The following is a 56,008-nucleotide window of genomic DNA, read 5'->3' on the forward strand; positions in this document are numbered from 1 at the left end:
TATTCGCGACAGTATGACGGCAGCAACCGGCCGGTGACGCAGAAGACCGGCGCCCTGATCGGCATGGGCATGACCGAAAAGCAAGGCGGCTCGGATGTGCGCAGCAACACGACCGTCGCAAAGCCCGTCGGTGCCGGCGGTCCGGGCGAGGAATACATCATCAACGGCCACAAGTGGTTTTTCTCCTGCCCGCAGAATGATGCGCATCTGGTGCTGGCACAGTCGCCCCATGGCCTGAGCTGTTTCTTCGTGCCGCGCTGGCTGCCCGACGGAACCAAGAATGCCGTGCAGGTGCAGCGCCTGAAGGACAAGGTCGGCAACAAGTCGAATGCCTCCTCCGAGGTGGAATTCCACAATGCCCATGGCTGGCTGCTGGGTGAGGAAGGCCGCGGCGTGCCCACGATCATTGAAATGGGCACCTATACGCGACTCGACTGCGCGCTGGGTTCGACCGGGCTGCTGCGCGGTGCCGTGGCGCAGGCGCTACATCACGTGGCGCATCGCCGCGCCTTCCAGCGCCACCTGATCGACCAGCCGCTGATGACCAATGTGGTCGCCGACCTGGCGATTGAATCCGAGGCCGCCACTGCACTGGCGCTGCGGCTGGCGCGCGCGTTCGATCGCGCGGAAGATGATCCGGTGGAAGCCGCCTTCCGCCGGCTGTGCACGCCGGCGGTCAAATACTGGATCTGCAAGCGCGCGCCCAATGCCGTGGTCGAAGCCATGGAGGTGCATGGCGGCAACGGCTATGTCGACGAGGGCCCGCTCGGCATGCTGTACAAGGAAATCCCGCTCAATTCGATCTGGGAGGGTTCGGGCAATGTGATGTGCCTGGATGTGCTGCGCGCCATACAGAAAAGCCCGGACGGGCTGGAAGCCTATTTCGCCGACCTGATCCCGGCACGCGGCAACGACAAGCGACTGGATGCGGCAATCAACGGCCTGAAGACCGAATTCGCCGACCTGAGCGAGATCGAGCATCGCGCGCGGCGCGTGGTGGAGAAGATGATGGTGACACTGCAGGGTGCGCTGCTGGTGCGCCATTCCACACCGGCCGTGGCCGACGCCTTCTGCGCCTCGCGGCTCGGCGGCGACTGGGGCCATGCCTTCGGCACCTTGCCGAAAGGCGTCGATACCCGCGCGATTGCCGATCGGGCGCTGCCGGTTTAGGTCGCCTCCACCGGCATGCGCACCTTGAGCGCCTGCGGCGCCACGGCATAGCGGATCGGGCCTTTCAGCATGTCGATCTCGCCGTCATTGGCGACCGGTTTGGTGCGGGGAAAATCGATTTTCAAACTGTGCGCCTTGATCACCTGCAGTGACGGATCGTTCTGCAATGTGCCCAGGAACAGCTTGGCGAGCTGACTGGCCGAGCCGAGCCAGGTTTTCTCGTGGCTGACATAGATGGTCAGTTCACCGCTTTGCAGATCGGAGCGGTTGAACAGGCGACCGGCATTGAATTCATAGCTGCCGACCGCCACCACGATGGCCGGCGACAGGATTTCGGACCGCTGGCCATGGTGATCGATCGTGATTTCCATCATCCGATGACGGCGTACCGCACGCCAGGCGGACCGGATCATGGCAGGCCATTTATTCAGGCCGAACAGGCGTCGGCGCCGTTCGCGATCCACCACCATTTCCGGATACAGGCCAAGCGCTGACTTGTTGAGGAACAGGCTCTGGTTCACCCGCCCGACATCGATGGCCGTCACGGTGGCGGCGCAAAGCGCAGCCACGGCATTTTCGATTTCCAGCGGAATGTTCAGATCGCGGGCCAGCAGGTTCATGGTGCCAAGCGGCAGCACACCCAGCACGATATCGCGCTTCATGGCCAACTCCGCAGCCGCTCGCAACGTGCCATCGCCACCCCCGACCCAGACTTCCTTGCTGCCCTGTGCGGCAGTGGTCAGCGCCCTGGGCAGCTGCGCCGGCGCCACCAGTTGCACATCGACATCAGGCTGGCCGGCCTTGGCCGCCGCCGCGTGGATCAGGTCGCGCAGAGCCGCGGCGCCATACTGGCGTGCCGTGCCGGATTCGGCGTTGATGACGATGGACGTGGTCATGGTTACCAGGGCAGCAGGGTCGAGAGATTCGTGCCGGCCCGAAACAGGCCGATCCCGAGTGTAACGAACAAGGCCGTGCTGGCGATCCCGACAAAATGACCGGCCATGACACCCAGGCCGTCGCGGGTCAGCAGACCGAGCGCGATCAGCACGATAGCCAGTGCGAAAGGCAGGTTGCCGAAAGGCAATGGCAGCGCCAGCCCGATACCCTGGATCAGGATGCCGATGGCGGCGATGGCAACACCAAGGCCACTCACCATCCAGGTCAGGCGCGGGCGGAACAGACGCTCCAGGCGACGGACGAAAGGAATGGCAAAGCGCATGAAACGGTGCAGCAGTGCGGCCGATAGGCGGCGACGGCCCAGCAGGCCGGGGATCGGCGGATTGTCCGGGCGCAGTAACAGGCCGAAAGCGACACAGATGACCAGCACGCCGGTAATCATGCCGAGCGGCAACCCCGGTGACGGGATGAAGCCCAGCAGCCCCAGAAACAGCAGCAACAGCGGTGCGGATCGCTGTGCCACCACTTCGCCTGCCGCTGCCACTGTCATGCCGTCACGACGGCCGTGCCGGCGCAGGCGGGCAAGATCGCTCGCAATACTGGAACGGCGCGGCATTGATGATGCACTTCCGGGTGTCATCTTGTTCATGCCGCCATCATGCTGGGTGAATAGGGCAAAAGCGCGGCATGCAGCACCATCAAGGCTCGGTCACGGCGACGGGATTCTTCTTTTGCGGGCGGGTCAACAGCAGCGAGGCCACAATGCCGGTGGCGATCAGGCCGAGCGTGACACCAAGCGACAGGGCGGCCGGGATCTTGCCGATGATATTGACCAGAAAGATCTTGCCTCCAATGAAGATCAGCACCGCCGCCAGAGCATATTTCAGGTAATGGAACCGGTGAATCATCGCCGCCAGCGCGAAGTACAGCGCCCGGAGACCAAGAATGGCGAAGATATTACTGGTGTAGACGACAAAGGGGTCCTGGGTGATTGCGAAAATCGCCGGCACACTATCGACCGCGAAGACCAGGTCGGCGGCTTCGACCAGGACCAACGCCAGAAACAGCGGCGTGGCCCAGAGTACCGGCTTACCGTCGGCCTCGCGGGGCTGCCGCACGAAGAAGCGCTGGCCATGCAATCCGGGCGTCACGCGCAGATGGCGTTTGAGCAGCTTGAGCAGCGGGTTGTCGGCCAGATCTTTCGGTTTGCTGGAGGCCATCAGCATCTTGATGCCGGTCAGCACCAGGAAAGCCCCGAAGACATAGAGAATCCAGCTGAACTCGCTGACCAGCGCGGCGCCAAGGGCGATCATGATCCCGCGCAGTATGATTACGCCCAGGATGCCCCAGAATAGAACACGATGCTGGTATTCTCGCGGGATGGCAAAGTAGCCAAAGATCAGGGCAATGACGAAAACATTGTCGAGGGACAGGCTCTTCTCGACGAAGAAGCCGGTATACCAGTCGATGCCGGTGGTGGCGCCATACTGCCACCAGACCCAGCCGCCGAAGATGCAGGCGATGACGATATAACCAGCGCTGAGCGCAAGGCTTTCGGCGACGCCGATGTCGCGTTGCTCGCGATGCAACACACCTAGATCCAGGGTAAGCAGAATTGCAACAAGGGCCATAAAGGCGCCCCATAGCCAAACAGGCTTACCGAGAAAATCGCTTGAGACAAATGCGGTCGAGACCGCGAGGATGCTGTCCATGCTGGCGTTCCGTATCCGGAATATGGCGGCGATGGCATCCGACATCGCTGCCGTCCGGAATGCGGCAACCAGAGGGGCCCGAATGCAGAAAATGCATTTAGGCGGCAAACAGTCCAGATCAAGGGTGGAATCCGGCGGTGGGCAAAAAAAGAGGCGGGCAAATGGCCCGCCTCTTCTGCTGTTATCCAGCCACTCTGCTCAGTCGGCTTCGCTGCGGCCTTCGGGGTCGCGGATCGCGCGATAGGTGCTGCTGAGTTTGGCACGGCGCGAGGCCATGTTCAGCAGCTCGACCGCCACCGAGAAAGCCATGGCGCCGTAGATCATGACCTTGGGGATCTCGACGTCGAAACCTTCGGCCACCAGGGCCATGCCGATCATGACGAGGAACGACAGTGCCAGCATGACGATGTTCGGGTTCTTCTTCACGAAGCGGGCGAGCGGCTCGGCCAGCGCCACCATGATGGCAACCGAAATCAACACAGCGGCGACCATGATCTCGATCTGACGAGCCAGACCGATGGCGGTGATCACGCTGTCGAGCGAAAAGACGATATCCAGCACGGCGATCTGGCCGATGATCGCCCAGAAAGCAGGATACTTCTTCTGCGGCGCAGGCGCTCCTGCAACCGCCGGGCCATCTTCCATCTCGTCGCTTTCCTTCGGCGTGACGCGCTCATGGATTTCCATGGTCGCCTTCCAGATCAGGAACAGGCCACCCAGGATCAGTACCAGGTCGCGGCCGGAGATTTCGATACCGGCCACGGTGAACCACGGCGCCGTGAGCGTGATGAGCCAGGCGGCCGAGAGCAGCAGCATGACGCGGGTGATGACAGCACCGAGCAGACCGAGCTTGCGGCCGAGCGGCTGCTGATGTTCCGGCAGACGGCTGGTGAGGATGGTGATGAAGATCAGGTTATCGACCGCGAGGACGAGTTCGAGGGCAATAAGACCGGCCAACGCAAGCAGCGCTGCCGGTTCAAGGAAAACCGAGAGGTCCATAATAATATCCTGGGCGGGGGGCTTTTGCGAAAAGCCGTCCGACATCACTGCCATCCCGTTCATGGCAGCCAGAGGGGCCCGGACGTGGGCTGCAATCTACTCAAAACTGCGGCAATTTCAAGGCACTAGTTTATGGGAATTTTATGCTCCCGCCCTCAATCAGCCGTGCCGGGAACCGTCGCCGCCACTTGATCCTGCCGCAGCTCGCGACGCGCATGCAGGATCACCTGGGCCGAGCCCCAGAGTGCCAGTGCGGCCATGAAGGCCGCCACGGCCAGATCGGGCCAGGCGTTGTCGGTCATGAACACGCCGCTGGCCGCCGCCATCACGGCGAGGTTGCCCAGCGCGTCGTTGCGGCTGCAGATCCACACCGCGCGCATGTTGCTGTCACCCTTGCGGAAGCGATAGAGCAACACAGTGACCAGAACATTCACCGCAAGCGCGGCAAAGCCGATCACGCCCATGGTGGCGGCTTCGGGCACCGTGCCGCTGAGCGCATGATTGATGGTCATGACTGCGACCCAGAGGCCGAACAGGCCCATGGTGATGCCCTTGAGCAGGGCGACGCGGGCGCGCCAGACCAGCGCCATCGAGAGTACGGCCAGTGCGAGGCCATAATTGGCGGCATCGCCCAGGAAATCGGCCGAATCCGCGAGCAGCGCGGTGGAGCCGGCGCTGAGGCCACCGCCCAGCTCCACGACAAACATGCCGGCATTCAGCAGCAGCGCGATCCACAGCGCCGGACGCGCGGCATTGCCGTGGTCATGATCATGGCCGTGATGGTCATGCCCATGATGATCGTGATGATGTGAACAGGATGCACCCATGATTACACCGTGTGTTCGAGAGTATCGTCGAGCGCCGCGTCATCCTTGTGCGGCTCGGCGACATGATCGGCCATGTCGGCCAGCATGTGGCGCACATGGTCGTCGGCAAGGTCGTAATAAATCTGGCGGCCGCGCCGGATGCCGCGCACCAGCCGCGCCGCCTTCAGCAGTCGCAGATGATGGCTGGCAAGCTGCGGCGACAGGCCCGCGGCTTGGGCGGCAGCGGTGGCCGGGCTCGGCCCGGCGCAGAGCGCCACCACCAGGCGCAGGCGTGAGGGATCACCCAGCAGCCGGAACATGTCGGCCAGCTGAATCACCTCGGCATCTTCGATATGGCTAAGGTCAAACATTTCAATATCTGTTTAAATGTTTGATCATTGAGTGTCAAGCAGGACAATTCCGCCCTCGCCTGCCCCGCATCCCGGGTCTATGCTGCTCGGATATAACGATAAATCCACAGCCGTTTCATGATGATCCGTATGCCTCGCCTGACTCTATGTTCCGGGTATGTTTCACGTGAAACACCCTCATCTCCTATCCGGAAACTCCGCCCATGATCCGCACCCTGCTCTGGTGGCCGCTGGATTACATGGGCCGTCATGCCACCAAATTCCTGTTCGGCGGCGTGCTGGTCGGGCTCGCCATCCCGCCGCTGGCCAGTCTGCTGCGGCCGGGGCTGGTGGTCTTCCTGCTGCTGCCACTGTCGCTGTCGCTGATGCGGCTCGACTGGAGCGCCTTCCAGGCCTATGCGCGACGGCCGCTGCTGTTCGTGCCGATCATCATCTTCCTGCTGCTGGTCTGCCCGCTGCTGATGTTTGCCGTGCTGGCGCCGCTCGGCCTGCCGCGCCCGCTGATGGAAGCCATCGTGCTGATGTCGGCCGCCCCGCCGGTGACGGCGACGGTGGCCTTTGCGCTGATCCTCGGTCTGGATGCCGCGCTGGCCGTCATCGTCATGGTGATCGCCACCGCGCTGGTGCCCTTCACGCTGCCGCCGCTGGCATTGTTGCTGCTCAACATTGAAGTGCAGATGTCGCTGGTCGAATTCATGGGGCGGCTGGCGCTGATGGTCGGCTTCGCCTTTGCCGCCGCCCTGCTGGCGCACTGGAAGCTGCCGCCGGGCTGGCTGAAAAAGAATCAGCGGCTGATGGATGGCAGCTCGGTGCTGGCCCTGGTGCTGTTTGCCATCGCCATCATGGATGGGGTCGCCGTCAAGCTGATGGCGCAGCCGGGCTATGTGCTGCTCGCAACAGCCTCGGCCTTCATCGCCAACCTGACCTTGCAGGCGCTCGGCTATGCCGTCGGCCGCTTTGTCTTCCGCTTCGGGCAGGCCGCGGCATTGACGCTCGGCATCCTCACCGGCAACTGCAACATGGGCCTGGTGATGGTGTCGCTGGCCGACCGCGCGGTGTTCGACATGGTGGTGTTTTTCGCCATGGGCCAGCTGCCGATGTATATGCTGCCCGGATTGCTGCGGCCGCTGTATCGCCGCGTCGCGGCGAGTCCTGTGTAAGGAGCAAACCATGCCCACCCTGCTGATCACTGGCGCCAATCGCGGCATCGGCCTGGAACTGACCAAACGCTATGCCGCCGATGGCTGGACCATCATCGCCACCTGCCGCGAGCCACAGAGCGCCAGCGCCCTTAAGGATGTGCGGGGCGTCAGCATCGAGGCGCTGGAGGTGACCGACTATGCCGCCGTCGATGCCCTGGCACAGAAATACCAGGGCACGGCCGTCGACCTGCTGCTGAACAATGCCGGCATCTATGGCCATCGCGACGGCGCGCTGACGGTGAGCGATTTCGACACCTATCTGCAGGTGCTGCAGGTCAATAGCGTGGCGCCGATGAAACTGGCGCTCGCCTTTTTGCCGCATCTGAAGGCTGCGAAAGGTGGAGCCAAGATCGCCACCATCTCCAGCCGCATGGGTTCGATCGCCGCCGGCGGCGGTGGCGCCTATGCCTATCGCGCCTCGAAAGCCGCGATCAATGCCGGCATGCACAATCTGGCACTCGATCTGAAATCGAGCGGCATCAGTTGCATCACCCTGCATCCCGGCTGGGTGAAGACCGATATGGGGGGCGCCGGCGCCGATATCGATGTGGCAACCAGCGGCGCCGGACTGAAAAAAGTGATCGACGGCCTGACGCTCAAGGATAGTGGGAAATTCTTCAACTACGACGGCAGCGAGATTCCATGGTGAGCACAGAAAAGACGATCCTGGTCACCGGCGGCAGCCGCGGCATCGGCCGCGCCGTCGCTATCCTGGCCGGCCGGCGTGGCTGGTCGGTCGGCGTGAACTATGCCGCTAACGAAAAGGCCGCGCAGGATACCGTGCTGGCCGTGCACAAAGCCGGCGGGCTCGCCATCGCGATCAAGGGCGACGTCGCCATCGAGGCCGACGTGATCGCCATGTTCGACGCCACCGAGAAGGCTTTCGGCAAACTGGATGGCCTGGTCAACAATGCCGGCGTGGTAGCGCCGACCGCCGATCTGGCCGACATGCCGCTGGAACGTCTGAAGCGCCTGTTCGACACCAACATTCTCGGCAGCGTGCTCTGCGCCCGCGAAGCGGCACGGCGGCTGTCGACGCGGCGAGGCGGCAAGGGCGGCGGCATCGTCAACCTGTCATCGGTGGCGGCGCGGCTGGGCTCGCCGAACCTGTTTGTCGATTATGCCACCTCGAAAGGCGCGATCGATACGCTGACGCTCGGCCTGTCGAAGGAGCTGGGTCCGGAGGGCATCCGCGTCAACGCGGTGCGGCCGGGCATCATCGAGACCGACATCCATGCCAGTGCCGGCGAGCCGGACCGTGCCGAGCGCCTGGGCAAGACCGCACCGCTGGGCCGGGCCGGAACAGCGGAAGAAGTGGCGGAAGCGATCATCTGGCTGCTGGACGATGCCAGCAGCTATGTCAACGGCGCGCTGCTGGATGTCGCCGGCGGCCGCTGAAGCCGTTCAGCGTTTCGAGGTCAGCGCGAGCGGATTGCCATCACCCGCGCTAGCAAAGAAGATCAGATAATAGTGCGGCGCCTTGCCTGTGCGCTCCAGCATCGCCTGGCGCCGCCGCTCCCAGCATTCGACCCACCATTTCGGATTCTTGAGGGTGACATGCACATTGCTGCCATCGGGGAATGTCTTCTCCGCCGGGTATAGCGCGATGCAGGCATAGACGAAGTGACGGCCGTAGCCGAGCAGTTCGTCCACCACCCAGTCCATATCCTCTTCCGGGATATGCTCCATCACATCGGTGCAGATCACACCGTCGAACACTTCGTTCGGCAGGGTCGCCAGCGGCGGATAACCCGGATCGTAGAGATGCAGGCGCTGCAGGCCCCAGTATTGCTGCAACGAGCCAAGTTTTTTGCTGCCCGCAACCGGAAAGGATTTTTTCTGGTAGTAACTGCCCTTGCCCGAGCCATAGTCCAGCAGGGTTTTGGAACGGAACTCCCCGATGACCATGCGGATGCGGGCAATATGCGGCGCCAGGCTGGCACCATCGAAGGTCTCGCTCGCCTGAAGCTTTCCGGTGCCTGCGTCATGCATCTGCTTGTAAAAATCGACAAGCTGGGTATAGCGCGGGCTGGGTGTGCTGCGGGTATACGTCACGCCTCTCACTCCAGATACAGCTTCATGCCGACATGGCTGGCCTTGAATCCGAGCCGTTCATAAAGACGGTGTGCGCCCTGCCGGCTGTTGTCGGAGGTCAGCTGCACCATCTTGCACCCCTTCTCCTTCGCGCGTGCGACAGCATGGCGGATCAGGTCAGAGCCGAGGCCCTTGCCGCGCAGGCTGCTCTCGATCCGCACCGCCTCGATCTGGGCGCGCTGCTTGCCCAGGCTGCCGAGACCGGGAAGAATCAATAACTGAAGGCAGCCGATGATGGCGCCGGCGTCGTTCAGCGCCAGAATCACCTCGGCGCCGATACGCTGCAGGCCGGCAAAGGCGATGCCGTATTCAGGCGGCAACGGATCGGTATGGCGCTCACGGCCACCGCCCAGATGATCGTCAGCCAGCAGGCGCACGATCTCGGGCAGGTCGGCCGCGGTGGCCAGTCTGAACTGCAGGCTCACTCGGCGGCCTCGGCGGCGGCATTCTCCCGGGCCGGATCATAGGCCAGATTGGGCGCCAGCCAGCGTTCCATGGTGGCGAGATCCATATCCTTGCGCCTGGCGTAATCCGCCACCTGGTCGCGCTCGATGCGACCGATGCCGAAATACTCCGCCTGCGGGTGGCTGAAATACCAGCCGCTGACCGCGGCCGACGGCCACATGGCAAAACTCTCGGTCAGCGTGATGCCGGCCTTCGCGGTGGCGTCGAGCAGGCGGAACAGCGTCGCCTTCTCGGTATGGTCGGGACAGGCCGGATAACCCGGCGCCGGGCGGATGCCGCGATAGTCCTCGGCGATCAGCGCGTCGTTGCCCAGCGTCTCGTCCGCCGCATAGCCCCAGAATTCCTTGCGCACGCGTTCATGCATGCGCTCGGCAAAGGCTTCGGCCAGGCGATCAGCCAGGGCCTGCGCCAGGATACCGGAATAATCATCCTGCCTGGTGGTGAATTCACGCTTGATCCACTCGTCCAGTCCGATACCGGCCGTAACGGCGAAGGCGCCGACATAGTCGGCCAGGCCGGATTCCTTCGGCGCGACGAAATCGGCCAGCGAGATATTCGCCCGGTCGCGGTCGCGCTTCATCTGCTGGCGCAGCATATGCAGCCGCGCCACCTCCTCGCCCTGCGCCTCATCGGCATAGAGGGCGATGTCGTCATCGTCGATCTGCGCTGCCGGCCAGAAGCCGATCACCGCAGAGGCCCGGATCGGCTTTTCCTCGACGATGCGCTTGAGCATCGCCTGCGCATCCTTGAACAGGTTGCTGGCCGCCTCGCCCACCACAGGGTCTTTCAGGATATCGGGATATTTGCCGCGCAACTCCCAGGACGAGAAGAAGGGCGTCCAGTCGATGCGCTCGACCAGCTCTGAGATCGGATAATCCTCGAATACCTTCACACCCAGGAAACCCGGACGCGGCGGCGCGTAGCCATTCCAGTCGATCTTTGTCTTGTTGCGGCGGGCATCGGCAATGCTCTGGCGCGGACCAGTGTTGCGCTCGCGGGCATGGATGTCGCGGATCCTCTGGTATTCGTTTGCAATCTCGCCGGCATAGACAGGGCGATCACTGGTCGAGACCAGCTTGCCGGCTACGCCGACCGCGCGCGAGGCGTCGGTGACATAGACCACCGGGCCCTTGTAGTTCGGCGCGATTTTGACCGCAGTATGTACCTTCGACGTGGTGGCGCCGCCGATCAGCAGCGGCAGGTTCAGGCCTTCCCGCTGCATCTCGCTGGCGACATAGCACATTTCATCCAGGCTGGGCGTAATCAGACCGCTGAGGCCGATGATATCAACCTTCTGTTTCTTGGCTTCGTCCAGGATGCGGGCGCAGGACACCATGACACCGAGATCGATCACCTCGTAATTGTTGCACTGGAGCACGACGCCGACGATGTTCTTGCCGATATCGTGCACATCGCCCTTCACCGTGGCCATCAGCACCTTGCCATTGGTCTTGGCCGGGCCGGCATTCTTTTCGGCTTCGATGAAGGGCAGCAGGTAGGCCACCGCCTTTTTCATCACACGGGCGGATTTCACCACCTGCGGCAGGAACATCTTGCCAGAACCGAACAGGTCGCCAACCACGTTCATGCCGTCCATCAGCGGGCCTTCGATCACATCGAGCGGGCGGCTGACGATATGGCGCGCCTCTTCGGTATCCTGATCGATGAAATCGGTAATGCCATGCACCAGGGCATGGGTCAGACGGGCGCGCACTTCCTTTTCGCGCCAGGACATGTCGATTTCCTGCGACCGCGCACCGCCCTTGAAGCGCTCGGCGATTTCCAACATACGCTCGGTGGCATCCGGGCGGCGGTTGAGCAAAACGTCTTCCACGCGCTCGCGCAGCTCGGCCGGAATATCCTCATAGACCGGCAACTGGCCGGCATTGACGATGCCCATGTCCATGCCGTTCTGCATGCCGTAATACAGGAAGACGGCATGCATCGCCTCGCGGACCTGTTCGTTGCCACGGAAGGAGAACGACACGTTCGAGACACCGCCGGAAATATGGCAATGCGGCAGGTTTTCACGGATGCGTTTCGCGCCCTCAAAGAATTCGACCGCGTAATTGTTGTGCTCCTCGATGCCGGTAGCGACGGCGAAGATATTCGGGTCAAAAATGATGTCTTCCGGCGGGAAACCGATCTGCTCGGTCAGCAGCTTGTAGGCGCGGGCGCAGATCTCAAATTTTCGGTCGGCTGTATCGGCCTGGCCCTGTTCGTCAAACGCCATCACCACGACGGCAGCGCCATAGCGGCGCACCTTGCGGGCCTGGGTGAGAAAGGCGTCTTCACCCTCCTTCATGCTGATCGAGTTGACGATGGCCTTGCCCTGCACGCATTTCAGGCCGGCCTCGATGATCTCCCATTTCGAGCTGTCGATCATGATCGGCACACGCGAGATATCGGGCTCGGATGCAATCAGGTTGAGGTATTTTACCATCGCCGCCTTGGAGTCGAGCATGCCCTCGTCCATGTTGACGTCGATGATCTGGGCACCACTTTCCACCTGCTGGCGCGCGACCGTGAGCGCGGCGTCGAAATCGCCGTTCAGGATCAGCTTGCGGAATTTGGCCGAGCCGGTGACGTTGGTACGCTCGCCGATATTGATGAAGACCGGGCCGTTGAAGCCGCGTTCCTTCAGATCGGACATGTCAGACTCTTTCCTGGTCATGCGGCAGGCACGGCAAAAGGCTCAAGGCCGCTCAGGCGCAGCTGCGGCGGAATGGTCGGAATGCGGCGCGGCTTGATACCTTTCACGCTGTCGGCAATCGCCTTGATATGCTCCGGCGTGGTGCCGCAGCAACCGCCGACGATATTGACCAGGCCCGACTGCGCCCATTCGCGCAGATGCGCGGCGGTGGTATGTGGCGCTTCATCATATTCACCAAACTGATTCGGCAATCCGGCATTGGGATAGGCGCTGACCGGCACATCGGCGACGCGGCTCAATTCGGCAATATAGGCACGCATCTGCTCGGCACCGAAGGCGCAGTTGAGGCCGACCGAAAACGGCTTGGTGTGACGCAGGCTGTTCCAGAAGGCCTCGGTGGTCTGCCCCGACAGCGTGCGGCCGGACAGGTCGGTGATGGTGCCCGAGATCATGATGGGCCATTCCTCGCCCAGTTCGTCGAACAGCTCGTAGACGCCGAAGGCGGCAGCCTTGGCATTCAACGTGTCAAACACAGTTTCGATCAGCAGCAGATCGGCGCCCCCTTCGATCAGGCCACGCGCCTGTTCCTTATAGGCATCCTTCAGCTCATCGAAGGTGATGTTGCGGAAATCCGGACGGTTAACATCGGGTGAGAGCGAGGCCGTGCGGTTGGTCGGCCCCATGGCGCCGGCAACAAAACGCGGCTTGGACGGATCTTTTGCAGTGTATTCATCCGCCGCCAACCGCGCCAGCCGGGCGCCCTCGCGATTGATGTCATGCACGGCGGATTCAAGATGGTAGTCAGCCTGGCTGATCCAGGTGCCGCTGAAGGTGTTGGTCTCGATGATATCGGCATCGGCATCGAGATATTCCTTGTATACGGCAAGGATCACATCGGGCCGCGTCAGGTTCAGAACATCGTGATTGCCCTTGAGGTCGCTGTTGGCACCCTTGAAACGGTCGCCGCGATAATCGGCCTCGGTCAGCTTGCGACGCTGCAGCATGGTGCCCATGGCGCCATCCAGCACCAGGATGCGTTCTTTCGCCGTCTTGGCCAGCAGCGCACGACGTGTCTGGCGCTCCTCAAGCGTGGTCATCGACATACTCCTTACGCAGCGGCTTCGCCGGTGATGCTCGGCTTCGGCCGCACACCCAGGACATGGCAGATCGCATAGGTGAGATCGGCGCGGTTGAGTGTGTAGAAATGGAACTCGTCGATGCCGGCGGCGAGAAGCCGGCGGCACTGTTCAGCAGCCAGATGCGCCGCCACCATGCGCCGCGTCTCGGCGTCATTGTCGAGACCATCAAACTGGTCAGCCATCCAGGCCGGCACGCTGGCGCCGCAGGCGGCCGAGAATTTCACCACCTGGCGGAAATTGGTCACCGGCAGGATGCCCGGCACGATCGGCACCGTGATACCGGCCGAACGGGCGCGTTCGAGGAAGCGGAAATACACATCGGTGTCGAAGAAATACTGGGTAACGCAGCGGGTGGCACCGGCATCGACCTTGCGCTTGAGATGTTCCAACTCGACGCGCGGCGATGTCGTATCGGGATGGCCTTCGGGGTAGCAGCCGACGCTGATCTCGAAATCGCCGATCTTCTTCAGGCCGGCAATCAGATCGGTGGAATTGGCATAGCCTTGCGGATGCGGCGCGAAACCGCCGGTGCCTTCCTGCGGGTCGCCGCGCAGCGCCACGATATGGCGGATGCCGGCCTGCCAGTAATGCTGGGCGACCTCGTCCACTTCGCCCTTCGAGGCGCCGACGCAGGTGAGATGCGCCGCCGGCTTCAGGCCGGTTTCGTTGAGGATGCGGACCACGGTGTTATGCGTGCGCTCGCGGGTGGAACCGCCGGCACCATAGGTTACCGAGACAAAACGCGGCTCGAGCGGGGCCAGGCGGGTGACGCTGCGCCACAGGCTCTCTTCCATCTCCACCGTCTTCGGCGGGAAGAATTCAAATGACACTTTCAGCGGGCCCGAGCGGCGGGCGGCATGGGCATTGCTATCGGGGAGCGTCATTCGGCGGCACTCTTCTGCTGAGAATTCTGAATGGCATTGCCACGCTTGACGGCACGCCAGACATGCACGGTGAGCGGCTGGCCCGGCAGGGCCGTGACCGGGTCGAGATCGAGACCGGCGGCGGCGCACCAGTGGCGCAACTCGGCATCGGCAAAGCCAAGCCGGCGATGGGCATGACGGGCGCGCAAATCTTCCAGATCGTGCGGGGCGAAATCGACGATCACCAGACGACCATGCGGTTTCAGCACCCGGGCTGCTTCCTGGATCACCTTCTGCGGTTCATCGGCGAAATGCAGCACCTGGTGGATCACTGCGGCATCGACGCTGCCACTATCCAGCGGCAGGGCATACATGTCGGCCTGGCGCACCTGGCAATGCTTGATGCCGGCGCGTTCCAGATTGCTGCGCGCGATGCTGAGCATATCGCGGCTCATATCGACGCCCAGGCCACGCTTGACCCTGGGCGACAGGATTTCCAGCAGCCGGCCGGTGCCAGTGCCGATATCGAGCAGGTCGTCGATCGGGGTCGCATCACCCAGCAGCTTCAGCACGGTGGCCTCGACCTGGGCCTCGTCGATATGAAGCGAGCGGATCGCCGACCAATGCGCGGCATTGTCGCGGAAATAGCGCTCGGCGGCATCGGCACGGGCGCGCTTCACGGCCACCAGCCGTTCGGCATCGCGCGCCAGCGTGGCATCGCTGGCCGGCAACAGGGTGGCGAGCGCCCGCACCAGCGGCGCCCCGGCCAACCGGTCGCCGACCCGGTAAAATGCCCAGGTGCCTTCTGGCACACGCTCGAGCAGCCCGGCCTCACAGAGCAATTTCAGGTGGCGGGACACACGCGGTTGGCTCTGGCCCAGAATCTGGGTCAGTTCAGACACGGTCAGTTCGCCCTCGGCACACAGGGCCAGCAGGCGCAACCGGGTCGGCTCGGCCGCAGCCCGCAGGGCGGCCATCAGGATATCCAGGGTGAAACTTGGCTCGACGCTCATGCGGCAGATATAAACATATCTTTATGTATTTGTGTAGAGCTTAAACACCGGCTCAAAAAGAATCATGGCGATCCCCCGACAGCCGCGATATGTATTCGCCTCGTTAAGGCCTTATTGTCGACCTAAAAGATCAGGTATCTCCTAGCTTTAACCGCCAAGCTTTCACGGTTGTGCCCCCATGCTCGCTGCCCTCTTGCCTCGCCGTTTCCTGTTCACTGTCCTGGCCGCTCTGGCCCTCAGCCTGCCGGGCGCGATCCAGCCTACACAGGCCGCAACACCGCCGGACCAATTCGTCCGCGAGGTCGGTGGCGACACCCTGAAGGCCCTGGGCGATCGCTCGCTGACCACCGAGAAGCGCGAAGGCCTCGTCCGCACCCTGCTGACCACCCATCTGGATCTCGATGCCGTTGGTCGCTTCTGCCTCGGCCGCTACGGTCGCGGCCTCACCGACGAGCAGAAAAAGGAATATGACCAGCTGTTCCAGGAGTATCTGGTGAAGGTCTATTCGCAGCTGCTGTCGCAATATAACGGCGAGACGCTGGAGGTGCGCGATGGCACCCGCGCCGCCGGTAGCGAGTCGATCGTAGAATCGCAGATCAACCGCCCGAGCGGCCCGCCGATCCGCGTCGAATGGAAAACCCATCACAAGGACGGCAAGCCGCTGGTCACCGATGTGGTGGTCGAAGGCGTGTCTATGGCCTTCACGCAGCGCCAGCAGTTTGAATCGGTGATCCAGAATAACGGCGGCAAGATCGATGCCTTGTTCGCCGCGATGAAAAAACAGATTGCCGGCCGCCGCTAGGCCGCAGCACAGCAACACAAAAGGCCGGCCGTCGCGAAACGGCCGGCCTTTTTTTTATCGTGGCAGTCCGGTCAGGCGCTCATGGCTGGCGTGGCCGTCAGCTCCAGCGCATAGCCGGCCGAGCGCACGGTGCGGATCACATCCGCCTCGGAATCGCCATTCAGCGCCTTGCGCAGGCGACGGATATGCACATCGACGGTGCGCTGCTCGACATAGATGTCGCGGCCCCAGACTGCATCCAGCAACTGGTCGCGCGACAGCACCCGGCCGGGATGCTCCAGGAAATACCGCAACAGACGGAACTCGGTGGGGCCGAGATGGATGTCACGGCCATTGCGGGTCACCTTGTGTGTGGCGACATCCATCACCAGGCCGCCATAGGTCAGGACTTCCTCGGCCAGGGCCGGACGGATGCGACGCAGCACCGCGCGAATACGCGCCAGCAACTCGCTGGGCGAAAACGGCTTGGCGATATAGTCATCGGCACCGGCATCGAGGCCACGCACGCGGTCGGCTTCCTCGCCGCGCGCCGTCAGCATGATGATCGGCACGTTGCGGGCATTGGGATCACGCCGCAGCTGGCGGCAAACCTCAAGGCCGGACAGGCGCGGCAGCATCCAGTCGAGCAGGATGAGATCCGGCATATGCTCAGCCACTTTCAGCAGGGCCTGCTCGCCATCCATCGCCTCGTCGACGGTGTAGTTTTCCTTTTCGAGATTATACCGCAGCAGCGCCAGCAGCGCCGCCTCGTCCTCGATCACGAGGACGCGCGGCTTGACTGTGATATTCATCGCGGGCCTCCCGGGGCATTCACCACCGCATAGGCGGTGTCATCCCCTTTCGGGCGATCTTCCTTCGGCATCTCGCCCAGAACCGTATAGTGAATCAGCTCGGCGATATTGGTGGCATGATCACCGATACGCTCAATGTTCTTGGCAATGAACAGCAGATGCGTGCAGGGCGTGATCGAGCGTGGATCTTCCATCATGTAGGTCAGCAGCTCGCGGAACAGGCTGGTATAGAGGTCATCCACCTCTTCGTCGCGCGCCCAGACCGCATCGGCCTTGGCGGCATCATCGGTGATATAGGCATCCAGCGTGTCCTTGATCAGGGCCTGCACCAGGGCGGCCATGCGCGGGATCGCGTGCACCGGCCGCACCAGCGGCGCCTGGTTCAGCGCGACGGCGCGTTTGGCCACGTTCTTGGCGTAATCGCCGATGCGCTCGATCTCGGACGAGATGCGCAGCGCGGCAACGATCACGCGCAGATCGGCGGCCATCGGCTGGCGACGCGCCAGCATCTCGATGGCGAAGTCGTCAACCTGGTTGCGCAGGGCATCGATCTTGACATCGCCATGCACCACTTCCTCAGCCAGGCTGCTGTCGCGCTTGACGATCGCGTCGACCGCCGCGGCGAGCTGCGATTCTGCCAGCCCACCCATCTGCACGATGAGCGTGGAGAGCTTCTTCAGTTCGTCGTCGTATCTCTGGACGATATGTTGCGGCATAATTCTGTCCTCGTTCTGATCAGCCGAAGCGACCGGTAATATACCCCTGGGTGCGTTCATCCTTGGGGTTGGTGAAGATCACCCTGGTATCATCCGTCTCGACCAGGCTGCCCAGATGGAAGAAAGCGGTGCGCTGCGATACACGGGCAGCCTGCTGCATCGAATGGGTGACGATGACGATCGTGTACTGTTCGCGCAGTTCATCCATCAGCTCTTCGATATGCGCCGTGGCAATCGGATCCAGCGCCGAGCAGGGCTCGTCCATCAGGATCACTTCTGGCGACACCGCGATGGCGCGGGCGATGCACAACCGCTGCTGCTGGCCGCCGGACAGGCTGGTGCCTGATTCCTGCAGCCGGTTGCCCACTTCCTTCCACAGGCCCGCCTGCTTCAGCGACGTTTCGACGATATGGTCGAGATGCTCGTTGTTCTCAGCCAAACCATGAATGCGCGGCCCATAGGCAACATTCTCATAGATCGACTTCGGGAAGGGATTGGGCTTCTGGAACACCATGCCGACGCGGGCGCGCAACTGCACGACGTCAACCTTGGCATCGTAGACATCGAGCGCATCGAGCTGGATATCACCGATCACGCGGCAGTCGCGGATGGTGTCATTCATCCGGTTCAGGCAGCGCAGGAAAGTCGACTTGCCGCAGCCGGACGGACCGATCAACGCGGTGACGGCGCGGGCCGGGATATCAAGGTCGACATCCTTCAGGGCCTGCTTCTCGCCATAGAAGACGCCAACCTTGCGCGCGACCATCTTAATTTCGATCTCAGACTGACGGAGATCGTTATGCGTACCATTCTGCATGGGAAGTCCTTATGGGCTCCGGGGAAGGATTGATCAGCGTGTATCGCCTACCAGCGACGCTCGAATTTCTTGCGCAGCAGGATGGCGGCCAGATTCATCAGCAGCAGGAAAACCAGCAGCACGATGATCGCCGCCGAGGTTTTTTCGACAAAGCCGCGCTCAGAACTATCGGCCCACATGAAGATCTGCACCGGCAGAACCGTGGCAGCATCGATCGGGGTGGCCGGGATATCGACGATGAAGGCAACCATACCGATCATCAGCAGCGGCGCGGTTTCACCCAGCGCATGAGCCATGGCGATGATGGTGCCGGTGAGAATGCCCGGCATGGCCAGCGGCAGCACATGGTGCAGCACCACCTGCAGGGGTGAGGCACCCAGTCCCATGGCGGCCTGGCGGATCGATGGCGGTACGGCGCGCAACGCCGCGCGGGAAGCGATGATGATGACAGGCAGGCTCATGAGCGCCAGCACCAGGCCGCCCACCAGCGGCGCCGACCGCGGCATGCCGAAGAAGCCGATGAAGACCGCAAGGCCGAGCAGACCGTAAACGATGGAGGGAACCGCGGCGAGATTGTTGATGTTGACCTCGATCACCTCGGTCCAGCGGTTCTTCGGGGCGAATTCCTCCAGGTAGATCGCCGCCATGATGCCGAGCGGGAAGGCAACGATCAGCGTGACCAGCAAGGTATAGAATGAGCCGACCACGCCACCCCAGACACCGACCAGTTCGGGTTCACGGCTATCGGCACCGGTGAAGAAGCGGGTATTGAAGCGCAGCTCAAGATCGCCACTGGCCTTGAGCGTATCGATCCAGCGAACCTGGTTGTCCTTGACCCGCCGCTGTTCTTCGGGGGCTGTCGTATCAACCTGCTTTTTCACGAACACATCGATATCCGATGCGGTCGGCAACCAGATGGTGATTTTCTGACCGATCAGCGTGGGGTCGGCAGCCACCATGCGGCCCACCTGCGATTCAGCACCGGAACTGACCAGGGACTGCAGACGGCGACGGTCGCCGCGGCTCTGCACCTCGGGGAATTTCTTCTGCAGTGCCTCAAGAATGATGGCACCGTAGTTGCCCTGCATGATCTTGCGGGTGTCGGTGGTACCGACCGGCGCGATCTGCTCGGCGCTCAGCTGCAGATCCAGCCGCACATGGGTCTGCTGAAAGGCGGTGAAGCCGGCGCCAACAATCGTGAACAGCAGCAGGCAAAGTGCCGCCACCGAGAACAGGATCGCCGCCATGCCGATCATCTTGAAGCGATGTTCAGACGCATAGCGGGCGCGCAGACGCCTGGTCGCCTCGTCGGTCATATGAACACCGGGTGCCACAGCGGCCGGAGCTGTGCGCGGAGCGGTATCTGCCAGAATATCAGTCATATTGTTCCCGGTATTTCTTGACGATGCGCAGGGCAATGATGTTGAGGCTGAGCGTGACAATGAACAGCACCAGACCCAGCGCGAAGGCGGCCAGAGTCTTGGGGCTGTCGAACTCCTGGTCGCCGACCAGCAGCGAGGCGATATGCACGGTGACGGTGGTGACGGCCGCAAATGGATTGGCCGTCAGATTGGCCGCAAGGCCGGCCGCCATCACCACGATCATGGTCTCGCCCAGCGCGCGGCTGAATGCCAGGATCACCGATGCGGCAATACCAGGCAGAGCCGCCGGCAGGATCACGCGCTTGATGGTTTCCGATTTCGTGGCGCCGAGGCCGTAGGAGCCATCACGCAGGCTCTGCGGCACGGCATTGATCACGTCATCTGACAGAGACGAGACGAAGGGGATGATCATGATGCCCATCACCAGGCCGGCGGCGAGCGCGGACTGTGAGGCCACCGCGAGGCCGATGCTTTCACCGGCATCGCGAATAAAGGGCGCCACCGTCAAGGCGGCAAAGAAACCATAGACCACGGTGGGAATGCCGGCGAGAACTTCCAGAGCCGGCTTGGCAAAAGCACGCACTTTGGGCGCGGCATATTCGGCCATATAGACGGCGGCCATCAGGCCGACCGGCACGGCGACAATCATGGCAATGGCTGCGATCAGCAGCGTGCCGGCAAACAGCGGCACCGCGCCGAAGGCGCCGGACGAGCCGACCTGATCGGCACGGATGGCCGTTTGTGGCGACCAGGTGAGGCCGAAGAGGAATTCAAGAGGGTTGACCGATGAAAAGAAGCGCAAGGCCTCGAACACCAGCGACAGCACAATGCCGATCGTCGTCAGCACCGCGATGGTCGAACTGACAATCAGCAGCACATTGGCAATCCGTTCAACGCGGTTGCGAGCGCGGAAATCCGGCGTGATGCGGCTGCGGCCATACAGCAGGCCGGCGATGCCCAGCGCCAGAGCGATCACCCAAAGCGCGGTGGTGCCAAGCTGGCGCAGGCTGATGTAATGCTCGATGATCGGACGCAGCGTGGCATCGGCCTTGTCGAGCGGGATATTGCCATAGGCCATGTTGCGGATATCGGAAATCACCAGGCCAAGCTGGTCTGCCGGCAGCCGGCGGATTGCCTCGGGCAATTCGCTGATCACCAGGCTGCGCACCAGCGCATCCTCGAAGGCGATCCAGATGCCGAACAACAGCAGCGCGGGCAGGCCGCACCAGATCACGACATACCAGCCATAAAACATCGGCAGGGAATGCAGGTTGCGGATTTTGCCGCTCGCGGAGGCCATGGCCCGCGACTTGCCGAGGTAGTAGCCGACGATGGTCAGGCCGAGCAGAACCAGAAGCAGCAGCGACAATGACATCGTCTTCCCCGGCGAAAATTCAGCGAATATGAATGCGAATCAGAACGTGACGAAAAGATCCGGCGGCCGGAACATCCGGCCGCCGGGCAGTCTTTACATGGCCAGGTTGGTCAGGCTGATTACCTGCGAACGAACCTTTTCCATTTCCGCCTTCGGCATGGAAACCAGGCCCTTCTTCTCCAGGTAGCCGCCGGCAGCCATGGCGCGGTCGCTGACGTATTCGGCCATGAATTCCTTCATGCCCGGCACGACGCCGATATGGGCCTTCTTGGCATAGACGAACAGCGGACGCGACACCGGGTACTTGCCGCTGGAAATGGTGTCGGCATCGGGCTCGACGCCGTCAACCTTGGCACCGACCAGCTTGTCGGCATTCTCTTCCAGGAAGGAATAACCAAACACGCCCATCAGGCCGACGCCGCCGGAAGCCAGACGCTGCACGATCAGGTTGTCGTTCTCGCCGGCTTCGATGAAGGCGCCGTCTTCACGGATCTTGGCGCAGGCCGCACCCTGGGCCTTCTTGTCGGCGATCGCCTTGATCTCCGGGAAAGCCTTGCAACCATGATCCATGACCAGCTCGACGAAGCTGTCGCGGGTGCCCGAGGTGGGCGGCGGGCCCATCACTTCGATCTTCCAGTCCGGCAGGCTGGCATTCACCTGCTTCCAGGTCTTGTAGGGATTGGCGACCAGTTGACCGTTCACCGGCACCTGGGCGGCCAGCGCGAGCCAGATGTCTTCACGCTTCAGGTTGACCGGCGTGCTGCCCTTCTTCATCGCAACCGCGATGCCGTCAAAACCGACCTTGATTTCGACGATTTCCTTGACGCCGTTGGCGGCGCACTGTTCGAACTCACCCTTGGTCATGGCGCGCGAGGCATTGGTCAGATCGGGATGCTGGGTGCCGACGCCGCCGCAGAACAGCTTCATGCCGCCGCCAGTGCCAGTGCTTTCCACGATCGGGGCCTTGAAGCCGCCGGTCTGCGAGAAGCGCTCCGCCACTGTGGTGGTGAAGGGATAGACGGTCGACGAACCGACAATACGGATCTGGTCGCGCGCCTGCTGCGCGGCGGCCGGTTCAGCCAGGCCGATAGCCGCCATTGTGGCGAGGCCGGCGAGAAGAAGAGCCTTATTGGTCACGGTATACCTCATCGTGGTTTCCTCTGACGCACCGGATGTGCGCCGGGTGGCTGAAACGCGTGCCTTGCGTTCCGGACCGGACGAGAGGGGGTTAACGTTGTCTCGACCGGTGGCCGCGACTTCTACGGGGACCGGGTGACATGGTTATTGCAGATATATTGCACTGATATGACAGTGCTAGACCGGCGTAGCGGTTGTCGTGGCTTTTTCAAGAACATTTGGCATACGAACAATGAATTCGCTGCCTGTTCCCAGTTCGGATTCAATGACAAGCCGGCCGCGGTGACGGTTGATGATGTGTTTCACAATGGCCAGGCCAAGGCCGGTTCCGCCCAGATCGCGGCTGCGCGCCGAGTCGACCCGGTAGAATCGCTCGGTGAGTCGCGGCAGGTGCTCGCGCGGGATGCCCTCGCCCTGGTCGCGCACGCCGACCTCCAGCCCCTCGCCGGTTGTCGCCGGCCCCAGCCGCACGGTCACGGCACTGTCGGCACGGCCATATTTGATCGCGTTGTCGATCAGGTTCTGGAACACCTGCATCAGCTCGTCGCGGGCGCCGCGCACTGGCGGCAGATCCTCCTGCAGGTGGAGAGCGATACGAATGTTCTTCGCCTTCGCCTGCGGTTCCAGCGCGGCGGCCACATCGCGCAGCAGCGGCGCCAGCGCTACCGGCTCCGACGGGTGATCATGTTCACGCAATTCGATCTGCGACAGTGACAGCAGATCCTGGATCAGGCGTGCCATACGGCCAGCCTGGTCGCGCATGATACCCAGAAAACGGATGCGCGCCGGCTCGTCATCCTTGGCCGGGCCGAGCAATGTCTCGATGAAGCCGACCAGCGAGGCCAGCGGCGTGCGCAGTTCATGGCTGGCATTGGCGACGAAGTCGGCGCGCATCTTCTCGGCCTTGCGCAGCGAAGTCAGATCATGCAGCGCCAGCACCGCCGCCGTATCTTCCCGCGCCGCCGGCAGCGCCACCACGCGCACCGAGAAGCTGCGGCCATCGGGCACCGGCAGGGTGAGATCGGCCGACGCCATGCCGGTTTCGCCCCCCAGCACCGCATCGGCCGCATCCAGCACGGTGGGATGGCGCAGCGCCACGGTCAGGTCGTTGCCGACGATATCGTTGCCGAAGAACTTGCGGGCGGCGAAGTTGGCCCGCGCGATGGTGCGCTTGCCATCCAGCAGCAACACCGGATCGGGCAGCGCATTGAGGATCGCATCCGCCGTGGTGGTCTGCAGCGCCACCTGCCCCTTCTCGTCCAGCAGGGTCTGGCGCAGGCGCTCGACCGTCAGGCCAAGCTCGCCGATCATGGTCAGCGCATCCCAGTCGCTGCCGGTGCGCGGGCCGGCGCCGGCGATTTCATCGGTGCTGCGCAGCACGCGCCAGGCCGCCAATGTGTGCCAGGCCGCGAACAGCGCGATGACGCCCAGCATCGGCAGCAGCATCGACCAGGCCGCCGCGCTCGACACCGCATCGAGATAGCGGGCAATGGCGACGATGCTGGCCAGCGGCAGGCCGAGAATCAGGAACAGGGCGAGCCAGCGCATCAGCGGATAGCGCATGGTGGGCAGCCTGCTGACGGGCGACTCGCTCATCGCGGCTGCCAGCGCAGCAGGGTGTCCACCAGGCGCTTTAGTACGGCAACCAGCGGCGCGGCACGCTGAGCATCCCAATGATCGAGATTGGCTTCGTCCATGTAGCAACTCTGCGCCATTTCCAGCTGCAGTGCATGCATGTTCTCGGCCGGACGACCATACTGCCGCGTGATATAGCCGCCCTTGAAGCGGCCATTGTGGATATGGGTGAAGCCCGGCGCCTCACTCAGCACGCCATAGGCCTGTGCGGCCAGCGCCGGATCGCAGCTGCGGCCTTCATTGGTGCCAAGGTTGAGATCAGGCAGCTTGCCCTGGAAGAATCGCGGCGCTTCGCTGACGATGCTGTGGCCATCAAGCAGGATGGCATAGCCATGGCGCGCCTTGATCGCCGCCAGTTCGGCAGCCAGGCGATCATGATACGGCCGCCAGTACTGCTCGGCGCGCCCGGCGATTTCGGCTGCCTCGGGTGCCATGCCATCCAGGTAGAGCGGCGCACCGTCGAAGCCGCCGGTCGGGCAAAGCTCGGTATTGTCGGCCCCAGGATACAGCGCACGGCCACTGGGATCGCGGTTGAGATCGACGACATAGCGCGACTGGGTCGCCACCATCAGGCCCGCGCCCAGCCCGGTGACAAAGCTGTAGAGCTTTTCGACATGCCAGTCGGTATCAGCCAGCCGGCGGGCTGCCGGCATCAGCCGCGCAGCCAGGCCCGGGCTGAGGCCTGTGCCAGCATGGGGCACATTGACCAGCAGCGGCGTGTGGCCGGGAACAACAGTGAACAGGTCGGCGATGGCGGTCATGGCAAGACTGGAAAATTGCGGCCGACATAGGTAACAAAGCGAACCGCCTACGCCAAGCTGCGAGGTCCGGCCGACATGGACAATTCACAGCATGGCAATCAATTTGAGCAAAGGCCGGCTTTCGCCTAGAGTGCGGCAGCCTTCCTGCCGTTCCGATTAAGCCTCACCAGTTCTAAGGTTATTCGATGGATATTACACTCTTCGGGCTCACGGTCACTGCCGCCGAAATGAGCGCTTTCGCCCAGGTCATCCTGATCGACGTCATCCTGTCGGGTGACAACGCGATCGTGATCGGCATGGCGGTTGCCGGCCTGCCGGCGGCGCAGCGCAACAAGATCATCGTCTACGGTATCCTTGCCGCCACCGTCCTGCGCATCATGTTTGCCAGCGTGGCCGTGCAGCTGCTGCAGATCATCGGCCTGACGCTCGCAGGCGGCATCCTGCTGCTCTGGGTCGCCTGGAAGATGTGGCGCGAATTGCGTGCACAGGCCAAGGCCGCCAAGGATGGCGCCAATGGTGGCGAGCCGGCCGAAAAGCCGGCGCCGAAGACCCAGCGCGAAGCGGTGATGCAGATCATCGTCGCCGACCTGTCGATGTCGATCGACAATGTGCTGGCGGTGGCGGGCGCTGCCCGCGACCATCCCTATATCCTGGGCTTCGGCCTGGTGCTGTCGATCGCGCTGATGGCCGTCGCCTCCAAGGCGATCGCCCGCCTGCTCGACCGGTATCACTGGATCGCCTATATCGGCCTGGTCATCATCGCCTATGTGGCACTGAAGATGATCTGGGACGGTGGCCACCAGGTGGCCCCGTTTATCCCCGCCCTCAACGGCGGCTGATTGCTGGCCTCCATCGACCCGGCCTGCGCCGGGTCGATGGAGCAGCAGCGTTCATTCCTTCCAGAAGCCTGCCACTGCATCGGCGAGATCCTCGCCATACAGATCCTTGAAGAAGTGGTCGGCACCATCGACTGTGATGCTGCGCAGATGGGCCAGCTTCGGCAGCGCCTGCAGGCGCTGCGGCAGGTCGGTCACGATCTCGTCGCCGCCGGCCACCACCACCAGCGTCGGACGCGGCAGCTTCGCCATCTGGCTCGGCGTATCGTTGCGGCCATCGGCAGCGTGATAATCGGCGAAGCTGGCTGCCGCCACGGTGGCATTCGGGCAATACATGAAGCCCGGCACCGCCATCATCTCTGCGCCTTTCCCCCCGGCCACCAGCGCCTCGGCCTTGCCAATCACCGGCGCGAAGTCGGCCTTGAAGCGCGCCTTGAACTCGCTTGCGGCACGGGTGCGATCAAAGGTGGTTGGGCCCGCCAGCACGATCTTCTGCACCGCAGCCGGCAGTTTGCCGCCGGCGGTCGCGGCATAGAAGGCGACCTGCGCGGCACCGCGTGAATGCCCGAGAATCCCGATCTTCGTGGCACCCGCCTTTGCAGCCCAATCGATCCAGGCGGCAATTTCACTGGCAGCCTGCGCATTGCTGTGGCGATGCGGCTGCGTGCAGTCATACATGCCCTTGCGGTCGGATATCCCGAGCGAGAGTGAGACGGCGAGCGTCGAGAGCCCGCGTTCGGCCAGCAGCGCCTGCTGCGCCTGCATGATCTCCATGCGGTTATGCGCCAGCGTGCCGTGCACCAGGATCAGCAGGCCGTCCTTCGCCGTTTTGCCCGGCGCCAGGGTCAGCTCGCCATCAAGGCCACGCCCCTCCTGCACCAGACGTACCGGCTCTGCCTGCGCCACGGCTGCTACACCGAGACAGCCCAGCAGGACCGTCATACGCAATATACGAAACATTGTTCTTCCTCCCCGGGCGCGGCGACCATTGATCGTGTATGCTCCATCAAATAACATCACCGCATGCCCTTTTCCCGCATTGCACAATTTTTATGTGTTTTAGCTGTCGCGCTGTTCGCTTCGCCTATACAGCCGTTGGCCCAGGCTAGGCCATCCCTGCAGCTGGTAATGTTCGAACGCGCTGACTGCCCCTGGTGCCGGGCCTGGCATCGCGAGATCGGCATCGGCTATGGCCAGTCGGATGAAGGCCTGCAGGCGCCGCTGCGCCGTGTCGACCTGGAAAAGCCCTGGCCGGCCGATCTGCCGAAGCTGCCGGTCCTCTATACGCCGACTTTCGTCCTGATGACCTGCCGCACGGAGCTGGCGCGCCTCGTCGGGTATCCCGGCGCTGACTTCTTTTATCCAAAAATCGCACAGTTGATTGCCGATCATGGCAAGAGCCTATCATGCCCCTGAGCAAAAACTCCACTTGCAAAGTGTGGAATGAGTTTGATATGGACTCCTTAACCCGCAGTCGACAGGCTGCACCACCGCCCCGAAGCATCATCGGGAGCAGTGGGGATAAACCGGAGGAACGATGCGACTGACGCGCCTGCTCGCCGCCGCAGCCCTGCTGCTGGCCCCCACACTGGTTCCGCCCGCCTTCGCCCAGAATGCCGAGGTTCGCGAACCCGGTCTGGTGCCCTATGTGGTCAAGGACTACGCCATTGAAAAGTCGCTGACCGGCAAGCCGGGCGATGCTGCCAAGGGCCGGCAATGGGCCATCACCGGTGGCCAGGGCAATTGCGTGATCTGCCACAAGATGCCGATCCCGGAAGTTGCCTTCCGCATTGGCAATGTCGGCCCGGACCTGAGCGAAGTCGGCGGCCGGCTGACGCCTGCCGAAATCCGCATGCGAATCGTTAACTCGAAGCTGCTGAACGAAGAGACCATCATGCCGGCCTATTACCGGGTCAGCGGCCTGACCCGCGTGGCGCCAGCCTTTGCCAACAAGCCAATGCTGAGCGCCGAACAGGTCGAGGATCTGGTCGCGTATCTGTCGACGCTGAAATAAGCACCCCCTTTACGACGCAGGAGTGTCTGTCATGTCCGAACCCCTTCATCTGCCCAAACGCCAGAGCGGCCTGAACCGGCGCCAGGCGGTGGCCGCCTTCGGTGCGGTGGCTGCCCTGACGCCGTTTGCCGCCGCCGCCTCGCCAGAAACGGCCAAGAAGGCGCTGAGCGATCTCGTCAAGGCCGAGCCCAAGGCCGGCAAGGTGCAGATCAAGACCCAGGAAATCGCCGAGAACGGCAACACCGTCCCGGTGACCATCGCGGTCGACAGCCCGATGACCGACAAGGACTACGTCAAAGCGATCCATGTGGTCGCCGACCGCAATCCGCAGCCGGGCGTCGCCTCCTTCATGCTGACGCCGGCCAACGGCAAGGCAGAAGTGCAGTTGCGCATGCGCATGGCCGAGACGCAGAACATCATCGCCGTCGCCGAGATGAGTGATGGCACGGCCTGGACAGCGACCCGCGAAGTCAAGGTCACCATTGGCGGCTGCGGCGGCTGAGCGAAGCGGATCAGGAAAGGATCATACCATGGCTGAAGATATCAAGCCGCGCATCCGGGTGCCGCAGAGCGCCAAGAAGGATGAAATCATCGAGATCAAGACGCTGATCTCGCATCCGATGGAATCGGGTCAGCGCAAGGATTCGCAGGGCAAGACCATCCCGCGCAAAATCATCAACAAGATGACCGTTGCCTTCAATGGCAAGCCGGTGTTCGAAGCGCGGCTGGAACCCGCCATCTCGGCGAATCCGTATCTGTCGTTCTTCCTCAAATGCACCCAGAGCGGCAGCCTGGAATTCACCTGGACCGACGACGACGGCAGCACCTACAAGGCCACCCAGGCCATCACGGTCAGCTGAGGATATGCGCATGCCCCAAACGCATTCCTTGGCGCGCATTATCTGTGCCGCAGCCGCCTCGCTGGTATTGCTGTCCGGCCTGACTGCCTGCGACAACAAGCAGTCGGCCGGAGCCAACGATTCCGAGGTTCTGGCCGAGTATCGCGCCAATCCGAAATATGCCGACCGCATCACCGGTGACAAATTCTCGGGTTATGTTTTTGCCTCGCCCGAGACGCAGGCAATGCAGGACGACGATTTCGAGAATCCGGGCATGCTGGCGGTGCAAGATGGCGAGGGCGAATGGGGCAAGGTGGTCGGCAGTGCCGGCAAGTCCTGCGCCTCCTGCCATAACGACGCCAAGAGCATGAAGGGCGTCGCCGTTGCCTATCCGAAATACGAACCCAAGGTTGGCAAGCTTGCCAATATCGAGCAGCGCATCAACCTGTGCCGCACCGAGAACATGAAGGCCCCGGCACTGCGCTGGGAATCGAAGGAGCTGCTCGGCCTGACCGCCCTGGTCGAATACCAGTCGCGCGGTCTGCCGATCAGTGTGCGCATCGATGGCCCGGCCAAGCCCTTCTTCGAGGAAGGCAAGAAGTTCTACTACACCCGGCGCGGCCAGATGGACGTTGCTTGCGCTCATTGCCACGAAGCCAATGCCGGCATGAATATCGGTGTCGAGAATCTCAGCCAGGGCCAGTCGAACGGTTATCCGACCTATCGCCTGAAATGGCAGGCTTTCGGTTCGCTGCATCGCCGGTTTGAAGGCTGCAACGAAGAAGTGCGCGCACAGCCCTATCCGCGCGGCTCCGACGAATACACCAATCTCGAACTCTTCGTCGCCTGGCGCGGCAACGGCCTGAAATCCGAAGCACCCAGCGTCCGCCGCTAATCGTCCGCCCTGTATAGGGCGGACGCATATTCTCGTTGTACAGAAATTTAGTGTTGTCGTTCATTTTACAGGGCTGATGAAATGCTGAGTCGCCGCGATATCCTGCAAGCCGGAGCTGCCGCAGCGGTGCTGATGGGTGGCGCTCCCGTCGGCGCTCTAGCTGCCGCGCAGAAGATCAGCCAGGCCGACCTGCTGCGCTTCCAGCCGCTCGGCCAGGTGACGCTGCTGCATTTCACCGATATTCACGCCCAGATCGTGCCGCTGCATTTCCGCGAACCCAGCGTCAATATCGGCGTCGGCGCTGCACTCGGCCTGCCGCCCCATCTGGTCGGCAGCCACCTGCTGAAGCAGTTCGGCATCAAGACCGGTTCGCCCGAGGCGCATGCACTGGCCTATAACGATTTTGCGCAATTGGCCAAGGATTACGGCCGGCTTGGCGGCGCCGCGCAACTCGCGACACTGGTGAAGGCAATCCGCGCCGAACGGCCGAACAACACGCTGCTGCTCGATGGCGGCGACACCTGGCAGGGCAGCTACACCTCGCTGGCCGAAAAGGGTGGCGACATGGTGAAGGTGATGCAGGCGCTGGGCGTCGATGCCATGACCGCCCATTGGGAATTCACCTACGGCGCCGAGCGGGTGAAGCAGATCACCGAAAGCATGGGCATTCCCTTCCTGTGCGGCAACGTGAAGGACACCAGCTTTGGCGATGAGGTGTTCGAGGCGGTGAAAGTGTTCGAACGCGGCGGGGTGAAGATCGCCGTAATCGGCCAGGCCTTCCCCTACACGCCGATCGCCAATCCGCGCTACCTGATTCCCGACTGGTCGTTCGGCATCGAGGAAGAGAAGGTGCAGCAGCGCGTCGATGCGGCGCGTGCCGGCGGCGCCGATCTGATCGTGCTGCTGAGCCATAACGGCTTCGATGTCGACCGCAAGCTGGCCGGCCGGGTCAAGGGCATCGACGTGATCCTGACCGGTCATACCCATGACGCCATTCCGGCGGCCATCAAGGTCGGGAATACGCTGCTGGTGGCGCCTGGCAGCCATGGCAAATTCCTTGCCCGCCTCGATCTGGATGTGAAAAACAAAAAAGTTGCCGATTACCGCTTCCGCCTGATCCCGGTGTTTTCCGATGCGATCACGCCGGATCCGGCGATGCAGAAACTGGTCGACGATATCCGCGCACCACACAAAGCCGTGCTCGACAAGGTCTACGGCCGGGCCGACTCACTGCTGTATCGCCGCGGCAATTTCAACGGCACGTTTGACGACCTGATCTGCCAGGCCATGCTGGCGGAGCGCGAGGCCGAGATCGCGCTGTCGCCGGGCTTCCGCTGGGGCGCCTCGCTGCTGCCCGGCCAGGCGATCACCGGCGATATCCTGTATTCGCAGACGGCGATCACCTATCCCAATGTCTATCGCAACCAGATGACCGGCGAATTCCTCAAGACCGTGCTGGAGGATGTGGCCGACAACCTGTTCAATCCCGATCCCTACTACCAGCAGGGCGGCGACATGGTCCGCGTTGGCGGGCTGGCCTACAGCATCGATGTGTCGAAGCCGATCGGCCAGCGCATCTCCAACATGACACTGCTGCGCACCAACCAGCCGGTCGAAGCCGGCAAGAGCTATACGGTCGCCGGCTGGGCCTCGATCAACGAGGGCACGGAAGGACCGCCGATCTACGATCTGGTCGGCAAATACATCGCCGCGAAGAAAAACATCGCCATCCCGGAAAACCGCAGCGTCAAGGTGACCGGCGCCGACCCGCGCGGCATGGCATCGTAGGAGGCCGCACATCATGACCACACCGAATGATCCCTCCCGCCGCCGCTTCCTGACCTCGTCTGCTATCGGGGGCCTGACGCTGGTGGCCGGCGCCGGTGTCGGCGAGGCGATGGCTGCGGGCGATGACAACCTGCCGCCCAATGTGCCGGAATGGATGAAGACGCTGGGCCCCGGCGTCACCGCCAATCCCTATGGCAGTCCATCCGCCTACGAGAAAAACACCATCCGCCGCAACGTGCCCTGGCTGACGGCGACGGAAGAATCCTCGATCAACTTCACGCCGCTGCATGAACTCGATGGCATCATCACGCCAAGCGGCCTGTGTTTCGAACGCCATCATGGCGGCGTGCCCGACATTGACCCTGAACAGCACCGGCTGATGATCCACGGTCTGGTTGATCGCCCGCTGATCTTCACCATGGCCGATCTGATGCGCTTCCCCTCGGTCAGCCGCATCCATTTCCTCGAATGCCCGGCCAATGGCGGCATGGAGTGGAAGGGCGCGCAGATGGCCGGCGTGCAGTTCAGCCATGGCATGGTGCATTGCTGCGAATGGACCGGCGTGAAACTGTCCACCCTGCTGGCTGAAGTCGGCGTCAAGAAGAACGCCAAATGGGTACTGGCCGAGGGCGCCGATGCCGCCGCGATGACGCGCAGCATCCCGCTGGCCAAGGCGATGGACGACATCATCGTCTGTTATTCGCAGAACGGTGAACGCATCCGGCCTGAGAACGGCTATCCCTTGCGCCTGCTGGTGCCGGGCTGGGAAGGCAACGTGAATATCAAGTGGCTGCGCCGCATCAAGGTGGGCGACCAGCCCTGGCACCATCGCGAGGAAACCTCGAAATACACCGACCTGATGCCGGACGGCAAAGCGCGCCAGTTCACCTTCGTGCAGGAAGCCAATTCGGTCATCACTTCGCCCTGCCCGGAAAAGCCACTGAAACACGGCAAGGGCTTCTACGAGATCCGCGGCATCGCCTGGTCCGGCTATGGCAGGATCAAGAAGGTGGATATCTCCACCGATGGCGGCATGAACTGGCGCAGCGCCGAGTTGCAGGGCCCGGTGCTGTCGCGCTGCCTCACCCGCTTCCGTTTGCCGCTGCAATGGGATGGGCGGCCGCTGCTGCTGCAAAGCCGCGCTGCCGATGACAGCGGCTATGTGCAGCCCAGCATCGAAACCTTGCGCAAGGCGCGCGGCTTCAATTCGATCTATCACAAGAATTCGATCCATACCTGGCGCGTGCGTCCCGATGGCGAGGTTGAGAATGTCCAGATCGCTTAAAGCTTTCGCCATCCTTCTCGCCTTCGCCGCCATGCCTGCGCTGGCACAGGACAAGTCGAAACGCTTCGGCTTCGGCACACCGGCCACGGCCGAACAGATCGCCGGCTGGAATATCGACGTGCGCGGCCCCGATGGCGCCGGCCTGCCGCCTGGCAAGGGCAATGTCTCTGCCGGCGAAGAGCTGTATATGGCCCAGTGCTCTGCCTGCCACGGCGAATTCGGCGAGGGCGCCGGCCGTTATCCTGAACTGATCGGCGGCCGTGGCACGCTGAAATCCGACGACCCGCGCAAGACCATCGACAGCTACTGGCCGCATGGTCCCGGCCTGTATGACTACATCTTCCGCGCCATGCCGTTTGGCGCGCCGCAGAGCCTGACGCCTGACCAAGTCTATTCGATTGTCGCCTGGCTGCTGAACCAGGGCGACCTATGGCCAGCCGACAAGGATCTCGACGCTGCCGCCCTGCGTGCCATCAAACTGCCGAACCGCGACGGTTTCATCGCCGGCGGTGATCCGCGCCCGGATGTGCAACCCGATACCTGCATGACCAATTGCCGCAAGACACCACCGAGGATCACCAGCGACCTGGCCGCCCGGCTGGGCGTGACGCCATCGCAGAAGGCGGCCGACTGATGACCACGCGGCGGCTGTTTCTGGGAGGACTGGCCCTGCTGCCGATGACAGCCCGGGCCCAGGCCAGCAAATTCGCCGATCCGCAGCCGACCATCGACGCACCCCGGAAGATCGTGCTCAGCATCTCGGAAGATGATCCGAAACGGATCGCCGCCGTGCTGAGCAACATCACCAATATCCAGAAATATTACGATGCCACCCAGGTGAAACTGGCCGTCATCGCCTATGGACCCGGGCTGATCGCTGTGCTCAAGGGCAGTCCGGTGGCGGGCCGCATCGCCAGCCTGCAGGATCTGGAGGTCGACTTCATCGGCTGCGGCGCTACATTGGATACCATGAAAAGGCCCCCGTCCGACCTGCTGCCCAACGTGACCGTCGTGGCCAACGGCCTGCCGGAGATCGTCGAGCGCAGCCTGCGCGGCTGGATTCACCTGCACCCGTGATGCCCCCATGCTGACCCGCCGCACGCTCCTCGCTGCCCTGCCCGCCCTGGCCATCGCGCCGGCTGGTCTTGCCGCGCCGGTCAACGATGACGGCCTGCATATCCAGGACTGGTTCCTCGACAGTTTCCTCGACCTCAAGCAGGATATCGAGGAGGCTGCCGCCAAGGGCAAGCGGGTGGCGCTGAGCTTCGAGCAGCGCGGCTGCATCTACTGCACCGAGATGCATGAGAAGCATCTCTCCGATCCGGTGATCAGCAGCTATATCCGCCAGCATTTCGAGATGATCCAGCTCAACCTGTTCGGCGCTCGCGAGGTCACAGATCTGGATGGCCGCGCCCTGCCCGAAAAGGAAATGGGCCGGCGCTGGGGAGTATCCTCCTCACCCACCATCCTGTTCCTGCCCGACAAGCCGCTGAAAGGCTCGGCCAAGGATGTCGCTCCGGCCCGCATGCGCGGCCTGCTGCCGCCGCCGGCCTTCCTCGCCATGTTCAAATTCGTCGCCGAACGCGCCTACGAAAAGATGGAATTCCCCGCCTATCTGGCGCAGCATCACATCGGTGCGGCCAAGGCGGCCGCGACACCCAGCAACTGAACTTTTACGTCTGCCATCCGCGTGCGCGCTAAACAGGCCGGCTACGGCCTCACCCTCTTCCTCACTTCGGCCGGCGCGCTGATCGTCGAGATCGTCGCCGGACGCATGCTGGCGCCCCATGTTGGCATGTCGCTCTATACCTGGACCGCGATCATCGCCGTGGTGCTGGCGGGCCTATCCATTGGCCACTGGATCGGTGGCCTGCTGGCGGCCCCGCAGGTGACACACAGGCGGGCCCTGCGCGGCATCGCCCTGGCGCTGCTGCTGGCCGGGTTGACGGCGGCTGGCGCAGCGCCGCTGCTCACATGGCTCGCGGCCATGCTGGGCGGTGAAAACACCGCACCGCTGCTGCTGATCGTGTTGCTGGCCGCTGGCGTATTCCTGCTGCCAAGCCTGTTTGTCGGCATCGTTTCGCCGGTGCTGACCAAGCTGGCGATCGACGATGCGCCCGCACAACAGGGCCCGATCATCGGCCGCATGTTTGCCCTGGGTGCGGCCGGCAGCATCCTCGGCACACTCAGCGCGGGTTACCTGTTCATCGCCTGGATCGGTTCGAGCGGTACCATGCTGGCGGTGGCAGCCCTGTATCTGGTGTTCGCCGCGCTGTTCTGGCAGGGCAACCGGGCGCTCACCACGGCCGCTATCGTGGTGGCGATTATCGGCAGCATCGGCCTGAGCCGCCTGCCCGCTTTCGCCGCGCCCTGCGCCACCGAAAGCGACTACTACTGCATCCGCATCGTTGATTTCGCGCCGCAGAGCGGCCGGCCATCCTCTGCCATGGTGCTGGACCATCTGGCGCACAGCATCAACGACCGCGACGATCCAACCCTGCTCTACAGCCCCTATCTGCATTTCGTCGCCGAACGCAGCGAACGCCTGCTGGGTCATCGCGCCACCCCACGGGCCTACTTCATTGGTGGCGGAGCCTTCACCCTGCCGCGCGCCTGGGCCGCGCTGTATCCACAGGCCGAACTGATTGTGGCCGAAATCGATCCGGCCGTGACGCAGATGGCAGCGCAGGCCATGTGGCTCGATCCTGCCGCACCGGCCTTGCGCATCCGTCACACTGATGCTCGCCGCCTGCTCGCCAGCCTGCCGGCGCAGCCGACATTTGATCTGGTGCTGGGAGATGCCTTCCATGACTACGCCATTCCCGCCCATCTGGTGACCCGCGAATTCCACCAGATCATCCGCCAGCGCCTGGCACCGAAGGGTGCCTATGCAATCAACGTGATCGACCAGAGCGAAAATCCGCGCTTCACCTTCAGCCTGGTCAAGACAATGCAGCGCGATTTTCCTGCCGTCGAAGTCTGGCTTGATGACGAGAGCCGCCGGCGCGGCGGGCGGGTCACCTTTGTCGTGCTCGGTCTGCTGGAGCCGAGCGAGACGCCAAGCCTGCGGGTCACACAGCCCTTCCGCCGCACATGGCTGCGCTGGCCACAGGAAGATCTCGATGCGCGCATTGCTGCCGCCGATGTGCCGGTACTGACGGATGATTTCGCGCCGGTCGACCGGCTGATGGCCGGCTTCGTCTTCCGGCCCGACGAAATGCTGCGCCAGCGCTAGCTGGCAGGAACCTGCCCCACTTCCTGGGCCGCCCTGCGGGCACGGAAGCGATCAATCGCCACCGCCACCTCGCCAGCCAGTGCCGACGAATCGCGATCGGGATGGAACAGGGCCAGCACGGCATCGGCCAGTGTCTTCAGCAGGTCGAATGACTTCTGCCCGTCGAAGCTGAAGACGAAATCCTGACCGCGCTCGTACATCTGCCTGGCCGGCAGCAGCAGGCGATCACAGATCTGGCCGACATATACCTGCTCGGTATCGGCAACGCGGCGCTTGATATCTTCGGCCGAAGATATCATGTCGCGCAGCATCGCCAGTGTATTGGCATCCGGCATGGTCTGCGTCTTGTAAAGCGGCACGATCTGGGCGGCGACGAAAGCGATGCGGAAGGCAGATGCGCGCAGGCGCTGCTGGTTAATCTGCTCGTTCATCATCATGATCGCCTGCTGCAGCGTGCGAGCGTCGAAGTCCTCGCCGGTCAGCTTGGCGCGCATCGGATTGGGCACCTCGAACAGCGGCACATTGCTTTCACGCCGGGCCTCCACACGCCGCCGGTCGGGGCCAATATAGTCGGAGGTGACAACGAAGGGTTTGCGATTCATGCCAACCGCCTCGAGGCGATCAAGCAATCCCTTGGTCGACAATGGTTTGATCAGCAGGTCGTCGGCGCCGGCATCCATCAGCTTGCGCACCACAGTCTGTTCAGCTTCCCAGGTGGTGAGAATCACCGGCAGATAGGGGTTGATGCCAAGCCGGCCATGGCGCAGGTCCGATACCAGCTGGGCGACATTGCCGCCCGGCAGGCTGATATCCATCAGGATCAGATCGGGCTGCGCCACGGCGACCAGATCGATGAAGCCGTCCAATGTGTCGAATTCGCGCAGGTTGGTGTAACCCGCCCCGATCATCGCCTGACGATACAGCGCACGCGACCCCTGTGCCGGGTCTCCGTACAGGATACGCACCTCGTGACGATGACCGGTCTGCATGCCGCGATCCTACGGACCGCGGCCATCGACAATCAAGCACCAGTTCAGTGATCAATTGGTGTATCAGCGCACGCGCGGCTTGGCGCGTGCGGTCGGTGTAGCCGCCAGAGGATCCTCCGGCCAGTCGTGTTTGGGGTATTGGCCACGCATCTCTGCCCGCACAGCGCGATAGCTGGACTGCCAAAACCCGGCCAGATCGCTGGTAACCTGCAAGGGTCGGCGCGCTGGCGAGAGCAGATGCAGCACCAGCTTCACCCGGCCACCGGCAATGGCGGGCGTATCGGCATAGCCGAACATCTCCTGCAGCCGCACGGCCAGTACTGGCACATCGCCCTGGGTATAATCGAGCGGAATGGTTGAGCCGGATGGCACGCGCCAATGTGTCGGTGCCTCGGCGTCCAACACCTTCTGTTGGGCATAATCGAGCTGATGGGTCAGCGCCGCATGCAGATCGATAGCCGCCAATTGCGACAGTTTGGCGATACTGTCCAGATACGGCCCCAGCCATTCGGCCAGCCGTGCGGTCAGGGCGGCATCGCTCATATCGGGCCATTCGGCCGCCGTCGGCAGATGCAGGCGCAGCAACGCTACCCGCGCCTGCCATTGCCGCAGTCCCGCCGACCAGGGCAGCACATCAAGGCCGCGTTTGGCGATGGCCTCCAGCAGGGCGCTGCGGATGGCCTCTGCCGGCGGATCGGGCAGCGGCTTTTCCCGCAGCACCAGGGCACCGAAACGGCGCTGCCGGCGCGCCAGCACGGCGTTGCTGCGCTCATCCCATTCCACCGCATCGCGCGTCTCGATCAGAGGGGCAAACTGCGCCTCGATGCCGGCCTCGTCGATCGGCGCGGCCAGAAACACCCGCGCATCCGCCTGGGCGCCATCGACCTCGGCAATCGCGAGATAGTCCTCGCGACTCAAGGCATCGAGCGGGTCAAGCCTGGCGCCACGGCCATTACTGAGCAGGAAACTGCCGCCACCACCGCGCTTCTTCGCCACACGGTCAGGATAGGCGAGCGCCACCAGCAGGCCCGCCTCATCGACCGGCCCCTGATGCGGTGATGCCTTGATCTGGCGCCGCCAGTCAGACGCCAGTTTGCGAATCTGGCGCACCGCATTCATATCAACCTGCAGTCCATGCGGAGCCGACTGCCGCTCGCTTTCCCCCGCGACGATTTCCAGCCGCCAGCGCAGATCGGTATCCCGTGCCGCGCCACGCGGCACGCGGGCAATGTCGCGTTCTCCCAGCAAGGCAGCCAGCGCACAGGACAGGCCGCCAAAGCCCTGCGCATGACCACGGATCACCATATGTGCCAGCCGCGGATGCAGCGGCAGTTCCGCCATCGCTTTACCATGCGCCGTCACCGCACCGGCAGCATCGATGGCCTCCAGCTCACGCAACAGTTCCTGGGCATAGCCCATCGCCGCATCCGGCGGCGGATCGAGCCAGGGCAGCGCCTTGGCATCCCGCACGCCCCAGACGGCCAGATCGAGTGCCAGTGACGTCAGGTCGGTGACGGCGATTTCCGGCGCCGTGAATTTCGGCAGGCCGCCATGGGCCGCCTCGGCCCAGAGGCGGTAACAGATGCCCGGCCCAAGACGGCCTGCACGGCCGCGGCGCTGGTCGGCCGAGGCCTGGCTGACCCGCACGGTTTCCAGCTTGGCCATGCCGGTGCTGGGCGAGAAGCGCGGCTGGCGCATGTAGCCACTGTCTACCACCACGCGCACGCCCTCGATGGTGAGCGAACTTTCCGCAATCGAGGTCGACAACACAACTTTGCGTCGACCGGCCGGACTGGGTCGCAGGGCTTCATCCTGCTGGGCACCCGGCAGGTCGCCGTAAAGCGGCTGCACGCTGATGCTGGCCGGCAGGCGTGCCTCGGCCAGCAGGCTCTCGACCCGGCGGATCTCGGCCACGCCAGGCAGAAAAACCAGCAGATCGCCCTCGGTTTCCAGCAGGGCGTCCTGCACTACGGCGGCAACGGCCACATCAAGGCGTATCTGCGGCGATACTGCACGCCAGCGGGTTTCGACCGGATAGCTCTGGCCCGAACCGGTGATGATCGTGCAATCGCCCATCAATTTCGCAAACGGGGCCGCGTCCAGCGTGGCCGACATCGCCACCAGCCGCAGATCGGGCCGCAGCGCTGCCTGCGCTTCCAGACAAAGCGCCAGGCTGGCGTCGGAATCGAGGCCACGTTCGTGGCATTCGTCGAACAGCACGGCCGCGACGCCCTTCAGTTCCGGATCGCGCTGCAGCCGGCGCAGGAAAACGCCATCGGTATTCAGCTCGATCCGCGTCTTCGGCCCCACCTTGCTGTCGAGCCGGACGCGGTAGCCGACCGTTTCGCCCACGACCTCGCCCAGCAGGTCGGCCATCCGCTTGGCCGCCATGCGCGCCGCCAGCCGGCGCGGCTCGAGCACGATGATACGCCCCTGCTGGGACCAGCTCTCATCCAGCAGCGCCAGCGGCAGCACCGTGGTCTTGCCCGAGCCCGGCGGCGCCTGCACGACCAGATTGCTGGCCTGTGACAGACTCGTGCAGACTTCGGGCAGGATCGCCTGAATCGGCAGTGCATGAGAGAGTTGCAAATTTTGCAATGTTCGCGCGCCCGACAAGCTGAAATGGTACGATTTTAGCGAAACACGGTCAGATGTCCGAGCTCCCTATCGCCGCCGCCGCCCCTGCCTCGCCGGCGCCTGCCTCAGCCCCCCCGCTCAAGGCGATGGCCATGATGGTCGGGTCGGCCCTGTGTTTCTGCGTCATGCATGCCTTGGTCGCCAAAGCATCGCAAGAGGTGCCCCCGATCGAAGTTGCGTTTTTCCGCAACCTGTTCGGCTTCGTGGTGCTGCTGCCGGCCATCATGCGCAGCCGCTTCACGGCGTTCCGCACCACCAAGCTGCATCTGCACGCCATCCGTGGCGGGCTGAACAGCGTTTCGATGATGATGTTCTTCACCGCGCTGGCAATCACGCCCCTGGCCGAAGCGACGGCCCTGTCCTACACCGCGCCGCTATTCATGACCATTGGCGCGGTGCTGGTGCTGCATGAGAAGATCCATGCCCGCCGCATGGTCGCGCTGGCGATCGGTTTCCTCGGCGCCCTGGTAGTGCTGCGCCCCGGCATGGTGCCGATCGGGCTGGGCCCCATGCTGGTGATCGGTTCAACCGTGCTGTGGGCTGGCTCGATGCTCGACATCAAGATTCTGGCCCGCACCGATTCCAGCCTCACCATCGCCACCTACATGGTGGTTTTCCTGATGCCGATCACGCTGGTGGCCGCGCTGTTCGTCTGGCAATGGCCGACCTGGGAGCAGCTCGGCATCATGTTCCTGCTCGGCGCCTGCGGATCGGCCGGCCACATGCTCTTCACCGAAGCCTTCCGCCACGGAGACACCACGGCCCTGATGCCGCTCGATTTCACCAAGCTGATCTGGGCCTCGATCATCGGCTTCCTGTTTTTTGGTCAGATGCCCGATATGTGGACCTGGATCGGCGGCACAGTGATCTTCGCCAGCGCCACCTACCTATCCTACCGCGAGCATCAGCTGGCCCGGCGCGCGAAAGCCGATGCCAAACTGGCGGCCATTCCTGAGGCAGCCCCCGCGCAGGCAGCCGATCTGCCCCGAAGTTAGGCATTAGGGGCCTTATTCCGCGGCGCAACATATTGTACCCCTAGGGCTATTTACAAGTTCGGCTGAATCCCGTTTGATTTGCACCGCGTTCGGAACACCGGGCGTCAGGGAGCAAATAACAACGAGCGTTCGGGATAATGGCCGACGACTATATTCTTACGACCGAGGGTCTGACCAAGGAGTTCGCCGGCTTTATTGCGGTGAAAGACGTCAACCTCCAGGTTCGCCGCCACACCATACACGCTCTGATCGGCCCTAACGGGGCAGGCAAGACGACGTGCTTCAATCTGCTGACCAAATTTCTGATCCCGAGTCGGGGGCGGATCACCTACAACGGTCGCGACATCACCAGCCAGAAGCCCGCGGATATCGCACGCTCAGGCATGGTGCGCAGCTTCCAGATCTCGGCGGTGTTTCCGCATTTGAGCCTTCTGGAGAATGTGCGCGTGGCGCTGCAGCGACCGCTGGGGACCAGCTTCCACTTCTGGCGGTCGGAGAACAGCCTGAACGTGATGAACGACCGGGCGGAAGAGCTGCTGCAGGCGGTCGGCCTGATCGAGTACCGCAAGCATACGGCAGTGGAGCTGCCATATGGGCGCAAACGCGCCCTGGAGATCGCCACCACGCTGGCGCTTGAACCCGAAATGATGCTGTTGGACGAGCCGATGGCGGGCATGGGGCATGAAGATATCGACAAGATTTCCGACCTGATCAAGACCGTGGCGCAAAACCGCACGGTATTAATGGTCGAGCACAATCTCAGTGTTGTAGCCAAGCTGTCCGACACCATCACGGTGCTGCGCCGGGGCGAGATCCTGGCCGAGGGCAACTACGACACGGTGTCGAAGAACCCGGAAGTAATTGAAGCGTATATGGGGACCGGCCATGCATAACGGATCAACCGAGTTGGCCGTTTCAGAGCTGAATGCCTGGTATGGCGAGAGCCATATCCTGCATGGCATGCAGTTCGAGGTGAAAAAGGGCGAGGTGGTCACCCTGCTGGGCCGCAACGGCGCGGGCAAGACCACGACGATGAAGGCGGTGATGGGGATGATCCCGAGCCGCAAGGGTTCGGTGCAGTTCGAGGGCCAGGAACTGATCCAGTTGCCATCGAACAAGATCGCCAAGCTGGGGCTGGCCTTCTGCCCGGAAGAGCGCGGCATTTTCTCCAGCCTGAATGTCTATGAGAATCTGACGCTGCCGCCAGTGGTGAAAGGCGGCGGCATGAGCCTGGAGGAGATTTACCAGATCTTCCCCAACCTGAAGGAACGCCTGAAAAGCCAGGGTACCAAGCTCTCTGGCGGCGAGCAGCAGATGCTGGCGATTGGCCGCATCCTGCGCACCGGGGCGACGCTGCTGCTGCTGGACGAGCCGACCGAAGGTCTGGCGCCGGTGATCGTGCAGCAGATCGGCGCGATGATCCGGCTGCTGAAAGAGAAGGGCTTCACGATTTTGCTGGTGGAGCAGAATTTCCGCTTCGCCAGCACGGTGGCCGACCGTCATTACATCGTCGAGCACGGCAAGGTGATCGACATGATTCCGAACGACCAGATCAGTCAAAACACAAAAAAACTCGAGTCTTATCTCGGCGTATAAAATAGATCCAACCAGGAGGAAATGACCATGCGTTTCAAGAATGTGCTCGTTACGACGGCCGCCGTGCTGGCTGCCGGCGCAGCCAATGCCCAGATGTCCGATGGCGTGATCAAGATCGGCGTGATGAATGACCAGTCTGGCCTCTATGCCGACGTGTCCGGTCCGGGCGGCACCTGGGCGGCCAAGAAGGCGGTCGAGGATTACGGCGCCGCCGCCAAGGGCCTGAAGGTCGAGGTGGTCTTCGCCGATCACCAGAACAAGCCTGACGTCGGCTCCAACGTCGCCCGCCAGTGGTATGACGTCGACAAGGTCGACGTGATTGTCGACGTGCCGACCTCGTCGGTCGCACTCGCGATCAACCAGATCACCAAGGAGAAAAACAAGGTCTTCCTCGGCTCTGGCCCGGCGACCGCCGATCTCACCGGTCCGGCCTGCACGCCCAACACCGTGCACTGGACCTACGATACCTGGGCGCTGGCCAACGGTACCGGCAAGGCGATCGTGGAAACCGGCGGCAAGAGCTGGTTCTTCCTGACCGCCGATTACGCCTTCGGTCATGCACTGGAGCGTGACACCAAGGCAGTGGTCGAGGCGAATGGCGGCAAGGTTCTCGGCGCCGTCCGCACGCCCTTCCCGGGCACCGACTTCTCGTCCTTCCTGCTGCAGGCGCAGGCCTCGAAGGCGCAGATCATTGGTCTGGCCAATGCCGGTGGCGATACCATCAACTCGATCAAGCAGGCCTCCGAATTCGGCATCGTTGAAGGCGGCCAGAAGCTTGCCGGCATGCTGATGTTCGACACCGATATCCATGCGCTGGGCCTGAAGACGGCCCAGGGCCTGAACTTCACCACTGCCTGGTACTGGGATGCCAACGACAACAACCGTGCCTTCGCCAAGGATTTCGCGGCGGCCAACGGCGGCAAGTATCCGACCATGGTGCATGCCGGCATCTATTCGTCGGTCATCCACTACCTGAAGGCTGTCGAGGCGCTGAAGAGCGACGCCGATGGCGCCAAGGTCGTGGCCAAGATGAAGGAAATGCCGAGCGACGATAAGCTGTTCGGCAAGGGCACCGTGCGTGAGGACGGCCGCCATATGCATGACATGTACCTCGTCGAGGTGAAGAAGCCGGCTGAGTCGAAGAAGCCGTGGGATTACCTCACCGTGAAGAAGACCATTCCGGCCAACGAAGCTTTCCGCCCGCTCAAGGACGGCAACTGCCCGCTGGTGAAGAAGAGCTAAATCCAAGCTGCAACCGGAGCCGTTGGGCCTATTGCCCGGCGGCTCCGGCCAGTCTTTCAGCCTGCGGCCGTGCTTCCTGCGGCCCCAGGCTCAAAGACTGCCAAACGGCAGATGATGAAACGACAGGGTTAAAGAGGGGACGTTTAAGCGATGTTCGAACTGCTCGGCATACCGCCGCAGGCATTGTTCGGCCAGCTGCTGCTTGGTCTGATCAATGGAGCTTTCTACGCCATGCTCAGCCTGGGTCTGGCGGTGATCTTCGGCCTGCTCAACGTCATCAACTTCACCCATGGCGCGCAGTATATGATGGGCGCCTTTGCCGCCTGGATGCTGCTGGAATGGGGTGGCGTGCCCTACTGGGGCTCGCTGATTCTGGTACCGGTGATCATCGGCGCCACCGGCGTGGCAATGGAAAAGCTGTTCCTGAAACGGCTGTACCATCTCGACCACCTCTATGGTCTGCTGCTCACCTTCGGTCTGGCCCTGATCCTTGAGGGCTTCTTCCGCAAGCAGTTCGGCTCGTCCGGCCTGCCCTATCCCAATCCGCTGCCCGGCGGCACCCGGCTCGACTTCATGTTCCTGCCCAACTACCGGGCCTGGGTCGTGGTCGCCTCGCTGGTGCTGTGCTTCGGCACCTGGTTCATGATCGAGCGCACCAAGCTGGGCTCTTACCTGCGCGCCGCGACCGAACGCCCGGACCTGGTGCAGGCCTTTGGCATCAACGTGCCGCGCATGATCACGCTGACCTACGGCTTCGGCGTCGGCCTGGCGGCCCTCGCCGGCGTGCTGGCCGCGCCGATCTACAACGTCAACCCGGTGATGGGCTCCAACCTCATCATCATCGTCTTTGCCGTGGTCGTCATCGGCGGTATGGGCTCGATCCTGGGCGCCATCATCACCGGCTTTGCACTCGGCATCATCGAGGGCCTGACCAAGGTGTTCTACCCGGAAGCCTCGAACACCGTGATCTTCATCATCATGGCGATCGTGCTGATGGTGAAGCCCGCCGGCCTGTTCGGCACGCCGAAGTGAGGATGTCCATATGAGCAATGCCGCCATCACCGCCGACCAGTCCGCCGCCAAACCCGGCACCCGCAACCGCGACCTCATCATCTTCGCCATTCTGCTGGCCATCGGCCTGGTGGCACCGGCGCTGATCTACCCGGTCTTCCTGATGAAGGTGCTGTGCTTCGCGCTGTTTGCCTGCGCTTTCAACCTGTTGATCGGCTATGTCGGGCTGCTGTCGTTTGGCCACGCCATGTTCTTCGGCTTCGCTGCCTATGTCAGCGGCTATTCGGTCAAGGCCTGGGGCTTCTCGCCCGAGCTGGGTATCCTGGCCGGCACTGCCTGCGCAGCATTGCTCGGCCTGGTCACGGGCCTGCTCGCCATCCGCCGCCAGGGCATCTATTTCGCCATGGTGACGCTGGCGCTATCGCAGATGGTGTTCTTCTACTGCGTGCAGGCCAAGTTCACCGGTGGCGAGGATGGCATCCAGGCGATCCCGCGCCGCGCCCTGTTCGGACTGATCGACGTCAAGAGCGACATTGCCTTCTACTACCTGGTGCTGGCGATCTTCTGCTTCGGCTTCCTGGTGATCTGGCGCGCCATCCACTCGCCATTTGGCCAGGTGCTGAAGGCGATCCGCGAGAACGAGCCGCGCGCCATCTCGCTGGGATATCGCGTCGACCAGTACAAGCTGCTCGCCTTCGTGCTCTCGGCCACGCTGGCCGGCCTGGCCGGTGCCACCAAGGCGCTGGTCTTCCAGCTGGCCTCGCTGACCGACGTGACCTGGCAGATGTCGGGCGAGGTCGTGCTGATGACCCTGGTTGGCGGCATGGGCACCGTCTTCGGCCCCATCGTCGGTGCCGCCATCATCATCACCATGCAGAACTATCTTGCCGGCTTCGGCGAATGGGTGCTGGTGATCCAGGGCTTCATCTTCGTCATCGTCGTGCTCGCCTTCCGCAAGGGCATTGTCGGCGAGATACAGGACTGGTGGACACGACGGGTCAACAAGGCCTGACGCACTCGCCCATCCAAACGACAACGGCCCGCTCTTTGGCGGGCCGTTTCATTTCAGGCAGCCGACGGATCAGCTTTTCTGGGCACCCAGGCCGATACGGCCGCGGTCATAGGCCTGGCTGGCACGCCGGCACCAGGACGAGTTATCGAGATACCACTGCACCGTCGCCTTGAGCCCGGCATCGAGCGCGTAGCCCGGTTTCCAGCCCAACTCGCGCTCGGCCTTCGACGGGTCGATAGCATAGCGCGCATCATGGCCCGGCCGGTCGGTCACATAGGTGATCTGCGCGGCATAACCCTTGCCGTCCTGGCGCGGCACCAGGCCGTCGAGCACGGCACAAAGCCGGTTGACCAGGTCGATATTGCGTTGCTCGCTGCGCGACCCGACCAGATAGGTCTCGCCCGGCAGCCCCTTTTCGACCGCCAGCTGCAGGGCGGCAGCATGATCGTCCACATGAATCCAGTCGCGCACCTGCAGGCCCTTGCCATAGATCGGCAGCGGCTTGCCTTCCAAGGCATTGAGCACGGTGAGCGGGATCAGCTTTTCCGGGAACTGGTACGGGCCGTAATTGTTGCCGCAGTTGGTGACCAGGATCGGCAGACCGTAGGTGCGGCCGAAGGCGCGCGCCAGATGGTCCGACGAGGCCTTGCTGGCGGCATAGGGCGAGTTCGGCTTGTAGGGGCTGTGCTCGTCGAACAGCCCGGTCTCCCCCAGTTCGCCATAGACCTCGTCAGTCGAAACCTGCAGATGGCGGAACTGGCCCTTGGCCGTGGCGTCCAGGCCGCGCCAGTGGTCCAGCGCCGCTTCCAGCAGCACCAGGCTGCCATTCACATTGGTGTCGATGAAGGGCGCAGGGCTGTCGATGGAGCGGTCGACATGGCTCTCGGCCGCCAGATGGTAAACCGCCTGCGGCTTGACCGCGGCATAGATGCGCTTGATCCCCGCGCGGTCGCAGATATCGACCTGCTCGAAGCTGTGCAGTTCCGGATGCGGCAGGGCCGCGATATTGTCCGGATTGCCGGCATAGGTCAGCTTGTCGATGGTGACGACGCGACGTTTCTGGGCATTGAGCCGGCGAACCAGGGCGGAGCCGATGAAGCCGGCGCCGCCGGTGACGATAACGGTCATGGAAAATCTCCCTACCCCCTGTATACCGGAGGGCGAAACGGGCCGGAAGGTCTTGCCAAACTATGGCAGCAGTGGGGCCCGGGCTCGCTTCCGGGCCGATTCTGCCCGCTGCCGGTGCCTTGGCGCCGGCCCCGTCCCGCCCCATATTGGCAGCCATGAGCCAGACCCCCGTCATCCAGAGCATGGAACGCGAGATCGAGGATCCGGACCGTTTCGCCGATGCGAATTTCCCGGATTTCGTCCCCCACCGTCCGCCGCGCCCCGACAAGAGCGAGGGCGGCATCGCCTTCGACCTGCAGGCCCCCTATGAGCCCAAGGGCGACCAGCCGACCGCGATTGCCGAACTGACCGAGGGCGTGCTGAACCAGGAGCGCGACCAGGTGCTGCTGGGCGTCACCGGCTCGGGCAAGACCTTCACCATGGCACAGATCATCGCGCGCAGCGGCCGGCCGGCCCTGATCCTGGCGCCGAACAAGACGCTGGCCGCCCAGCTCTATGGCGAGATGAAGGCCTTCTTCCCCAACAATGCGGTGGAATACTTCGTCTCGTATTACGATTACTACCAGCCCGAGGCCTATGTCGCGCGCAGCGACACCTATATCGAGAAGGACTCCTCGGTCAACGAACAGATCGACCGCATGCGCCATTCCGCCACGCGCGCGCTGCTCGAGCGCGACGATGTGGTGATCGTCGCCTCGGTGTCCTGCATCTACGGTATCGGTTCAGTCGAAACCTATTCGGAAATGACCCTGAACTTGAAGGCTGGCGACCGCCTCGACCGCGATACACTGCTGCGTCGGCTGGTCGACCTGCATTACCGCCGCAACGATACTGCCTTTGCGCGTGGCGCCTTCCGCGTGCGTGGTGATGGCGTGGAGATATTCCCCTCCCATATGGAAGATCGCGCCTGGCGCCTGTCGCTGTTCGGTGACGAGCTGGAAAGCATTGTCGAGTTCGATCCGCTGACCGGCCACAAGACCGGCAGCATGGAAGCCGTGAAGCTTTACGCGAACAGCCATTATGTGACGCCGAAGCCGACGCTGAACCAGGCCATCGAACAGATCAAGATTGACCTGCGCCTGCGGCTCGACCAGTTGTACAAGATGGGCCGCCTGCTGGAGGCCCAGCGGCTGGAACAGCGCACCACCTTCGACCTGGAAATGATGGTGGCAACCGGGGCCTGCGCTGGCATCGAGAACTATTCACGCTATCTCACCGGCCGTGGCCCCGGCGCGCCGCCACCCACGCTGTTTGAATACCTGCCCGACAACGCCTTGCTGTTCGTCGACGAAAGCCATGTCACCGTGCCGCAGATCGGCGGCATGTTCCGCGGCGACTTCCGGCGCAAGGCCACGCTGGCGGAATACGGCTTCCGCCTGCCCTCCTGCATCGACAACCGACCGCTGCGTTTCCGCGAATGGGAGCAGCTGCGGCCGCAGAGCGTGTTCGTTTCAGCCACGCCGGGCAAATGGGAAATGGAGCGCACGGGCGGTGTCTTCTCCGAACAGGTGATCCGCCCGACCGGCCTGATCGATCCGGTCACCGAAATCCGCCCGGTCGAACATCAGGTCGATGACCTGCTGGCTGAATGCAAGGAAGTGGTCAAAAAGGGCCATCGCGTGCTGGTCACCACGCTGACCAAGCGCATGGCGGAAGACCTGACCGAATACATGACCGAAGTGGGACTGAAGGTGCGCTACCTGCATTCCGACATCGAGACCCTGGAACGTATCGAAATCCTGCGCGATCTACGGCTTGGCGTGTTCGACATCCTGATCGGCATCAACCTGCTGCGCGAGGGCCTCGATATCCCCGAATGCGCGCTGGTTGCCATCCTGGATGCCGACAAGGAAGGCTTCCTTCGCTCGGAAACCTCGCTGATCCAGACCATCGGCCGTGCCGCACGCAATGTCGAAGGCCGCGCCATTCTCTATGCCGACAAGATGACCAACAGCATGCAGCGCGCCCTGGCCGAGACCGAACGCCGCCGCATCAAGCAGCAGGCCTATAACGAAGAGCATGGCATCACGCCGGAAAGCGTGCGCAAGCACATCGGCGACATCCTGCAGTCGGTTTATGAGCAGGATCATTTCACTGTCGATGCCGGCGATGCATCCGGCGGCCATCTGGTCGGCAACAATCTGAAGGCCCATCTGGCCGATCTGGAGAAACGCATGCACGATGCTGCCGGCAACCTGGAATTCGAGGAAGCCGCCCGCCTGCGCGACGAGATCAAGCGCCTGGAAATGAATGAACTGGAAATCGGCATCCAGAACCGCAAGCCGGCGGGCTTCTCTGAAGCGGCGGCCGGCGCGCCGCGACCCTCTGGTCGCTCGACCGGCGGCAGAGCCGGGTCGCGCCGCGCCTATCGGGGAAGCAAGCGCTGATGCCGATCTCCGTCAACGCACCCACTGCGCTGGTCACCGGTGCCGGCCGACGCATCGGCCGCGCCATCGCCCTGCACCTGGCCGGCCGCGGCTATCATGTCGCCGTTCATTGCAACCGCTCGCGCGATGAAGCGGACACTGTCGTGCGCGAGATCGGCCAGGGCGGTCATCGCGCCGCCGTGGTGCAGGCCGATCTCGCCGACCATACCGCTGTCAGTAATCTGATCGCGCAGGCCAGTGCCGCGCTCGGCCCGCTATCGCTGCTGGTCAACAACGCATCGCTGTTTGACTATGACCATATCGAGACCGCCACCGAGCAGAGCTGGGATCATCATCTCGATACCAACCTGAAAGCGCCCTTTTTCCTGTCCCAGGCCTTTGCCGCCCAGTTGCCGGACGGGGTGACTGGCAACATTGTCAATCTGGTCGACATGCGGGTCTGGCGTCTGACGCCACATTTCGCTTCCTACACGGTTTCCAAGGCCGGGCTGTGGACCCTGACCCAGACACTGGCTATGGCCCTGGCACCGCGCATACGGGTCAATGCCATCGGCCCCGGACCGGTCCTGCCCAGCCCGCACCAGACGGAAGCGCAATTCCGCAAGCAATGGGAAAGCACCCCGCTCAAGCGCGGCGCCGAACCGCGCGAGATTGCCGCAGCCGTCGGATTCCTGCTTGACGCTCCGGCCGTGACGGGCCAGATGATCGCCTTGGATGGCGGCCAGCATCTGCCCTGGCAGCAGGGTGGCGGCCCCCTCACCGCGGCCCAGATCGCGCTGGAGGACTGACATGACGATCCATGATCGCGCTCGCGCTGCCTGGGCCGAAATCCCGGTTCCGGTGATTGCCGAAGCGACCCAGCCAGTCCGCCGGGTCTTTGTGCGCGACCTGCTGCTGGATGCCCTGATCGGGATTTACCCGGAAGAGCGGGTCAAGCCGCAAAAAATCCTGATCAATCTCGATCTCTGGGTGGCCGAGACGCCGGGCGAGCCGCCCCGTAGCTATGCCGAGGTGGTGTGCTACGAGAACCTGGTGAACCGCTCCAAGGCGCTGCTGGCCGAGGGCCATGTCGATCTGGTCGAGACCCTGGCCGAGCGGCTGGCCCGGCTCTGCCTGGCCGATCCGCGGGTATTGCGGGCACGGGTACGGGTGGAAAAGCCTGAGGCGATCGCGGAAGCGGCCGGAGTCGGCGTTGAGATCGAGCGCCAGCGCAGCTAATCAGCCACAGACCTCTCCTGGTTACCGGCTGGTGAGTAAATCTTGACTCTGTGGAAGGTTTCCTGCTGCCGCCAAGGTTGTGCACAGGGTAGCGCGCCGAGTCGTAGTGGCAGAAAAATTGCTGATTTAGTACTCATCCGCTGTGGATAATGGAAATTTCCTATTTAACTTCAACATCTTAAATCTCAATCCACACACTACGTGTGCGGGTATTGGTTTTCGAGGCGACACAACACAGCATGCGCACCATTGTTTCCCCACATAGTTATCCACAGCCTTGGGACGCTTTTGTCAACGCCGTGTAATCATTAGCTTTTTGTCGGTATGGTGCTGCGTATGAGTGACGATCCCGCCGCCGAACCGCTGCTTGAGGCTCCGCCGCAGCCCGGGGAGATCGGCGCTGCGGTGATTCAGCGTCACCTGCCGACCTTGCCGCTCGGACCAGGCATCTATCGCATGATGGATGCCAAGGGTGATGTGCTGTACATCGGCAAGGCGCGCTCGCTGCGCAAGCGCGTTACCTCCTATACCAAGCTGCAGGGTCTTTCGATCCGCATCCAGCGCATGGTGCGTCAGGTGGCGGCTGTCGAGGTCACGACCACCCACACCGAGGCCGAGGCGCTGCTGCTGGAAGCCAACCTGGTCAAACAGGTGCAGCCTCCCTTCAACGTGCTGCTGAAGGACGACAAGTCCTTCCCCTATATCCTGGTGGCGCGCGACCATCCTTACCCCGCCATCACCAAGCACCGGGGCGCCCGTGACATCCCCGGCGACTATTTTGGGCCGTTCGCCTCGACCGGATCGGTGCATGTGACGCTGAATGCAATGTCGCGGGCCTTCCCGCTCCGCAGCTGCAGCGACAGTGAATTTGCCGCCCGCACCCGCCCCTGCTTGCAGTATCAGATCAAGCGCTGCACGGCGCCCTGCGTCGAACGCATCAGTCATGCGGATTATCTCAAAGTGGTGGACGAAGCTTGCGGCTTCCTGTCGGGCCGGAACCGCCAGGTGCTGGATATCTGGCAGGGCCGCATGCAACAGGCCGCCGAGCAGCGTGACTATGAAACCGCTGCCGAGCTGCGTGACCGCATCCGTGCGCTGGCGCATATCACCCAGAAGCAGGACATCAATCTCAGCGACATCGAGAATGCCGATGTGATTGCCGTGCATGCCGAAGGCGGACTGGTCTGCGTACAGATTTTCTTCTTCCGCGCCGGCCAGAATTTTGGCAACCGCTCCTACTTCCCCGCCCATACCCGCGATGTCGAGATCAGCGAGGTGCTGGACGCCTTTATCGGTCAGTTCTATGCCCAGCGCGAGGCGCCGCGGCTGATCCTGCTGAGCGATCCGGTCGAGAATGCCGACCTGATCGAGGAGGCACTCGGTAACCACAGCGGCCATAAGGTAGAGCTGCATGTGCCACAGCGCGGCACCAAGCGCGACCTGGTCGAGTATGCCGCCACCAATGCCCGCGATGCCTTGCGCCGCCGTCTGGCCGAGGCCGCCTCGCAGCACCAGCTGTTGCAGGGCGTGGCTGAACTGTTCGGTCTCGATGCCCCACCACAGCGCATCGAGGTTTATGACAACAGCCATATCATGGGGCGCCATGCGGTCGGCGGCATGATCGTGGCCGGGCCGGAAGGCTTGCGCAAGAACGCCTACCGCAAGTTCAACATCAAGGATGTGACCATCGAGCCGGGCGACGATTACGGCATGATGCGCGAGGTGCTGACCCGCCGATTCCAGCGCCTGCTGAAAGAGGATGCCGAGGACGAAAACGCTGCCGACTGGCCCGATCTGCTGCTGATCGATGGCGGCAAGGGTCAGCTCAGTGCCGTGATGCAGGTAATGCAGGAACTCGGCGTCGAGGATGTGCCCGTGGTCGGCATCGCCAAGGGCCCCGACCGCAATGCCGGCCGCGAGCAGTTCTTCCTGCCCGGGCGCGAGCCTTTCATGCTGGAGCCGCGCCACCCGGTGCTATTTTTCCTGCAGCGCCTGCGCGACGAGGCGCACCGTTTCGCCATCGGCACCCACCGCACCAAGCGCGCCAAGGACCAAATCCGCTCGCCGCTGGATGAAATCAGTGGAATCGGTGCTGCCCGCAAGAAGGCCCTGCTGCTGCATTTCGGCTCGGCCAAGGCGGTTTCGCGTGCCGGCCTGAGCGACCTTGAGGCGGTAACCGGCGTCAGCAAAACCGTCGCCAAACGAATCTACGATCACTTTCATGGCGGCTGAATACAGGCCCGGCTCTGGCCCTGTTCTGCCCCTCATGCGATAATTCACCGGTCATGTGGAACAGCCTGCCCAATATCCTGACGGTTTCGCGCATCCTGGCAATTCCGGCCATTTGCGCGGCGTTTTTCCTGCCCGGCGCCTGGAGCGCCTGGGTGCCGCTGGGCCTGTTCGTTGCCGCCGGAATCACCGATTGGTTCGACGGCTATCTGGCACGCAAGCTGGGCCAGATGTCCGACCTGGGCCGCTTTCTCGATCCGGTCGCCGACAAGCTGCTGGTCGCCGCCGTCATTATGATGCTGATCGCCTTCGACCGCATTGATCGCATCACCTGCGTCGCCGCCGTGGTCATCATGTGCCGCGAGATCACCGTCACCGGCCTGCGCGAATTCCTGGCCGAGCTGCGCGTGAAGGTGCCGGTGTCGCGCCTGGCGAAATGGAAAACCACCGTTCAGCTGATCGCGTTGGGCATTCTCATTGTCGGCGACTACGGCCCGTCCGTGCTGCAGATCCGCCTGCTGGGTGAGATCGGATTGTGGATCGCCGCTGTCCTGACGCTCTATACCGGCTGGGACTATCTGCAGACCGGCCTGCGCCACATGGCCGCTGACGATCGCGCGCCGGCCAAAGGGGCTGATTGATGCGCGTGCTGTATTTCGCCCTGCTGCGTGAGCGCGTCGGCATTCCCGAGGAAACCGTGACCCCGCCGGCCGACGTGCGCACCGTCGCCGATCTGGTGGCCTGGCTGCGTGGCCGCAGCGCCCAGCATGAAGCGGCTCTTGCCGACGCGGCCCTGGTGCGGGTCGCTGTGAATCAGGATTATGCCCGGCCCGATCAGGCCGTAGCGCCAGGCGACGAAATTGCCTTCTTCCCACCAGTCACCGGCGGTTGAATAGGGAATTGAGCCATGACCGTGCGCGTGCAGCGCGAGGATTTCGACACTGCCGCCGAACTGGAACGGCTGACCGCCGGTAATACGCAAATCGGTGCGGTCGTCACCTTCACCGGCCTGGTACGCGACTTCGCCGACACTCCGGGCGCTCAGCGCATGACTTTGGAGCATTATCCAGGCATGACGCAACGGCAACTTGAGGCGCTGGTGGCCGAAGCGTTGCAGCGCTGGCCGCTGGATGGCTGCCTGGTGATCCATCGCTTCGGTGAACTCGCGCCTGGAGATCGGATAGTCCTGGTTATCACAACCTCTGCGCACCGCCAGGCGGCCTATGACGCCAGCGCCTTCCTGGTCGATTGGCTGAAAACCAAGGCGCCCTTCTGGAAACTGGAAGAGAATGGCGGGGAACGACGCTGGGTCGAAGCCAAGGCCAGCGATGATGAGGCCGCCGCCCGCTGGCGCCGCTGACATACAGTCGTACTACCTAGGCATTATTTACTTAGCGGTTTACTGAGGCTGACACGTGTGGCATGTCCTAGTGACAGGCTGCCGGAAACGCCTCGCGGAACGGCCGCCTCGGCGTATAGTCACAGCAACCCGTTGCCGTTTCACTGCTTGCGAGTTCATCGTCCCAGCATGTCGTCGTCAGATCCGAATGTTCCCCAAACCGAGGTGATCTCCTCGGTCACGCCGGATCGGATTCGCAGCAAATCGTTGCGTAACCTGTTGGGCTATTGGGAAGCCAAAGAAAGCTATCTCAACCGCCTGCCGTCGCGCGCCGACCTGCAGCCCGACGAGATGGTGCCATTCTTACCCTTCGTCGCACTGATCAACGTTCAGGCTGGCACGCCGCGATTCCAGTTCCGTTTGGTCGGCACCGGCATTGTCGGCTCGATGGGTCGCGAAACCACCAACCGTCCGGTCGACGAGAACCTGTTCGGAGCCAACGCCGTGGTGGTGGAGAGCTTTTTCAGTATTCCGCTCGATACCCGGGGCGCCGCCTATGCAGCCGGTCAATACACGGTGGCACCCAGCGGCCGCATGCTGGGCTTTGAAACTCTGCTGCTGCCGTTGTCCAGTGACGGCACCGCAATCGACATGCTGCTGGGTGGTCTGGTTGGCGAACGCATCCAGCGGGATGAACAGATCTGCGGCTTCCAGTACGACTTCTACTGCCCGGTCATGCAAACGGCCACGCGTTAACGCGTGGCCGTGCACAAACCCTGAAACTGAAGCGGCTCAGGCCGCTTTCTTGGCCCGTGTGGCGATATCGAATTCGCCCAGCAGCGTCTGGCAAATCTTGCCCGGCGTGAACTTGTAGGGGCCGATCTCGGAAACCGGCGTCACTTCGGCCGCCGTGCCGGTGAGGAAGCATTCATCGAAGCCGGCCATTTCCTCGGGCTGGATCGCACGCTCGATCACTTCAATGCCCCGGCCCTTGGCCATGGCGATCACGGCCCGGCGGGTAATGCCATCGAGGAAGCAATCCGGCGTCGGCGTATGCAGCTTGCCATCCTTGGCGAAGAAGATGTTGGCGCCGGTGGCTTCGGCAACCAAGCCGCGCCAGTCGAGCATGAGGGCATCCTGATAGCCGTCGCGCTCGGCCTTATGCTTGGACAGCGTGCAAATCATGTACAGGCCGGCCGCCTTCGCCTTGGTTGGCGCCATGTTCGGTGCCGGGCGACGCCAGTCGCTGATCTGCAGTCGCAGCCCCTTCATCTTGGCTTCCGGCGAGAAGTAGCTCGGCCACTCCCACACCGCGATAGCGACATGAATCTTGTTCTGCTGGGCAGCGACGCCCATCATCTCCGACCCGCGCCAGGCGACCGGACGCACATAGCAATCCGGCATCTTGTTGGCGGCGATGGTTTCACGGGTGGCGCGGTCGATTTCCTCGACCGAATAGGGCAGCGTAAAATCCATCAGCTTGGCCGAATCGATCAGGCGCTGGCTGTGTTCGGTCAGATGGAACACCTCGCCGCCATAGGCGCGCTCGCCCTCGAAAACGCAGGAGGCGTAATGCAGGCCGTGACTCAGTACATGCAGCTTGGCATCGCGGAAAGGGACCAGCTTGCCGTCGAGCCAAATCTGGCCATCACGGTCGTCATACGGGATCAAGGACATGGAGGTTCCTCCTTTGGCGAAACAGACGTTAGGTATTATTATTACCTTCACGCGGCTGTATAGGTAACAATCTAAGTAAAATATGTCAACACTACTGCCATATTTTTCGTGCAATGCTTTCTTTGGTTATACCGCCGGCTGCCTTGATGCCGTCTATCCCTATGGGCCATATAGAAGATCATGACTGACCTGAAATCGCTGGCCAACCCATTGTTCCTCCGCGAAGACGAGCTTCGCCAGGCCATCGAGCTGCTGTTTTACGCCTACCGAGATTTCACCCGCGGGCCAGACGAGATTCTGGAGCGTTATGGGTTCGGCCGCGCCCATCACCGCGCCCTGCATTTTATCGGCGGGAATCCCGGCATCACGGTGGCCGAACTGCTCGCCATCCTGCGCATCACCAAGCAAAGCCTGTCGCGCGTGCTCTCGGCGCTGATCGAGGGGGGCTTCGTACGCCAGCAACAGGGCACGCGGGACCGCCGCCAGCGCCAGTTGTTCCTGACCGACCAGGGTAAACATCTGGAGCGCCAGATCAGCACCGTACAGCAGGCCAAGGTGGCTGAAGCCTATCGCGAGGCCGGCGCGGAAGCCGTGGCCGGCTATCGCAAGGTGCTGGCCGGTCTGATCGACGAACAGGAACGGCCGGCAATCCTGCGCGCCATCCAGCGGCGCTGAGGAACCAGCGGCATGGACCTCGCCGAAGTTCACATCCTGGTCGTCGATGACGATGAACGCATCCGCACCCTGCTGTCACGCTATCTGGCCGGCCAAGGCTTTCGTGTCACCAGCGCCGAAGATGCTGCCGATGCCGGCGCCAAGCTCACCTCCGTCAGCTTCGATCTCTTGATCGTCGATG

At 62.9% G+C, this 56,008-nt stretch carries 58 protein-coding genes (1 of these 58 cut by a window edge); 33 read left to right on the forward strand and 25 right to left on the reverse strand.

Annotated features, from left to right (window positions below; all coding sequences use genetic code 11):
* On the forward strand, positions 1 to 1,170 hold a 1,170-nt coding region (locus AAG799_RS02080), incomplete at its 5' end, for an acyl-CoA dehydrogenase family protein (protein ID WP_341894130.1).
* Here the strand turns inward: AAG799_RS02080 and AAG799_RS02085 are convergent.
* From AAG799_RS02085 to AAG799_RS02110, 6 genes are all read right to left on the reverse strand, one after another.
* Positions 1,167 to 2,066 (reverse strand): diacylglycerol kinase family protein, encoded by a 900-nt coding sequence (locus tag AAG799_RS02085; RefSeq protein WP_341894131.1) that lies wholly within the window; start codon positions 2,064 to 2,066, stop codon positions 1,167 to 1,169. The two genes, AAG799_RS02080 and AAG799_RS02085, sit on opposite strands and share 4 nt — an antisense overlap.
* Positions 2,067 to 2,068: 2 nt before the next feature.
* Entirely contained in the window at positions 2,069 to 2,683 is a 615-nt protein-coding gene (locus AAG799_RS02090; RefSeq protein ID WP_341894132.1) for an exopolysaccharide biosynthesis protein, read from the reverse strand.
* A gap of 82 nt (positions 2,684 to 2,765) precedes the next feature.
* A complete protein-coding gene (locus AAG799_RS02095; RefSeq protein WP_341894204.1) occupies positions 2,766 to 3,779 on the reverse strand; it encodes a TerC family protein in 1,014 nt (337 codons plus the stop codon).
* A gap of 198 nt (positions 3,780 to 3,977) precedes the next feature.
* On the reverse strand, positions 3,978 to 4,778 hold the full coding sequence (locus AAG799_RS02100; RefSeq protein WP_341894133.1) for a TerC family protein: 801 nt from the start codon (positions 4,776 to 4,778) through the stop codon (positions 3,978 to 3,980).
* A 155-nt stretch (positions 4,779 to 4,933) separates the two neighbouring features.
* Positions 4,934 to 5,605, reverse strand: coding sequence for a cation transporter (locus tag AAG799_RS02105; RefSeq protein ID WP_341894134.1), 672 nt, complete (start codon positions 5,603 to 5,605; stop codon positions 4,934 to 4,936).
* 2 nt (positions 5,606 to 5,607) lie between these two features.
* Positions 5,608 to 5,955 carry a metalloregulator ArsR/SmtB family transcription factor gene (locus AAG799_RS02110; protein ID WP_341894135.1) on the reverse strand — a complete coding sequence of 116 codons (348 nt, stop codon included), beginning with the start codon at positions 5,953 to 5,955 and terminating at the stop codon, positions 5,608 to 5,610.
* Positions 5,956 to 6,158: 203 nt separating this feature from the next.
* Here AAG799_RS02110 and AAG799_RS02115 point away from each other — a divergent pair, with 203 nt between their 5' ends.
* The 3 genes from AAG799_RS02115 to AAG799_RS02125 are packed head-to-tail and all read left to right on the forward strand — an operon-like array spanning position 6,159 to position 8,555.
* Positions 6,159 to 7,115 carry a hypothetical protein gene (locus AAG799_RS02115; RefSeq protein ID WP_341894136.1) on the forward strand — a complete coding sequence of 319 codons (957 nt, stop codon included), beginning with the start codon at positions 6,159 to 6,161 and terminating at the stop codon, positions 7,113 to 7,115.
* A 10-nt stretch (positions 7,116 to 7,125) separates the two neighbouring features.
* The gene (locus AAG799_RS02120; protein WP_341894137.1) at positions 7,126 to 7,806 is read left to right on the forward strand and encodes an SDR family oxidoreductase; all 681 of its coding nucleotides are present in this window, start codon (positions 7,126 to 7,128) and stop codon (positions 7,804 to 7,806) included.
* A complete protein-coding gene (locus AAG799_RS02125; protein WP_341894138.1) occupies positions 7,800 to 8,555 on the forward strand; it encodes an SDR family oxidoreductase in 756 nt (251 codons plus the stop codon). Before AAG799_RS02120 ends, AAG799_RS02125 begins: the two co-directional genes overlap by 7 nt.
* A 6-nt stretch (positions 8,556 to 8,561) precedes the next feature.
* On the opposite strand, the gene AAG799_RS02130 is transcribed toward AAG799_RS02125, so the two are convergent.
* From AAG799_RS02130 to AAG799_RS02155, 6 genes are read right to left on the reverse strand one after another with little or no spacing between them, the layout of a single operon-like run.
* Complete coding sequence (locus AAG799_RS02130; RefSeq protein WP_341894139.1) at positions 8,562 to 9,212, reverse strand: hypothetical protein; 651 nt, start codon at positions 9,210 to 9,212, stop codon at positions 8,562 to 8,564.
* A 5-nt stretch (positions 9,213 to 9,217) separates the two neighbouring features.
* The gene (locus AAG799_RS02135) at positions 9,218 to 9,676 is read right to left on the reverse strand and encodes a GNAT family N-acetyltransferase (protein WP_341894140.1); all 459 of its coding nucleotides are present in this window, start codon (positions 9,674 to 9,676) and stop codon (positions 9,218 to 9,220) included.
* A complete protein-coding gene (gene metH, locus AAG799_RS02140; RefSeq protein ID WP_341894141.1) occupies positions 9,673 to 12,369 on the reverse strand; it encodes a methionine synthase in 2,697 nt (898 codons plus the stop codon). Before metH ends, AAG799_RS02135 begins: the two co-directional genes overlap by 4 nt.
* Positions 12,370 to 12,386: 17 nt before the next feature.
* A complete protein-coding gene (locus AAG799_RS02145) occupies positions 12,387 to 13,466 on the reverse strand; it encodes a homocysteine S-methyltransferase family protein (protein WP_341894142.1) in 1,080 nt (359 codons plus the stop codon).
* Positions 13,467 to 13,477: 11 nt separating this feature from the next.
* Complete coding sequence (gene metF, locus AAG799_RS02150) at positions 13,478 to 14,392, reverse strand: methylenetetrahydrofolate reductase [NAD(P)H] (RefSeq protein ID WP_341894143.1); 915 nt, start codon at positions 14,390 to 14,392, stop codon at positions 13,478 to 13,480.
* Positions 14,389 to 15,384, reverse strand: coding sequence for a metalloregulator ArsR/SmtB family transcription factor (locus tag AAG799_RS02155; RefSeq protein WP_341894144.1), 996 nt, complete (start codon positions 15,382 to 15,384; stop codon positions 14,389 to 14,391). The genes metF and AAG799_RS02155 overlap by 4 nt, the downstream gene beginning before the upstream one ends.
* Before the next feature lie 178 nt (positions 15,385 to 15,562).
* Between AAG799_RS02155 and AAG799_RS02160 the strand changes: the two genes are divergently transcribed.
* Complete coding sequence (locus tag AAG799_RS02160) at positions 15,563 to 16,186, forward strand: ABC transporter substrate-binding protein (RefSeq protein ID WP_341894145.1); 624 nt, start codon at positions 15,563 to 15,565, stop codon at positions 16,184 to 16,186.
* Between the two features lie 71 nt (positions 16,187 to 16,257).
* Here AAG799_RS02160 and phoB read toward each other — a convergent pair whose 3' ends face one another.
* From phoB to hutG, 8 genes are all read right to left on the reverse strand, one after another.
* Entirely contained in the window at positions 16,258 to 16,977 is a 720-nt protein-coding gene (phoB, locus tag AAG799_RS02165; protein WP_341894146.1) for a phosphate regulon transcriptional regulator PhoB, read from the reverse strand.
* Positions 16,974 to 17,693, reverse strand: coding sequence for a phosphate signaling complex protein PhoU (phoU, locus tag AAG799_RS02170; RefSeq protein WP_341894147.1), 720 nt, complete (start codon positions 17,691 to 17,693; stop codon positions 16,974 to 16,976). The genes phoB and phoU overlap by 4 nt, the downstream gene beginning before the upstream one ends.
* A gap of 19 nt (positions 17,694 to 17,712) precedes the next feature.
* A complete protein-coding gene (gene pstB, locus AAG799_RS02175; protein ID WP_341894148.1) occupies positions 17,713 to 18,510 on the reverse strand; it encodes a phosphate ABC transporter ATP-binding protein PstB in 798 nt (265 codons plus the stop codon).
* A gap of 47 nt (positions 18,511 to 18,557) precedes the next feature.
* Entirely contained in the window at positions 18,558 to 19,826 is a 1,269-nt protein-coding gene (pstA, locus tag AAG799_RS02180) for a phosphate ABC transporter permease PstA (protein WP_341894149.1), read from the reverse strand.
* A 58-nt stretch (positions 19,827 to 19,884) separates the two neighbouring features.
* Positions 19,885 to 21,267 carry a phosphate ABC transporter permease subunit PstC gene (gene pstC / locus AAG799_RS02185; protein ID WP_341894150.1) on the reverse strand — a complete coding sequence of 461 codons (1,383 nt, stop codon included), beginning with the start codon at positions 21,265 to 21,267 and terminating at the stop codon, positions 19,885 to 19,887.
* A gap of 93 nt (positions 21,268 to 21,360) precedes the next feature.
* Positions 21,361 to 22,404: a PstS family phosphate ABC transporter substrate-binding protein gene (locus AAG799_RS02190; RefSeq protein ID WP_341894151.1), complete on the reverse strand. Its 1,044-nt coding sequence runs from the start codon at positions 22,402 to 22,404 to the stop codon at positions 21,361 to 21,363.
* A 177-nt stretch (positions 22,405 to 22,581) separates the two neighbouring features.
* Positions 22,582 to 24,000: an ATP-binding protein gene (locus AAG799_RS02195; protein WP_341894152.1), complete on the reverse strand. Its 1,419-nt coding sequence runs from the start codon at positions 23,998 to 24,000 to the stop codon at positions 22,582 to 22,584.
* Positions 23,997 to 24,800 carry an N-formylglutamate deformylase gene (gene hutG, locus AAG799_RS02200; protein WP_341894153.1) on the reverse strand — a complete coding sequence of 268 codons (804 nt, stop codon included), beginning with the start codon at positions 24,798 to 24,800 and terminating at the stop codon, positions 23,997 to 23,999. Before hutG ends, AAG799_RS02195 begins: the two co-directional genes overlap by 4 nt.
* A gap of 185 nt (positions 24,801 to 24,985) precedes the next feature.
* Here hutG and AAG799_RS02205 point away from each other — a divergent pair, with 185 nt between their 5' ends.
* Positions 24,986 to 25,639, forward strand: a complete 654-nt coding sequence (locus AAG799_RS02205) for a TerC family protein (RefSeq protein ID WP_341894154.1) — start codon at positions 24,986 to 24,988, stop codon at positions 25,637 to 25,639.
* A 51-nt stretch (positions 25,640 to 25,690) separates the two neighbouring features.
* Here AAG799_RS02205 and AAG799_RS02210 read toward each other — a convergent pair whose 3' ends face one another.
* On the reverse strand, positions 25,691 to 26,596 hold the full coding sequence (locus tag AAG799_RS02210; protein WP_341894155.1) for an alpha/beta hydrolase: 906 nt from the start codon (positions 26,594 to 26,596) through the stop codon (positions 25,691 to 25,693).
* A 168-nt stretch (positions 26,597 to 26,764) separates the two neighbouring features.
* On the opposite strand from AAG799_RS02210, the gene AAG799_RS02215 reads away from it, so the two are divergent.
* From AAG799_RS02215 to AAG799_RS02265, 11 genes are all read left to right on the forward strand, one after another.
* Positions 26,765 to 27,052: a thioredoxin family protein gene (locus AAG799_RS02215; protein ID WP_341894156.1), complete on the forward strand. Its 288-nt coding sequence runs from the start codon at positions 26,765 to 26,767 to the stop codon at positions 27,050 to 27,052.
* Positions 27,053 to 27,173: 121 nt separating this feature from the next.
* A complete protein-coding gene (gene soxX / locus AAG799_RS02220) occupies positions 27,174 to 27,650 on the forward strand; it encodes a sulfur oxidation c-type cytochrome SoxX (RefSeq protein WP_341894157.1) in 477 nt (158 codons plus the stop codon).
* Between the two features lie 31 nt (positions 27,651 to 27,681).
* Entirely contained in the window at positions 27,682 to 28,152 is a 471-nt protein-coding gene (soxY, locus tag AAG799_RS02225; protein ID WP_341894158.1) for a thiosulfate oxidation carrier protein SoxY, read from the forward strand.
* Positions 28,153 to 28,180: 28 nt separating this feature from the next.
* Positions 28,181 to 28,510 (forward strand): thiosulfate oxidation carrier complex protein SoxZ, encoded by a 330-nt coding sequence (gene soxZ / locus AAG799_RS02230; protein WP_341894159.1) that lies wholly within the window; start codon positions 28,181 to 28,183, stop codon positions 28,508 to 28,510.
* 10 nt (positions 28,511 to 28,520) lie between these two features.
* Positions 28,521 to 29,384 carry a sulfur oxidation c-type cytochrome SoxA gene (gene soxA / locus AAG799_RS02235; protein ID WP_341894160.1) on the forward strand — a complete coding sequence of 288 codons (864 nt, stop codon included), beginning with the start codon at positions 28,521 to 28,523 and terminating at the stop codon, positions 29,382 to 29,384.
* Between the two features lie 81 nt (positions 29,385 to 29,465).
* Positions 29,466 to 31,172, forward strand: coding sequence for a thiosulfohydrolase SoxB (gene soxB, locus AAG799_RS02240; protein ID WP_341894161.1), 1,707 nt, complete (start codon positions 29,466 to 29,468; stop codon positions 31,170 to 31,172).
* Positions 31,173 to 31,185: 13 nt separating this feature from the next.
* Entirely contained in the window at positions 31,186 to 32,457 is a 1,272-nt protein-coding gene (soxC, locus tag AAG799_RS02245; protein ID WP_341894162.1) for a sulfite dehydrogenase, read from the forward strand.
* Positions 32,441 to 33,091: a cytochrome c gene (locus AAG799_RS02250; protein ID WP_341894163.1), complete on the forward strand. Its 651-nt coding sequence runs from the start codon at positions 32,441 to 32,443 to the stop codon at positions 33,089 to 33,091. The genes soxC and AAG799_RS02250 overlap by 17 nt, the downstream gene beginning before the upstream one ends.
* The gene (locus tag AAG799_RS02255; RefSeq protein WP_341894164.1) at positions 33,091 to 33,534 is read left to right on the forward strand and encodes a hypothetical protein; all 444 of its coding nucleotides are present in this window, start codon (positions 33,091 to 33,093) and stop codon (positions 33,532 to 33,534) included. Before AAG799_RS02250 ends, AAG799_RS02255 begins: the two co-directional genes overlap by 1 nt.
* Positions 33,535 to 33,541: 7 nt before the next feature.
* The gene (locus tag AAG799_RS02260; RefSeq protein ID WP_341894165.1) at positions 33,542 to 34,126 is read left to right on the forward strand and encodes a thioredoxin family protein; all 585 of its coding nucleotides are present in this window, start codon (positions 33,542 to 33,544) and stop codon (positions 34,124 to 34,126) included.
* A 21-nt stretch (positions 34,127 to 34,147) separates the two neighbouring features.
* Positions 34,148 to 35,692, forward strand: coding sequence for a fused MFS/spermidine synthase (locus tag AAG799_RS02265; protein WP_341894166.1), 1,545 nt, complete (start codon positions 34,148 to 34,150; stop codon positions 35,690 to 35,692).
* Here the strand turns inward: AAG799_RS02265 and AAG799_RS02270 are convergent.
* Together AAG799_RS02270 and hrpB are read right to left on the reverse strand one after the other, a co-directional pair.
* Positions 35,689 to 36,681 carry a response regulator gene (locus AAG799_RS02270; protein WP_341894167.1) on the reverse strand — a complete coding sequence of 331 codons (993 nt, stop codon included), beginning with the start codon at positions 36,679 to 36,681 and terminating at the stop codon, positions 35,689 to 35,691. The two genes, AAG799_RS02265 and AAG799_RS02270, sit on opposite strands and share 4 nt — an antisense overlap.
* A 63-nt stretch (positions 36,682 to 36,744) precedes the next feature.
* Entirely contained in the window at positions 36,745 to 39,270 is a 2,526-nt protein-coding gene (gene hrpB, locus AAG799_RS02275; protein ID WP_341894168.1) for an ATP-dependent helicase HrpB, read from the reverse strand.
* A 62-nt stretch (positions 39,271 to 39,332) separates the two neighbouring features.
* On the opposite strand from hrpB, the gene AAG799_RS02280 reads away from it, so the two are divergent.
* The 6 genes from AAG799_RS02280 to AAG799_RS02305 all read left to right on the forward strand — a co-directional run bounded on the left by AAG799_RS02280 (position 39,333) and on the right by AAG799_RS02305 (position 45,174).
* Positions 39,333 to 40,313, forward strand: a complete 981-nt coding sequence (locus AAG799_RS02280) for a DMT family transporter (protein WP_341894169.1) — start codon at positions 39,333 to 39,335, stop codon at positions 40,311 to 40,313.
* A gap of 137 nt (positions 40,314 to 40,450) precedes the next feature.
* On the forward strand, positions 40,451 to 41,206 hold the full coding sequence (locus AAG799_RS02285) for an ABC transporter ATP-binding protein (RefSeq protein WP_341894170.1): 756 nt from the start codon (positions 40,451 to 40,453) through the stop codon (positions 41,204 to 41,206).
* Positions 41,199 to 41,909 carry an ABC transporter ATP-binding protein gene (locus AAG799_RS02290; protein WP_341894171.1) on the forward strand — a complete coding sequence of 237 codons (711 nt, stop codon included), beginning with the start codon at positions 41,199 to 41,201 and terminating at the stop codon, positions 41,907 to 41,909. The genes AAG799_RS02285 and AAG799_RS02290 overlap by 8 nt, the downstream gene beginning before the upstream one ends.
* Before the next feature lie 27 nt (positions 41,910 to 41,936).
* Positions 41,937 to 43,151: an ABC transporter substrate-binding protein gene (locus AAG799_RS02295; protein ID WP_341894172.1), complete on the forward strand. Its 1,215-nt coding sequence runs from the start codon at positions 41,937 to 41,939 to the stop codon at positions 43,149 to 43,151.
* Positions 43,152 to 43,301: 150 nt separating this feature from the next.
* Positions 43,302 to 44,183 (forward strand): branched-chain amino acid ABC transporter permease, encoded by an 882-nt coding sequence (locus tag AAG799_RS02300; RefSeq protein WP_341894173.1) that lies wholly within the window; start codon positions 43,302 to 43,304, stop codon positions 44,181 to 44,183.
* A gap of 10 nt (positions 44,184 to 44,193) precedes the next feature.
* Positions 44,194 to 45,174 carry a branched-chain amino acid ABC transporter permease gene (locus AAG799_RS02305; RefSeq protein WP_341894174.1) on the forward strand — a complete coding sequence of 327 codons (981 nt, stop codon included), beginning with the start codon at positions 44,194 to 44,196 and terminating at the stop codon, positions 45,172 to 45,174.
* Positions 45,175 to 45,243: 69 nt separating this feature from the next.
* Here AAG799_RS02305 and rfbB read toward each other — a convergent pair whose 3' ends face one another.
* Entirely contained in the window at positions 45,244 to 46,302 is a 1,059-nt protein-coding gene (rfbB, locus tag AAG799_RS02310; RefSeq protein ID WP_341894175.1) for a dTDP-glucose 4,6-dehydratase, read from the reverse strand.
* A 155-nt stretch (positions 46,303 to 46,457) separates the two neighbouring features.
* Between rfbB and uvrB the strand changes: the two genes are divergently transcribed.
* The 8 genes from uvrB to AAG799_RS02350 all read left to right on the forward strand — a co-directional run bounded on the left by uvrB (position 46,458) and on the right by AAG799_RS02350 (position 54,231).
* Positions 46,458 to 48,689, forward strand: coding sequence for an excinuclease ABC subunit UvrB (gene uvrB, locus AAG799_RS02315; protein ID WP_341894176.1), 2,232 nt, complete (start codon positions 46,458 to 46,460; stop codon positions 48,687 to 48,689).
* A complete protein-coding gene (locus AAG799_RS02320) occupies positions 48,689 to 49,477 on the forward strand; it encodes an SDR family oxidoreductase (RefSeq protein ID WP_341894177.1) in 789 nt (262 codons plus the stop codon). Before uvrB ends, AAG799_RS02320 begins: the two co-directional genes overlap by 1 nt.
* Position 49,478: 1 nt before the next feature.
* Complete coding sequence (gene folB / locus AAG799_RS02325) at positions 49,479 to 49,907, forward strand: dihydroneopterin aldolase (protein ID WP_341894178.1); 429 nt, start codon at positions 49,479 to 49,481, stop codon at positions 49,905 to 49,907.
* A gap of 336 nt (positions 49,908 to 50,243) precedes the next feature.
* Positions 50,244 to 52,139 carry an excinuclease ABC subunit UvrC gene (gene uvrC, locus AAG799_RS02330; RefSeq protein WP_341894179.1) on the forward strand — a complete coding sequence of 632 codons (1,896 nt, stop codon included), beginning with the start codon at positions 50,244 to 50,246 and terminating at the stop codon, positions 52,137 to 52,139.
* A gap of 53 nt (positions 52,140 to 52,192) precedes the next feature.
* Entirely contained in the window at positions 52,193 to 52,777 is a 585-nt protein-coding gene (pgsA, locus tag AAG799_RS02335; RefSeq protein ID WP_341894180.1) for a CDP-diacylglycerol--glycerol-3-phosphate 3-phosphatidyltransferase, read from the forward strand.
* The gene (moaD, locus tag AAG799_RS02340) at positions 52,777 to 53,028 is read left to right on the forward strand and encodes a molybdopterin converting factor subunit 1 (protein WP_341894181.1); all 252 of its coding nucleotides are present in this window, start codon (positions 52,777 to 52,779) and stop codon (positions 53,026 to 53,028) included. Before pgsA ends, moaD begins: the two co-directional genes overlap by 1 nt.
* A gap of 15 nt (positions 53,029 to 53,043) precedes the next feature.
* On the forward strand, positions 53,044 to 53,496 hold the full coding sequence (locus tag AAG799_RS02345) for a molybdenum cofactor biosynthesis protein MoaE (RefSeq protein ID WP_341894182.1): 453 nt from the start codon (positions 53,044 to 53,046) through the stop codon (positions 53,494 to 53,496).
* Between the two features lie 204 nt (positions 53,497 to 53,700).
* Positions 53,701 to 54,231 carry a PAS domain-containing protein gene (locus AAG799_RS02350; protein ID WP_341894183.1) on the forward strand — a complete coding sequence of 177 codons (531 nt, stop codon included), beginning with the start codon at positions 53,701 to 53,703 and terminating at the stop codon, positions 54,229 to 54,231.
* Between the two features lie 36 nt (positions 54,232 to 54,267).
* Here AAG799_RS02350 and AAG799_RS02355 read toward each other — a convergent pair whose 3' ends face one another.
* Positions 54,268 to 55,152, reverse strand: a complete 885-nt coding sequence (locus AAG799_RS02355; RefSeq protein ID WP_341894184.1) for a branched-chain amino acid aminotransferase — start codon at positions 55,150 to 55,152, stop codon at positions 54,268 to 54,270.
* A 180-nt stretch (positions 55,153 to 55,332) separates the two neighbouring features.
* Here AAG799_RS02355 and AAG799_RS02360 point away from each other — a divergent pair, with 180 nt between their 5' ends.
* Both AAG799_RS02360 and AAG799_RS02365 read left to right on the forward strand, forming a co-directional pair.
* Complete coding sequence (locus tag AAG799_RS02360) at positions 55,333 to 55,827, forward strand: MarR family transcriptional regulator (protein WP_341894185.1); 495 nt, start codon at positions 55,333 to 55,335, stop codon at positions 55,825 to 55,827.
* Between the two features lie 12 nt (positions 55,828 to 55,839).
* Positions 55,840 to 56,008 carry the 5' portion of a response regulator gene (locus AAG799_RS02365; RefSeq protein WP_341894186.1) on the forward strand. The gene runs 521 nt beyond the window's last position, so only the first 169 of its 690 coding nucleotides appear in the window; its start codon is at positions 55,840 to 55,842; its stop codon lies off the right edge, out of view.

The sequence above is a fragment of the Ferrovibrio terrae genome (assembly GCF_943371255.1).
Taxonomy (GTDB): domain Bacteria; phylum Pseudomonadota; class Alphaproteobacteria; order Ferrovibrionales; family Ferrovibrionaceae; genus Ferrovibrio; species Ferrovibrio terrae_B.

Coding starts and splice junctions, on each gene's coding strand:
- AAG799_RS02085 (WP_341894131.1), bottom strand. CDS start 2,066: ATGACCACGTCCATCGTCATCAACGCCGAATCCGGCACGGCACGCCAG.
- AAG799_RS02090 (WP_341894132.1), bottom strand. CDS start 2,683: ATGCCGCGCCGTTCCAGTATTGCGAGCGATCTTGCCCGCCTGCGCCGG.
- AAG799_RS02095 (WP_341894204.1), bottom strand. CDS start 3,779: ATGGACAGCATCCTCGCGGTCTCGACCGCATTTGTCTCAAGCGATTTT.
- AAG799_RS02100 (WP_341894133.1), bottom strand. CDS start 4,778: ATGGACCTCTCGGTTTTCCTTGAACCGGCAGCGCTGCTTGCGTTGGCC.
- AAG799_RS02105 (WP_341894134.1), bottom strand. CDS start 5,605: ATGGGTGCATCCTGTTCACATCATCACGATCATCATGGGCATGACCAT.
- AAG799_RS02110 (WP_341894135.1), bottom strand. CDS start 5,955: ATGTTTGACCTTAGCCATATCGAAGATGCCGAGGTGATTCAGCTGGCC.
- AAG799_RS02115 (WP_341894136.1), top strand. CDS start 6,159: ATGATCCGCACCCTGCTCTGGTGGCCGCTGGATTACATGGGCCGTCAT.
- AAG799_RS02120 (WP_341894137.1), top strand. CDS start 7,126: ATGCCCACCCTGCTGATCACTGGCGCCAATCGCGGCATCGGCCTGGAA.
- AAG799_RS02125 (WP_341894138.1), top strand. CDS start 7,800: ATGGTGAGCACAGAAAAGACGATCCTGGTCACCGGCGGCAGCCGCGGC.
- metH (WP_341894141.1), bottom strand. CDS start 12,369: ATGTCCGATCTGAAGGAACGCGGCTTCAACGGCCCGGTCTTCATCAAT.
- AAG799_RS02145 (WP_341894142.1), bottom strand. CDS start 13,466: ATGACCACGCTTGAGGAGCGCCAGACACGTCGTGCGCTGCTGGCCAAG.
- metF (WP_341894143.1), bottom strand. CDS start 14,392: ATGACGCTCCCCGATAGCAATGCCCATGCCGCCCGCCGCTCGGGCCCG.
- AAG799_RS02155 (WP_341894144.1), bottom strand. CDS start 15,384: ATGAGCGTCGAGCCAAGTTTCACCCTGGATATCCTGATGGCCGCCCTG.
- AAG799_RS02160 (WP_341894145.1), top strand. CDS start 15,563: ATGCTCGCTGCCCTCTTGCCTCGCCGTTTCCTGTTCACTGTCCTGGCC.
- phoB (WP_341894146.1), bottom strand. CDS start 16,977: ATGAATATCACAGTCAAGCCGCGCGTCCTCGTGATCGAGGACGAGGCG.
- phoU (WP_341894147.1), bottom strand. CDS start 17,693: ATGCCGCAACATATCGTCCAGAGATACGACGACGAACTGAAGAAGCTC.
- pstB (WP_341894148.1), bottom strand. CDS start 18,510: ATGCAGAATGGTACGCATAACGATCTCCGTCAGTCTGAGATCGAAATT.
- pstA (WP_341894149.1), bottom strand. CDS start 19,826: ATGACCGACGAGGCGACCAGGCGTCTGCGCGCCCGCTATGCGTCTGAA.
- pstC (WP_341894150.1), bottom strand. CDS start 21,267: ATGTCATTGTCGCTGCTGCTTCTGGTTCTGCTCGGCCTGACCATCGTC.
- AAG799_RS02195 (WP_341894152.1), bottom strand. CDS start 24,000: ATGAGCGAGTCGCCCGTCAGCAGGCTGCCCACCATGCGCTATCCGCTG.
- hutG (WP_341894153.1), bottom strand. CDS start 24,800: ATGACCGCCATCGCCGACCTGTTCACTGTTGTTCCCGGCCACACGCCG.
- AAG799_RS02205 (WP_341894154.1), top strand. CDS start 24,986: ATGGATATTACACTCTTCGGGCTCACGGTCACTGCCGCCGAAATGAGC.
- AAG799_RS02210 (WP_341894155.1), bottom strand. CDS start 26,596: ATGTTTCGTATATTGCGTATGACGGTCCTGCTGGGCTGTCTCGGTGTA.
- AAG799_RS02215 (WP_341894156.1), top strand. CDS start 26,765: ATGTTCGAACGCGCTGACTGCCCCTGGTGCCGGGCCTGGCATCGCGAG.
- soxX (WP_341894157.1), top strand. CDS start 27,174: ATGCGACTGACGCGCCTGCTCGCCGCCGCAGCCCTGCTGCTGGCCCCC.
- soxY (WP_341894158.1), top strand. CDS start 27,682: ATGTCCGAACCCCTTCATCTGCCCAAACGCCAGAGCGGCCTGAACCGG.
- soxZ (WP_341894159.1), top strand. CDS start 28,181: ATGGCTGAAGATATCAAGCCGCGCATCCGGGTGCCGCAGAGCGCCAAG.
- soxA (WP_341894160.1), top strand. CDS start 28,521: ATGCCCCAAACGCATTCCTTGGCGCGCATTATCTGTGCCGCAGCCGCC.
- soxB (WP_341894161.1), top strand. CDS start 29,466: ATGCTGAGTCGCCGCGATATCCTGCAAGCCGGAGCTGCCGCAGCGGTG.
- soxC (WP_341894162.1), top strand. CDS start 31,186: ATGACCACACCGAATGATCCCTCCCGCCGCCGCTTCCTGACCTCGTCT.
- AAG799_RS02250 (WP_341894163.1), top strand. CDS start 32,441: ATGTCCAGATCGCTTAAAGCTTTCGCCATCCTTCTCGCCTTCGCCGCC.
- AAG799_RS02255 (WP_341894164.1), top strand. CDS start 33,091: ATGACCACGCGGCGGCTGTTTCTGGGAGGACTGGCCCTGCTGCCGATG.
- AAG799_RS02260 (WP_341894165.1), top strand. CDS start 33,542: ATGCTGACCCGCCGCACGCTCCTCGCTGCCCTGCCCGCCCTGGCCATC.
- AAG799_RS02270 (WP_341894167.1), bottom strand. CDS start 36,681: ATGCAGACCGGTCATCGTCACGAGGTGCGTATCCTGTACGGAGACCCG.
- AAG799_RS02280 (WP_341894169.1), top strand. CDS start 39,333: ATGTCCGAGCTCCCTATCGCCGCCGCCGCCCCTGCCTCGCCGGCGCCT.
- AAG799_RS02285 (WP_341894170.1), top strand. CDS start 40,451: ATGGCCGACGACTATATTCTTACGACCGAGGGTCTGACCAAGGAGTTC.
- AAG799_RS02290 (WP_341894171.1), top strand. CDS start 41,199: ATGCATAACGGATCAACCGAGTTGGCCGTTTCAGAGCTGAATGCCTGG.
- AAG799_RS02295 (WP_341894172.1), top strand. CDS start 41,937: ATGCGTTTCAAGAATGTGCTCGTTACGACGGCCGCCGTGCTGGCTGCC.
- AAG799_RS02300 (WP_341894173.1), top strand. CDS start 43,302: ATGTTCGAACTGCTCGGCATACCGCCGCAGGCATTGTTCGGCCAGCTG.
- AAG799_RS02305 (WP_341894174.1), top strand. CDS start 44,194: ATGAGCAATGCCGCCATCACCGCCGACCAGTCCGCCGCCAAACCCGGC.
- rfbB (WP_341894175.1), bottom strand. CDS start 46,302: ATGACCGTTATCGTCACCGGCGGCGCCGGCTTCATCGGCTCCGCCCTG.
- uvrB (WP_341894176.1), top strand. CDS start 46,458: ATGAGCCAGACCCCCGTCATCCAGAGCATGGAACGCGAGATCGAGGAT.
- AAG799_RS02320 (WP_341894177.1), top strand. CDS start 48,689: ATGCCGATCTCCGTCAACGCACCCACTGCGCTGGTCACCGGTGCCGGC.
- folB (WP_341894178.1), top strand. CDS start 49,479: ATGACGATCCATGATCGCGCTCGCGCTGCCTGGGCCGAAATCCCGGTT.
- uvrC (WP_341894179.1), top strand. CDS start 50,244: ATGAGTGACGATCCCGCCGCCGAACCGCTGCTTGAGGCTCCGCCGCAG.
- pgsA (WP_341894180.1), top strand. CDS start 52,193: ATGTGGAACAGCCTGCCCAATATCCTGACGGTTTCGCGCATCCTGGCA.
- moaD (WP_341894181.1), top strand. CDS start 52,777: ATGCGCGTGCTGTATTTCGCCCTGCTGCGTGAGCGCGTCGGCATTCCC.
- AAG799_RS02345 (WP_341894182.1), top strand. CDS start 53,044: ATGACCGTGCGCGTGCAGCGCGAGGATTTCGACACTGCCGCCGAACTG.
- AAG799_RS02355 (WP_341894184.1), bottom strand. CDS start 55,152: ATGTCCTTGATCCCGTATGACGACCGTGATGGCCAGATTTGGCTCGAC.
- AAG799_RS02360 (WP_341894185.1), top strand. CDS start 55,333: ATGACTGACCTGAAATCGCTGGCCAACCCATTGTTCCTCCGCGAAGAC.